We start from the raw sequence: 45,274 nt of genomic DNA, 5'->3' as shown, positions 1-45,274 counted from the left end.
GGAGTTCAGACGTGTGCTCTTCCGATCTGGTTCGCCAGGCGGGGCCTGGCATTGGATCAGAAGCCGCAACAACACACGGGCCCGCGGGCCCCGTGCCGCAGCAGCGCGTCAGAACTCGTAGTCGAAGGTCACCCGAACGGCGCGGCCATCCCCCTTGTAGAGGAAGGAGCCCGAGCGGTAGACCGCCGTGTAGTAGTCCTTGTCGGTCGCATTCAGCACGTTCAGACGGATGTCGGCGTGCTTGTTGAGCCGGTACGAGGCAAACAGGTCGTACACCGTGAAGCCGGGCACCGGCTGGGCGCATACGCCGTTGGTGTAGCCGGCGCCGGTGTCGGGCTGGCCGCCGCAGCGCTTGCTTTCGTGACGCGCCACGCCACCGATCGAAAGGTCCGGCGTCAGCTGGTACTTGGCCTGCAGCGTGGCGGCACGGTCGGCGAAGTTCGACAGCGGCAGGCCCACGTTGGTGGCGGTGGCCGAGGCCAGCACCTTGGACTTCATGAAGGTGGCACCGGCCTGCACCGTGAGCTTGTCCGTTACGTTGCCCACCAGGCCGAACTCCACGCCCTGCACCCGGTTCTTGCCGGTGTTGAAGGTGCCGACGGCGTCGTAGTTGGCGCCTTCCATCACATCCTTCTTGGTGGTGCGGAAGGCGGCGGCCGTGAACAGCAGCTTGTTGTTCAGCAGGTTCCACTTGGTGCCAATCTCCAGGTTCTCGGAGGTCTCGGGCTTGGCGCCTGCGGCGCTGCCCTGGTAGATCACCAGGCCACCGTAGCCGGCGCTGGTGCCGGTGTCGGACTCGCCGCCGTTGATGTCCTGCGCCGTGCCGTAGCTCGCGTACACCATGCCGGCTTCGCTCAGCTTGTACGACAGTCCCAGGTGGCCGTTCCACAGCGTGTCGGTGTAGCCGTAGTTGCCGGTGGCCAGGCCGGTGGAGGCGCTGGTGGTGATCAGGCGGAAGTCGGTGTAGTCGGCGCGCAGGCCGCCGAAGGCGGTGAGACGGTCGGTCAGGTCCACGGTGTCCATCACGCTCAGGCCGGTGGACTTCACATGCCAGTCGCGGGTGCGCGGCGTGCGGGTGTAGCTGCGGTTGGCCAGGTAGTTGACGCCTGCCACCGCGTTGCCGAGCGCATCGGTGATGCACCAGGCGTTGTTCACGCGGCTGGTGGTGCTGTTGCGGCAGTTGTAGGCGCCGGCATTGGTGATGTTGTAGCCGCCCGAGACCACCTCATGGTCGGTGTACTCGAAGCTGAAGATGAACTCGTTCTTGCGGCCGGCAATCTCGGTGTCCCAGCGCAGGTTGCTCTGATGGGCGAAGTAACTGACGTCCTGCCAGCCGGTGTGGCCGTTGTCCAGCGTGCCGGCGATGTAGCCCTGGTTGCTGCCCAAGGGATAGACCGTGCGGCTGGAGGCGCCGGTGGTGGCGTAGGCGTTCTCGCTGCGACCGTAGCGCGTCAGGCTGTTGAGCTTGAGGTTGTCGGCAAAGCGGTACTGCACGCGGGCGGTGACGGTGTCCACGTCCGACTGCAGGAAGTCGTTGGCCTGGGCGTAGAGCGGGACGTTCTTCGCCGGATACCGGAAGGGCGCGGTTCCCACCAGGTAGCTGCCGAGGTCGGGGCGCTTGTCCTTGGCGCGCAGGCCGTAGTAGTCGAGCGTGACGGACAGGTCCTTGTTGACCTCCCACAGGCCCGAGAGAGCCAAGCCATCGCGGCGGCGGGTGGAGTAGTCGCGGTCGGGCACGCCTTCGTTGCTGGTCAGCACGTTGGCACGCAGGGCGAACTGGTCGGTGAAGCCCTTGTTCAGGTCGGCCGTGAAACGGTGGTACTTGTCGGTGCCGGCACCGGCCGATGTCCGGTAGAAGTCGTAGTCCAGCGTGGCCTGCTTGGTGATGGCGTTGATCGCGCCGCCGGCCGAGCCGCGGCCGGCGAAGCTGGAGTTGGGGCCCTTGGTGATCTCGACCTGCTCGATGGCGAAGCTTTCGCGCGTGGTCATGCCGGGGTCGCGCAGGCCGTCGACGAAGACGTCGCTGCGGGCTTCCTGGCCGCGGATGATGTAGCGGTCGCCGAAGGCATTGCCGTTCTCGCCGGTGCCCAGCGTGATGCCGGGCTGGGCCGCCAGGATCTGCTTGAGGTCGGTGGCGCCGGAATCGTCGATGGCTGTCTTGGTGACGACCGAGATGGTCTGCGGCGTCTCGGCCAGCGGCCGCGTGTGGCGCGTGTCGCCCGAAGTGCGGGCCTTGTAGGGCGCGCCGCCTTCGGCATTGGGGTTGGGGTCGATGGCCTGTTCCTGCACCGTCACCGCCGGCAGGGCGGCGGCGGGCGGCTGGGCGGCGGTCTGGGCGAGGGCGCCCAGGGGCAGCAGGGCTGCAGTGGACAGGCTGGCGGCCAGGCCGTCGGCCATGCGCAGGCTGCGCGGCCGGCGCGTCGGGTGGTTGCTCATTGGATCTCCGCTCCGTGGTTGGGTAGTCGGATGCGAGTCTAATTGGCAATCGTTCGCATTACGGAGTCAAGTCGCCCGCGGGCGGTCAGAAGGCGTTGACTCGACGGTCCATTCACGGGATTCAGGGCCGTTTCGTTGCGACTGCACAACAAATGCGTGCTTCAGGAGGCACGGCGGCGCGGGGGTCAGGCGTGTGATCGCTCACGTGGAGCGCCCCTGGGCAGAAAAAAGGGTCGCCGGGTGCTTGCACACCCGACGACCCCTGCAAAAAAGCGCACCTGCTCCCATGGCAGGGAACAGGATGGCCACCACATGGCAACGAGGGGAAAGCTGCTTTCTCTGCCTCGTTGCGATGCCCGTGCGGCCCTTCAGCGGGTGGTCGGTCCCTCCTGCGCTTTCCTCCCTCGCGCGTCTCGGCGGCGGTCCGGGCAATCTAGCCGTCGGGGCATCGTGGGTTCTCGGCCAAACGGATGATGAGGCCCGGATCAGCGCGGCCGTTGATCGGCGGACCAAGCCTGCCCCACCTTTCGGGCCAGTTCCAGCAGCGCGTTCCCCAGTTCCTGCGCCACGGTTTCCATGGGCAGCGGCGTGGACACGCTCACGTTGAGCACATAAGCCGCTCCGTCGGCCGATGGCAGCGGAGCGGCCAGCGCCACCACCTCGGGCTGCCAGGAGGCAGCACAGAAGCCTCGGGTGCGCACCTGTTGGGTAGCCTCTTCGATCTCGCGCGACAGGACCGGCCACTGGTCGCCGCGCCGCTGCGCGATCAGGCGCAGGATGTCCCGCCGCCGCGGCGCGGGCGCCACGGCCAGGTAGGCGCGGCCCAGCGAGGTCAATTCCATCGGCACGCGCTGCCCCGACACCACATGCCGCAACGCGACGCGGCGCGCATAGCGGATGGATTCGAGGTAGACCATTTCGTCACCATCCGGCGCGGCCAGTCCCACGTTGATGCGCCGGGACTCGGCCAGCGCGTGCATGTGGGGCGCGGCCACGGCGAGCACGCGCGAGCCCGAGCGCATGGCGTGCGCCAGGCTCAGCACCGGCGGTGCCAACCGATAGGCGCGCGATGCGGCCTCCCACTGCAGCAGACCGCAGCCGACCAGCGTCTGCGTCAGGCGGCTGACCGTGGCCTTGGGCAGGCCGGTGCGCTCGGCGAGTTCGTTGTTGCCCAGCAGTTCAGAGCCGGGCCGGAAGGCACGCAGCAGTGCCACGCCCCGCTCCAGCGAGCGATTGGCCGGGGAACGGCCAGGCTTGTCGGTCGGGGTGTCGGCAGGGTGTGGCATGGCGATGAAGTAACGACAGATTGGCAGGGCGCGAAGCTTAGGCCAATTCCATTGAATGGAACGGCGACCGCTTCTGGCGTGCCGAACGAACCTAGAGTTGGCACCGGCCCGGCAGTCGATTCCCAAGCCGCCCGGAGCCCTGTCAACACGGAGACATCCCATGATTCGACGCCTTCTGCGAGCAGGTTGCGCAGGCCTCATCGCCCTCGGTGCCCTCGGCGCGGCCAGCGCCGCGTCGGCCGCCTACCCCGACCATCCGATCCGCCTGGTCGTGCCCTTCTCGCCTGGCGGTGGCACCGACCTGATCGCGCGCACGCTGGGTCAGGAAATGGGCAAGGACCTCGGCCAGCCGGTCATCGTCGACAACAAGCCCGGTGCCGGCACGATGATCGGCACCGACAGCGTGGCCAAGAGCGCGCCCGATGGCTACTCGGTGGTGGTCGCGTCCTTCGCGCACGCGGTCAATCCCGCGCTCCAGCCCAAGCTGCCCTATGGCAGCAACGCCGCCTTCGCTCCGGTCATGCTGATTGGCTGCGGCCCCAACGTGCTGGTGGTGAGGGCCGACAGCCCCCTCAAGTCGGTGGCCGACCTGGTCGCCGCGGCCAGGGCTCGGCCCGACAAGCTCAGCTATGCCTCGCAGGGCACCGGCACCTCGGCCCACCTCGCTGGCGAGATGCTCGCCAACCTGGCCGGGATCAAGCTGGTACATGTGCCCTACAAGGGCGCCGGCCCGGCCCTCACCGACCTGCTGGGCGGGCAGGTGGACATGATGTTCGCCACGGCCGCCGCGGCGTCCGGCTTCGTCGACAGCGGCAAGCTGCGCGCGCTGGGCGTGACCACGCCCGAGCCCTCGCCGGCCTTCAAGGGGGTGCCCGCCATCGCCGCCACCGTGCCGGGCTACCAGATGGAAAGCTGGTATGGCCTCTATGTGCCGGCCGGCACGCCGCCTGCCGTCATCGAGCGCCTCGGCGCCGCCGCCCGCAAGGCGGTGCGCACGCCAGACTTCGCCCGCAAGATCGAACACGAGGGCCTGGTGGTCAGTGGCGGCACGCCCGCCGATCTGGCCACCTACGTTCAGGCCGAAGAGGCCCGGTGGGCCCGCATCGTCAAGGAGAACGGAATCAAGCCGGACTGATCGAGAGCCCCGGCCCGCAACGCGCCGCATCGGAAACACTGCCATGACATACGACTTCATCACCCTCTCGGTCGAGAACGCCATCGCCACCCTCACGCTCAACCGACCCGACAAGCGCAACGCCATGAGTGACGACATGCGCCGCGAATTCGCCCATGCGCTGGAGCATGTGGGCGCCGACAAGGCCATCCGCGCCCTGGTGCTGACCGGTGCCGGCAAGGGCTTCTGCGCCGGCGGCGACATCGCCGGCATGCAGCGCCGCATGAACGCGCCCGCCGGCGAGGTGGGCTTCAACGGCTGGCACCGGCAGCAGCGCGTGCATCAGGTGCAGGCCCTGTTGCACACCTGCCCCAAGCCGGTAATCGCGGCCGTCAACGGCGCGGCCTCGGGCCTGGGCGCGGACACGGCGCTGGCCTGCGACTTCATCATCGCCAGCGAATGGGCCAGCTTCACCTGGTCGTACATCCACCGCGGGATCATCCCGGACGGCGGCGGCATGTACTTCCTGCCGCGCCGCGTGGGCCTGCCCAAGGCCAAGGAGCTGATCTTCACCGGCCGCCAGGTCAAGGTGGACGAGGCCCTGGCGCTGGGCATCGTGGACCGCAAGACCTCGGCCGAGACGCTGCTGGCCGATGCCCAGGCCTGGGCTGCCGAGCTGTCGGCCGCGTCGCCCACGGCGCTGGCGCTGACAAAGTCCATCCTCGACCAGAGCTTCGAGCTGTCGTCGCACGATGTGTTCGCGCAGGGCAGCCAGGCGCAGGGCATCTGCTACACCAGCAGCGAGCACCGCGCCTCGGTCGAGGCCTTCCTGGCCAAGACGACCGCCAAGGAGTGAGGCCGTGAGCGACGCCATCGCCAGACTCCTGTCGCCACGCAGCGTGGCCGTGATCGGCGCCTCGGCCGATCCGAAAAAGACCTCGGGCCGGCCCGTGGCCTACCTGCGCAAGCATGGCTATGCCGGACGCATCCTGCCGGTCAATCCGAAGGTCACGCAGATCGACGACCTGGTCTGCTACCCCGACATTGCCTCATTGCCCGAGGTGCCCGAAGTGGCCGTGGTGCTGCTGGGCGCCGAGCGCGCGCACCTGGCCGTGAAGGAACTGGCCGAGCGCGGCTGCGCCGCCGCCATCGTGCTGGCCAGCGGCTACACCGAGACGGGCGAGGAGGGCGCGCGTCGCCAGCAGCAGCTGGTGCAGGCCGCAGGCTCCATGCGCATCCTGGGGCCCAACACCATCGGCCTGGTCAACCTCACCGAGGGCATCGTGCTCTCGCCGTCCGGTGCGCTGGAGATGGACCACTTTCCGTTGGGCGGGATCGGCGTGGTGTCGCAAAGCGGCGGCATCCTGGGCTCGCTGCTGTCGCGGGCGGCGGCGCGGAGCATCGGCCTGTCCAAGCTCATCGCCACCAGCAACGAGGTGGACCTGGAGCTGGCCGACTTCATCGAGCACCTGGCCGACGATCCGGCCACGCAGGTCATCGCGCTCTATGTGGAGGCGGTGCGCAACCCGGCGCGCTTCCGCGCCGCCTGCCTGAAGGCGGCGCGCGCCGGCAAGCCGGTGGTGGCCTTCAAGATCGGCCGCTCCGAGGCCGGCGCGCAGGCGGCCGTCTCGCACACCGGTGCCATGGCCGGCGCCGACCGCATGTACGACGCGCTGTTCCGCCAGGTGGGTGTGATCCGCGCGCAGCGCTTCTCGGACCTGCTGGACATTCCTGCGGCACTGGCAACCGGGCGTCGCCTGCGCGGCCGGCGCGTGGCCGTCCTCACCTCGACCGGCGGCGCGGGCACCCTGGTGTCGGACGACCTGGGCGTGGCCGGCTTCGAGACGCCGGCGCCCGATGCCGCCACGGCCGAGGCGCTGCGTGCCCTGCAGACCGGCAGCGAGGCCGTGCTGGACCGCAACCCCATCGACGTGACGCTGGCCGGCCTGCGGCCCGACCTGCTGCGCGGCGCCATCCGCGCGCTGCTCGCCAGCCCGAGCTACGACGCGCTGGTGATCATCGTGGGCAGCTCCAGCCTGGCCATGCCCGAGCTGCTGGCCGGCGCCATCCAGGACTGCCTGCCCGATTCCGACAAGCCGGTGATGGCCTATGTGAGCCCGCACGCGCCGGAGATCGGCGCCCTGCTCATGCGCCGGGGCGTGCCCGCCTTTGCGGCGGCCGAAAGCTGCACTGCGGCGCTGGCCGGCATGCTGCATGCCACCGGTTTCGAGGCGCCCGCCGAAGTGGCCGCCGGGGGGGGGCCCGTAGATGCCGGTGATCTGCCCAGCGGCTCGCTGGACGAGGCCGCGGCCAAGGCCGTCTTCGCCCGCTTCGGTGTGCCCTGCGCCGCCGAACGCGTGGTGCACGATGCGCGCGAGGCCGAGGCCGCGGCGCGCGAGCTGGGCGGGCGCGTGGTGCTCAAGATCCTCTCCTCGCAGATCACGCACAAGAGCGACGTCGGCGGCGTGGCGGTCGGCCTGGACGCGCAGACCATCGGGCCGCGCCTGGCGCAGATGGCCGCGGACGTCGAGGCCCGTGCCGGCGTACTGCCGCAGCGCTTCCTGGTGCAGCAGATGGTCTCGGGCGGCACCGAGCTGATCCTGGGTCTGCACCGCGACGCGCTCGGCACGGCCGTGCTGCTGGGCATGGGCGGCGTCACGGCCGAGCTGTTCCAGGACACCACGCTGCGCCTGCTGCCTGAGCACGACGGCCGACTCCTCCCGCTCGGCCGCGCCGATGCACTGGCCATGACGCAGTCGCTCAAGACCTGGCCGCTGCTGGACGGCTTCCGCGGCCGCGCCAAGGCCGACGTGGCGGCGCTGGTCGACGCCATCGTGGCCTTCTCGGCCATGGCTGCGCAGCTGGGCGACCGCATCGCCGAGGCCGAGATCAACCCGGTGTTCGTGCTGCCTGAAGGGCAGGGCGTGCGCGCGGCGGACGGTGTGCTCGTGCTGGCCTGAAGGCAGACTTCGCGCATGACACCTGAAGTTGCATCGCTCTCCATCGATTTCGCCACCCGCGCACCGCGCGCCGCCCGGCTCGACGCGCTGGCCCGTCAGCTGGACTTTGGCCCCATCGGCGGCCGTGTGCGCTGGCGGGGATGGGGCCTCCACGGCAGGCGCCGCCCTCCGTTGGTGCTGCTGCATGGCGGCCATGGCAACTGGATGCACTGGGTGCGCAACATCGAGGCGCTGGCCGAGGAGCGGGCCGTGTGGGTGCCCGACATGCCGGGCTATGGCGATTCCGATGCCGTCGACGAAGGTGGGCTCGACACCCTGCTCGCGCGGCTGATGGCCGGCATCGCGCAACTGCCCGGCGTCCCGGAGAGGGGCGTCGACCTCGCGGGCTTTTCCTTCGGTGGGCTGGTGGCGGCCCATCTGGCGGCGCGGGCGACCGAGGCCCCCGAATCGAACGAGATGGCCTTGCAGGTGCACCACCTGCTGTTGCTCGGCCCCGCCGGCCATGGCGGCGCGCGGCGTCCGCGCGGCGCTCTTCAGGACTGGCATGCGGCCGCGCAGGCGCAAGACACCGCAGCCCTCGCGGCCATCATGCGTCACAACCTGCTCATGCACATGCTGCACGACGACGCAGCCATCGACGACGAAGCGCTGGCGCTGCACACGCGGGCCTGCCAGGCCACGCGCTTTCGCAGCAAGCGGCTGTCGCGGGCCGGCGGCCTGCAGGCGCTCGTCGCTGCGCATGCCGGCCCGGCGGCGGCCGTCTGGGGGATGCACGATGTGACGGTCGATCCGGCCGAAGCCGCCGCGCTCGTCGGCTGCCCGGCGCAGATCATTCCCGGGGCCGGGCACTGGGTTCAGTACGAGGCGGCGACGCAGGTCAACGCCTGGCTGCGCGAGGCGCTCGGCGGCTGACGCTGCGCTCCCACGCGTTCCACCTCTTATTCGCTGATCGCCATGCATGCCGTCGACGTCTTCGCCCGCCATGCCACCCAGTTTCGCGACCTGCGGTTGAACGACGAGGTGCTGCACCACACCAAGCGCGCCGTCATCGACTGACACGCGGCTGTTTCCCGGCCTGGATTCCCCACCCATGCCCCAACTGCGCCGTGCACTGGCCGAGGACCTGGGCCGTGGCGACGCCTGGCTCCCCGATGGCCGCATCCGGGCGCTGATGGCCCGCATCGAGGCCCAGGTCGACGCGGAACTGGACGCCGCCTTCTCCGGCCGCCGCGCGGCTCGTGTGGAGATCGAGACGGAGGACGGCCAGCACTACGTGTGGCTGCAGCCCGACCGCAACGGCGACCCCGAGCTGCCGCTGTCCGATGCCGAGCTGGAGGACAAGCTCATGGAGCTGGCGGCGCCGGTGATCGGCTTGGACCGTGCGAAGACCTTGCTGGCAGGTATCTGGCGGCTCGACGATGCGCCGAGCGTGAGGGTGCTGGACTAGGGCCGCCTGGGGCAAATGCCTGCAGGCTGATGTCATCGGCTGTGGGCTCTGTCACCGAAGTTGGCTCCGCCGCGGAGCTGGCATGATTTCTCGCCGTGCAGCCTGCCGCAGGCCGTGCAGGCCCGGCCCGGCGGCTGCGTCCGGATCTGCGCATGCCCGCCTGGCCTCTTTTCTGGCATGCCGCTTGCACGCGCTTCCTTTCCCCTGGAATTTTCGAATGAGCAACCCCCGTCAACCCGCCCATCCCATCGACCCGCTGTTCATCAACCGGTGGTCGCCACGCGCCTTCACTGAAGAGGCCATCGCCGAGCCGGCGCTGCTGAGCCTGCTCGAAGCGGCGCGCTGGGCCCCCTCGGCCTACAACGCGCAGCCGTGGCGCTTCATCTATGCGCGTCGTGACACCGCCGCCTGGCAACCCATCTTCGACAGCCTGATCGAGTTCAACCAGATGTGGACGAAGCGCGCCGCCGCGCTGGTGGTGATCGCGTCCGCCCGCGAGGCCGTGTTCCCCGGCAAGACCGAGCCGGCGCCCAATGCCTCCCACGCCTTCGACGCGGGCGCGGCGTGGGCCAGCCTGGCCTTCCAGGCGCAGCTGTCGGGCTGGTCGGCCCATGCCATGGCCGGCTTCGACGCAGGCAAGCTGCGCACCGCCATCGGTCTGCCCGAGGTTTACGCCCTCGACACCGTGGTGGCCGTGGGGCGCAGGGGCGATCCCGCCGTGCTGCCCGAAGGCATCCGCGCCCGTGAACTGCCCAGCGACCGCCGGCCGCTGGCAGAGATGGCCTTCGAGGGCAGGTTCGGCGCGCAGGGCTGAATCTCAGGCCTGCCGCGCAGGCAGGCCGGGGTGCCATCCCGCTGCGCGATGGCGCGGGGCCAGCAACACGGCCGCGTCGACGAGGCGTCGCCCACCTTCCGTGCTTTTTCACGTTTAATGGCCCGCTTCGGGTAATCCCGCTCAACGTCTCAGGTTCCATGCGCCATCCCTTCTCCCTTCCCCTGACCGCCGCGGTGCTCGCTGCCGGCTGGCTCACCGCCTGCGGTGGCGGCTCCGGTTCCACCTTCTCGCTCGCCGCGCCGGCGCCGCAGCCGCCCTCGGCGGGCACACCGGCCCCGGCACCGGCGACCGGCGCGCCCGTGCCCCCCACCCGCACGGTCGCCTTCGATCCGGCCCGGTGCACCCTGCAGGCGGGCGCACCCTATGGCCAGACCGTGGGCATCACGGGCACCAACCTGATGGTCACCTCGGCCGACGTGCAGGCGTCGCTGGCCGGCTGCCGTATCCTTGCCGCGGGCGGCTCCGCCATCGATGCGGCCATCGCGGTGCAGGGCATGCTCAACGTGACCGAGCCCTTCGCCTCGGGCCTGGGCGGCGGCACGGTCATCACCTACTACGACGCGGCCACGAAGAAGGTGCGTGCCTTCGACGGCTTCTCGGCGGCACCGGCCACCACCGGCGGCGTCGCGGACATCTACCGCGCGGTGGCGCAGGACGTGAGCACCACGGGCGGCTTCAACGTCTGCAAGAGCGGCCTCACGGCAGGCGCCAGCATCTCCTCGCAGCAGGGCAACACCAACATCTCGGCCCGCGCGGCCGGGGTGCCCGGCACGCTGGCCGTGCTGGACCTGGTGCACAAGTCCTATGGCCGTCTGGCGTGGAACAAGCTGTGGGACGAGAGCATCGCCACCGCCACCAACGGCTTCCCGATGACGAAGTACATGTACCAGACGCTGTATTCCGACTCGGGCGAGTACGACGACGACGGCAACCCGGTGTCGGCCGGCAGCGGCGTGCCGGCCTGGGTCAACTCGGCCGGCCCGGCGCGCGGCGCGGCCCGCTGCAAATACCCCGACATCAACGCGCGCTACTGCCTGCCGTCGGACGCCACGCAGCAGAAGCCTCTGCCGGTGGGCACACTCATCAAGAATGCCGAACTGGCCGCCACCCTGACCAAGGTGCGCGACGGCGGGGCGGCCGCCTTCTACGATCCGGCAGGCTCCATCGCACCGGCGATCGTCGCCAAGCTCACCACGGGCCAGTTGCCCTGTGCATCGATCCTCCCGGCGGCGGGCACCGCCATCGCCCCATCCACCGCCAGCACCATCGCCCGGATCCCCAGCCTGATGACGGCCGCCGACTTCGCCAGCTACAAGGCGGTGGAGCGCAAGCCGCTGGTGGGCACGCGTTTCGGCATGACCATCTTCACGCAGCCGGCGCCTTCCTTCGGCGGTGTGGTCACGCTGTACAACCTCGGCCTGATGGAGCGCAAGGCCATCGGCAGCGTCGGCTTCAACAGCACGGCCTGGCTGCATCTGCTGACGGAGGGCAGTCGCCTGGCCAATGCCGACCGACGCAACATCGTGGGCGACCCGGCGTACTCCAACGTGAATGCCCGCGTGGGGTTGCTGCTGTCGCCGGCCTACCTGGACGGCCGCGCCGCGCTGATCACCGGCACGGCGCTGGCGACGGTGCCGGTGGGCGGCACCGCCGACGGCATCCCGGCCTTCGGCGCGACCGATCCCACGACTTACGACACCCTGGCCCGCGCCCCCGGTGCACCGGTGGTGCTGGCGCGCGCCACGACACCCAGCCGGGCCACGTCCGGCCAGCCCGATGCGCGCAGCGAAGACTGGAACACCACCAGCAACGTCGCCGTGATCGATGGTTTTGGCAATGCGCTGTCGATGACCACCACCATCAACACGCACTGGGGCGCCCACATCGAGGCGGCGGGCATGATGATCAACAACGTCATGTCCAACTTCTCGGCCAGCACGCCGGGCCTGGACGTCAACGGCTACGCCGCCTTCAAGCGCCCGCGCAGCTCGATCGCGCCGGCCATCGCCTTCGATGCGGATGGCCGCCTGCGGCTGGTGTGGGGCTCGGCCGGCGGCGGCCCGATCCCCGACTACATCGTCAAGACCTTCCTGGGCCATGTGGTCTACGGCATGGACCTGCAGGCCGCCATCAACGCGGACAACTTCACCGGACAGAACGGCATCGCCCAGCTCGAAGCCGGCAAGCCGATCGCGGACGAAGTGGCGCGCCTGATCAGCGGCTACGGCAACACCAGCAGCAACGCGCAGGTGACGGGGCTGACCAGCGGCCTGTCGGGCATCGCCGTGGGCTACGACGCCAACGGCTTTCCCATCTACCGCGGCGCGGCGGACAACCGGCGCAACGGCGGAGCGAGCGGGTACTGAGGACGGGCCGCGCCTGCAGCGGCCCGTGATGCCAGACGCGGGCCCCGCGCGGTGCCTGTGGTGTGAGCGTCCGCCCTAGCGCTGGCGCTGGCGCACCCGAGCCACGGCCGCGTCGGTGATCGCCGCCGCCTGGCCCAGGTGACTGGTGGCGTCGAACAACCCTGGCGTCTCGGCCAGCAGCGGCGCGAGCGTGGGGTCCGCCAGGGCCGCCTGCTGCAGCGAGCAGCCCTGCGCCTGAGCGGTGCGGGCGAGCTGCTTCATCTTCTCGTGCGCGCTGTGCTTGCCCAGCCGGCCGGCCAGGGCGAAGGTGATGGCTTCGGACAGCACCAGCCCCTGGCTGCGCGCCAGGTTGGCCGCCATGTTCCGTGGCATCACCACCAGCACGTCGAGCAGTCGCTGCAGCATCGCCAGCAGGTCGGCCATGCCGACGCACAGGTCGCGCAGCACCTCGCCGTGCTGGGCTGAATCGCGCTCGTACACGATGCCGATCCAGGCCAGCAGCGGCTGCAGACGCGCGCTTACTTCGCGCGCGCGCGACACCACTTCGATGCTCAGCGACGGGTTGCTCTTGTGCGGCATGGTCGAGGAGCCGACCGCACCGGTGGCCTCGCGAAGCTCGTCCAGGTCGTCGCCGCACAGCAGGAAGATCTCCTGCCCGATGTGGCCCGCCGTGCCGGCCGCCAGGGCGACGGCGCAGCCGAACTCGGCGAAGCGATCGCGGCTGCCCTTCCAGTCCACGGCCTCGGGCGCGTCCAGGCCCAGCTCGGCCATCACTTCGCGCTCGATGGCGGGGCCGACATCGCCGAAGGAGGCATAGGTGCCGACGGCCCCGCTCAGGATGCCGGTGCGGTAGCGGGCCAGCCAGCCCTGCAGCCGCTCGATGCTGCGGCCGTGTTCGGCCAGCCAGGTCGCCACCTTCATGCCGAAGGTGAAGGGAAGCGCATGGCGCCCCAGCGTGCGGGCCACCATGGGCGTGGCGCGGTGTTCGGCGGCGATGTCGGCTAGGCGCTGTTCGATGCCGCACATCTGCGACACCAGCCGCGCACCGGCGGCCTGCAACTGCTGCACCAGCACCGTGTTGAACAGGTCGGCCGTGGTGGCGCCGTAATGCAGCCACTCGCGGCTCTCGGGCGCCAGCTGCGTGCGCCAGGTGTCGAGGATCGCCACCAGCGGATGGCCCACCTCCGCGCGATGCCGGGCCCATTCGTCCTCGGGAAAGAATCGCAGATCGGCCTTGGCGGCCATGTCGTCGGCCGCGGCCTGCGGAATCAGCCCGCGCCGCGCCTGCACGCGGGCCAGCGCGGCCTCGAAGGCCAGGATGCCGGCCACGCTGGCGCGTGCCGAGAAGATCTCGCGCACCGCGGCGCCTTCGGGCGTCGCACTGGGGTCGTCGGACAGGCAGAGCAAGGCGGTCGTCCTCGGCGTCGTTCTCAGCGGTCGAGCTTCACCGTGGCGGCGAGCTTGCGGTAGCGGGCGTCTTCCCGGGTCATCAACTCGCCGAACTGCGCCGGCGTGCCGGGCTGCACGCGAAAGCCCAGCTTGCCAAGCCCGTCGCGCACTTCGGGCATGGCCAGGGTCTTGGCAAGGGCCGCATTCATGGTCGTGATCACGGCCGCCGGCGTCTTGGCCGGCGCCAGCAGTCCCAGCCACGCGTCGGTGGTGAAGCCCTTGATCTCGCGGCCTTCGTTGATGGTGGCGATGTCCTTGGCGCGTTCGTCGCGCTGCAGGCTCATCAGGCCCAGCGACTTCATCTTGCCGTCCTGGATGTAGCCGATGGCCGAGGGGAGCGTGACGACCGCGAGGTCGACCTGACCGCCCAGCAGGTCGGCATTGAGCGGCGCGGCGCCCTTGTAGGGCACGGTCAGCCAGCTCACCCGAGCCTGGCTGGCCAACATGGCCGTGGCCACGTGCTGCAGCGTGCCCAGGCCGGGCACGCCGACGTTGAGGGTGCCGGGCTTCTGGCGTGCAAGGGCCAGCAGCTCGTCGATGGAGTTGGCCGGCAGCTTCGGATTGGCCACCAGCACGAAGGGCGTCACGCCGATCTCGCCGATGGGCGCAAGGTCCTGATGCTTGTAGGGCGTGCCGGCCGTGACGATGGGCGCGAGCGCCACCTCGTTGAAGGTGCCGGCCAGCAGCGTGTAGCCGTCTGGCGCGGCACGGACCACCTTCTGCGCCGCGATGGCGCCCGAGGCGCCGGCCACGTTGTCCACCACCACGGTCTGGCCGAGCACCTGGCCGAGGTGCTGGGCCACCAGCCGCGTGGCGGTGTCGGTGGCGCCGCCGGCCGGAAAGGGCACGACCAGGCTGACCGGTTTGGCCGGATAGGTCTGGGCACCGGCCAGGCCGCCGGACAGGGCCAGGGCCGTGCCCAGGGCGGCGCGGGCGAGGAGGGTGCGGCGGGCGAGCCTGGGTTGGGCGCGGGGTTGGAAGGTCTGCATGCGGTTGTCTCCGGCGTAGGGATGTGCGGGCGGATTCTTGGCGCCGCCTGTCCAGGCAGCAACCCACGGCTGGGCCTAAGCTATAGGGCTCTCCTATATCGGAATCCGCTCCGCCCATGTCCGCCGCCGATGCCGCCGCCTCCCTCGCCCGCCGTCTGCTGCACTACGCCCGTCCGCGGCAACTGCAACTGGTCGTACGCATGGCCGAGCTGGGGGCGATGCAGAAGGCCGCTGCCGACCTGGGCATGAGCCAGCCTTCGGCCACCGAGGCGCTCAACCGGGTCGAGGCGCTGCTGGACCTCACCCTCTTCGACCGCCACGCGCGTGGCGTGCGCCTCACGCGCGAGGGCGCGCTGCTGCTGCCGGCGTTGCGGCGCGCTCTGGACGCGTTCGACCTGCTGGCCGGTGATGCGGCCCGCCTTGCGCAGGGGGCCGGCGGACTGGTGCGCATCGCCGGCATTGCGGCGGCCAGCACGGCCATCGCCGCGCCGGCACTTCCGGCCGTGTGCGCCGCCCAGCCGGCGCTGTGGCTCGACTACCGCGAGATCGAGGCCGCCGACATTGCCGCCGTGTGCCAGGACCGCGCGGCCGACCTGGTGCTGTGCCGGGCCTCGGTGCAGGTGCCGGCGGGCCACGACTTCACGCCCTTGCGCACGGACCGCATGGGCGTCTATTGCGCCAGCGACCATCCACTGGCGCGACGCCGCGGCGTGGACCTGCAACGCTGCGCCAAGGAGACCTGGTTGCTGCCGCCCGAGGGCTCGCCGCCGCACGCGGCCTTCGCGGCGCTGTGCGACACGCTCGGTGCCCCGCCGCCGGTGGCGCGGGTGAGCACGCGCACGCTGGCGCTCGGCGTCGCGCTGGTGTGCGAGCTGCGGCTGCTGTACCTGGGGCTGGGCAGCCACATGGACCGCTTCGTCGCCTCCGGCCGGCTGCACCGGCTGCCCATCGATGTACCGGGCGCGCCGGCGCCCATCGGTTGCCTGCATCCGCGACGACCCGCTTCGGAGGCGGCGGCCACGGTCCTGGCGCACCTGGTGCGCTGGGCCGCGGGTGGCGGCGAAGGTGCAGCCGGTCCGGCCGCTCAGTAGGGGCCGGTGTGCGGCGCGGGCGCCGCGGCCACGCCTTCGCCGCGGCCGAAGTCGGCCGCCAGCCTGCGGGTGGCCTGCACCAGCAGCGTGATGTCCAAGCCCACCGCCACGAAGGTGGCGCCCAGGTCCAGGTAGCGGCAGGCCAGTGTGGCGTCGCTGGTCAGCGTGCCGGCGGCCTTGCCGCTGGCGACGATGGTGCGGATCGCGTCGTCGATGGCCGCCAGCACCTCGGGATGGCCGGCCTTGCCGCGGTGGCCCATCGAGGCCGCCAGATCGGCCGGGCCGATGAAGACGCCGTCCACGCCATCGACGGCGCAGATGGCCTCCAGGTTCTGCAGCGCCGTGCGGGTCTCGGCCTGCACCAGCAGGCAGACCTCGTCGTTCGCCTCGTCCAGGTAGTCGCGCCGTCCGCCCCAGCGCGAGGCCCGGGCCACCGCGGCCCCGACGCCGCGGATGCCTTCGGGCGGATAGCGCGTGGCCGACACCAGCGCCGCGGCCTGCTCGGCCGTGTCCACCATGGGCACCAGCAGCGTCTGCGCGCCGATGTCCAGCAACTGCTTGATGAGCGCGGTGTCGCCGTTGACCGCCCGCACCACCGGATGGCTGCGGTAGGCCGCCACCGATTGCAGCTGCGGCAGGATGCTGAGCACGTTGTTGGGCGCATGCTCGCCGTCGATCAGCAGCCAGTCGAAGCCGGCCGTGGCGCAGGCCTCGGCCGCGTACGAATCGGCCATCGACAGCCACAGGCCGACCTGGGCCTGGCGCGCGGCCAGGGCGTTCTTGAAGGGATTGCTCATGGCGAAGTCTTTCTCTGGTCTCGTCATCGATGCCGACGATACCTGCCTCGAGCGCATCGGGCACACGCCAGTGCGCCGCACGTCCTGGCTGTAGAAGTAGGCGGCCAGGCCGAAGGGCGTGTCGTCAGGCCAGCAGGCTTGCGTAACGCTGGATGAAGAGGTCGACGGCCGCCACGAATTTCTCGATGGCCTCGTCCGTCACCGGCAGGGACAGCACGATGAAGCCGCGCGGCGAGATGTAGATGCCCTGCGCCAGCAGATGGAAGAAGAGCAGCTGGCGCAGCCTCGGGTCGGCCGCCGCCACGTCTTCCGAACGCACCACCGGCCCGCGCACGAAGTGGGCATTCATCGCCGACCCCACGCCGGTGAACTGCATGGCGACGCCACTCGCGGTGCAGAGCGCGTTGAGGCGCTGGCGCAGCGACTCGCCCCGGGCCGACAGTCCTGCCGCCGCCTCCGGCGGATAGAGGCGCGTCAGCCCCGCATGGCCGGCGGCCATGGTCACCACGTTGTTGTTGAACGTGCCCGAATGCAGCAACGGACCGCCGCGCGGATCGAACAGGGCCATGATGTCGGCCCGTCCGCCGAAGGCCCCGAAGGACATGCCGCCGCCGATGTACTTGCCGAGTGTGGTGATGTCCGCGCGGATGCCGGCCTGCATGAACAGGCCCTGCGGCGCGAGGCGCGACACCATGACCTCGTCGGCGATGAGCAGGGCGCCCGCTTCGGAGGTGGCTTCGCGCAACGCGGCCAGGAAGCCGGGCGCCGCGGGAATGCAGCCGCTGGCGCCGAGCATCGGCTCGACCAGCACGGCGGCGATCTCGGAAGCCTGGGCACGGATCTCCGAGCGTGCGCGCTCGACGTCGTTGTAGGGCAGCACCAGGAAGTCGAAGGGCACGGTCGTCGGCGCCGGCGTCGCGCCGAAGCCCAGAACCCCGCCGTGGTAGCCCCCGGTGAACACCACGATCCTGCGGCGGCCGGTGAAATGCAGGGCCGCCGTGATGGCCATGAGGTTGGCCTCGGTGCCCGAATTGGTGAAGCGCACCCGCTCGACCTGCGGGAAGCGCTCGCACAGCAGCCGCGCCAGCTGGCCTTCGTACAGGTTGTGGCCGGTGAGGTTGATGCCCTTGTCCATGGCCGCGAGCACGGCCTCGCGGATCTCGGGTGCCGAGTGGCCGTACACGCCGGCGGTGTACTCGGCAATGAAGTCGCTGTAGGTATGGCCGTCCAGGTCGGTCAGCTCCGCGCCGCGGCCGCTGGCCATGGTGAGCGGGAAGGGGGCGTAGAACAGCACCGAGCGGCTGTTGCCGCCGGGCATGTCGCGGGCCTGTTGCTCGAACTGGCGTGCACTGGCCGGGTTGCGGGCGACGAAGTCGGTCTTGAGCGCGTCGAGCGCCAGATCGAGGGTGGCGGAGGTTGTGGCGGGGGTCGTCATCGAAAGCTTGTCTCGTCGATGGAAGGCGGGCACGCGGTGCGCGCCGCCTGTCACTCGGGCCGGATGTCGGCCCGCTGGGCGGTGGCGCGCATCAACGTGAGCTCGCGCTCGACCAATGCGGCCGTCTCTGCGGAGGGCAGGAAGGTGGCCTCGACGCCTTGTTCGGCCAGGCCTTTCTTCACGGCGGGGTCGGCCATCACCGCGGAAAGGGCCTTTTCCAGCTTGGCATGCACGTCGGGCGGCAGTCCGCGCGGCGCCATCAAAGCGCCCCAGGCGTCGAGCTTGACGGACGGATAGCCCAGCTCGCTGAAGGTGGGCACGTCGGGCAGGAAGGGCGACCGCTTGGCGGTGGTGATCGCGAGGGGCCGGACCTTGCCGGCCCTGACCATCGGGATCGCCGCGGTGACGGTGTCGAAGGAGATGGGAATCTGCCCGCCGATCAGGTCGGTCATCGCGGGCGCGCTGCCCTTGTAGGGGACGTGCACCATCCGGATGCCCATGGCCTGCATCGCCATCTCGCCCACGAAGTGCGCGCTGGTGCCGGCACCGAAGGAGGCATACGCGTATTTGTCCGGGTCGGCCTTGGCGGCGGCGATGACGTCCTTGAGATTTTGAAGCGGCTGCGCCGGATGGGTCAGCATCACCAGCCCGACGCGGCTCACGAGGCCGATGGGCTCGAAGCTACGGATCGGGTCGTAGGGCAGGGCGTTGCGGATCGCCGGGTTGAGCGTGAAGGTCGAACTCGAGCTCATCAGCAGCGTGTAGCCGTCGGGCCGCGCCTTGGCCACGAAGGAGGCGCCGATGGCCGTGCTCGCCCCTGCGCGGTTGTCCACGACGATGGGTTGCCCGAGTCGCTCGCCCAGCTTCTGGCCGATCAGCCGCGCCTGTGCATCGCCACCGCCGCCGGGCGGGTAGGGCACGACCATGGTGATCGCGCGACTGGGGTAGGCCTCTTGTGCAAGCGCACCGGCAGGACGCAGCGCGATCAGTCCGAGCGCGGCGGCCCCGATGAGGCGGGCAAGAAGAGCGCTCGGTGAAGCCATGGCGGTGCGATCGTTCGTGAAGGGTGGCAAGGGGACCGGCGTTGATCGGTCATCCTAGGGTTGGCCCGGGCACCCCACAAGCGCATCCTTGTGAATGCTCCGTTGCGCTTGCCGCAAAGCAAGCCCGCTAGGATGGGCGGGCCGAACTCCCGAGGAAGCAACGTGCCGAGTACAACCGACGCCACCCCTGGCATGACCGAAGCCGGCCGCCTGCGCGCCCTGGCCGACTTGCAGATCATGGACACGCCGCCCGAGGCGGCGTTCGACGACCTGGCCTGGCTGGCGGCCTCGATCTGCGAAGCGCCCGTCGCGCTGGTCACCCTGGTGGACGCGCAGCGCCAGTGGTTCAAGGCCCGGTGCGGGCTGGAGATCGAGGGCACGCCGCGCAGCCAGGCCGTGTGCAGCCACGCCATCGAACGCTCCGATCTGCTGGAGATCCCCGACATGCGGGCAGACCCGCGGTTTGCGCACTACGGCCTGGTGGCGAATGCGCCCTACCTGCGCTTCTACGCCGGCATGCCGATGATCGGCCAGGCCGGCTGGCGCTACGGGACGCTGTGCGTGATGGACCACGCGCCGCGCCGGCTGGGCGACGTTCAGCGTGAAGCGCTGCGGCGCCTGGCGGTGCGTGCCGCCGACCTGCTGGAAAGCCGCCGCCAGCGCATCCTGGGCGAGAGCCGCGCCGCCGCCATCGCCGAACTGCTGGAGGCGCTGCCCGATGGCGTGGTGTCGTGCGACGGCAGCGGCACGCTGCAGGAATTCAACAAGACCGCCCGCGAATGGCACGGCGTCGACCCCCGGGCGCTGCCGCCTGCGCAATGGCCGACCTACTTCGGCCTGTGCGAACCCGACGGGCGCACCCTGCTGACGCCGGAGCGGGTGCCGCTGGCCCGCGCCTATGCCGGCGAGAAGGTGCGCGGCCAGGCCATCGTGATCCGGACGCCGGGCATGGAGCCGCGCACGGTGAGCTGCAATGCCAGCCCGCTGCGGGCACCCGACGGCCACAGCCTGGGTGCCGTCTGCACCATGCACGACATCACCGCCCAGGCGCGCGACTCGCGCCAGATGGAGGTGCTGGCGATGACCGATCCGCTCACGGGCCTGCCCAACCGCACGGCCTGGTTCGCCGAGCTCGACCGTGCACTCGCCCGCGCGCGCCGCGCGGGCCAAACGGCGGTGGTGGCCTTCATCGACCTGGATGGCTTCAAGGGCATCAACGATGCCTACGGTCACGGCGCGGGCGACCAGGTGCTGCGCGAATGCGCGCAGCGCCTCCAGGCGAGTTGCCGCAAGGGCGACTACGTGGCGCGTCTGGCCGGAGACGAATTCGTTCTCTTCCTCGACCGCGCCAGTCCTGCGGCGCCGGAGCTGGCGGTCGTGGCCGAACGCATCCACACGGCGATGCGCAGCCCGGTGCATGTCGGTGGCGAGTCACTGGCCGTGGGCTGCAGCATCGGCTTCGCCACGGCGCCGTCGGAGCAGGCCCAGGCCGACGACCTGCTGCACCAGGCCGACGCTGCCATGTACCGGGCCAAGCGGGACAAGTCGCTGCCCTTCGTCGTGGTCGACGCAGGGGTGATCTGAAGGCCTGAGCGTGCCTGCCCTAGACGTCAGGGCGCGTTCGAGCGTGCATGGCGGCGCTGGTGCCGCAGCCAACCGTCGACCGACCAGCGGCCGCCGCCGTGCACCAGCAGGTACAGCAGCAGCCCGGCCCACGAGAGGTGCGTGGGCCATGCGGACGGGTAGACGAAGAGCTGGATCACCAGCGTCATGCCCAGCAGTCCCAGTGCCGACAGGCGGGTGAACAGGCCCAGCACCAGCAGCAGGGGCAGCACGTGCTCGGCTGTGGCGGCCATCTGCGCAGCCAGCTCAGGCGGCAGCAGCGGCAGCCGGTATTCCGTGCGGAACAGCTCGTAGGCGCTGTCGTTGATGTGGAACCAGCCGTCGACCTTGGTGCGGCCGGACTGCCAGAAGATCGCCGCGATGGCCACGCGGTCGATCAGAGCGAGGGCGTCATGCCAGGCGGCGCGTCGGCCGAAAGCGGCAAGACGGTCTCCCAACGGGGCGTTCGACGGGGGAAGCGAGGTAGCGTTCATGGTTCGTGGGTGCAGATGGGATCGAGGCACAGCACCTGCCAGCCGAGCAGCTGGCCGATGAGCGTGGCGATGGCGCAGCCGGGGTCGGCCGCGACGGCCCGGGCGCTGGCGTCGAGCAGCGTCTGGCCATTGGCACAGGCATCCAGGAAGGCGCAGCCGGCGCGGTCCAGCGCATGCCACTCGACCGCCTCGCCGGGCCGTACGAGCAGGGCGCCATCGGGCTGCCAGGGCAGTTCGGCCAGATCCGCCGCCTCTGCGCCGGCCCGCGCGGCCTGCCAGATCGCGAAGGCCGGCGCATCGGCATGCCACGCCCAGCGGGCCGAGGGCAGGGGGCGCAGTCGCAGTTGCCCCAGAGCGTCGTGCGGCAGGGTGGAAAGGAGGCCAGCGTGCAACGGCTGCGCATCGGCCGCCTGGTGGGCGTCCAGCCACAGACGGTCGAGCCGGCACACGGCGCGCAACCAGGGCATCTCGGCGGTCGAAGGCAGCCCCGCCAGGAAGTCCGGCAGACCCTCGCCGTAGCGCAGCAGACTGGCGTCGGTCGGCAACTCATGCCGCAGGTACTCCGCGGCGGCGCTGCGCAGCCAGTCTTCGCCCACCAGCCGGGCCGTGGCCGGGTGATTAGCAACCAACGCATCGATGCAGGCGCGGCGCAAGCCGTTGCGATAGACGGCCAGGCCGGGCTGGTCGGCCAGCGGTCCTTCGGCGTGGGGTGCCAGCAGGGCGGCGTGCAACAGTTGCTCGAAGTCCTCGGCGGCGTCGCTGGCGCAGCCCGTCCTGGCACGAGGCGCTTCATCGTCGCCAGCCTTGCGTACCCGCGCAACGACGGCAGGCCGGGCGCTCACGCCAGGGCCTCCTGCCTGGACGCTTCATCCAGGCACTGCTGCGCCTGGGTGCGCTCGGCCATCAGGTCGGCGAAGGCGGGTACGTCGCCGTCGCGCTCCAGCAGCACGGGCCGTGGTCCGTGCCGGCGCAGAAAGCGCCCGAGCAGCGCCCACACCTCGGGCGCCACGGCGCGGTCGTGGGTGTCCACGAGCAGGGCGTCGCCATGCACCGGGTCGGGCGAATGGCCGGCAATGTGCAACTCCATCACCGCCTCGGCGGGAAAGCCGTCGAGGTAGGCCGCGGCGTCCTGTCCCAGGTTGCGGCAGGACACATGGACATTGTTGAGGTCGAGCAGCAGGCCACACCCGGTGCGCGCCACCAGTTCGGCGAGGAAGTCCGTCTCGGCCCAGGTGTGGCCGTCCAGGCGCAGATAGTGCGAGGGGTTCTCGATGGCCAGGCGCCGGCCCAGTGCCTGCTGTGCCTGGTCCACGCGATCGGCCATGCGTGCGAGCGAGGCATCGGTGCGCAACACGGGCAGCAGGTCGGGCAGGTAGCGGCCGCCAGCCCGCGACCAGGCCAGGTGCTCTGAGACCAAAACCGGCTGCAACCGGTCCACCAGGGCGCGGAAGCGCCGCAGGTGCGCAGCGTCGAGCGGCTCGGTGCCGCCCAGCGACATCGCCACGCCATGCAGCGACAGCGGATGCCGCGCGGCGATGCGCTCCAGCCAGGCCAGGCGCGGGCCGCCATCGACCATGTAGTTCTCGGGATGGACCTCGAACCACAGGCCTTCGGCATCGGCGGTGAGCGCCTCGTCGAAATGCTGCGGCTTGAGGCCCAGGCCCGCGCCGGGCTGCGATGGCGGTTGCGGCATGGCGATGCGGCCCGGCGATCAGGACTTCATCGGCGTCAGCGAGCCCATGCCCTTGGGCGTCTTCATGCTGGTGCAGGTGCCGGCCGGCACGTTCTTCCAGGCGTTGGCCTGGTAGTCGACCTTGGAGGTGCCGGCGCAGGTGGTGCCGGGGCCGGCGGCGCAGTCGTTCTTGCCGGCCAGGGCGACGCCGTAGCACTTCTCCATCTTGGCCATGTTGTCGGCGGGCTTGCTGTCCTGCGCATGGGCGATGCCACCGGCCAGGGCGGCGAGCAGGAAGGCGGTGGAGGCGAGGGGGCGGGTCGAGGTCATGGTGAAGGCTCCTGATGAAAGGGTTGAAGGTCGGAATCGGCACCGCCATCGCGGCGACCGTCTGCTAGTTCCGTCCCGGCGCGGCGGCCGTTACGCGGCGGCACAATCGCCGACGAAAAAATAAAAGCGCCGCGCCTGTAACCCGCAGGCCCGCCGAGGCGAATGGAAAGAGGCCTGTCCGAATGAGTACCGCCGAAGCCCATCTGCGCACGCTGTTCCTTCGGGGACTCGATGGCGATGCAGCCGCCTACCGCCAGTTCCTGTCCGAGCTGGCGGCGCACCTGCGCGCCTTTCTGCGTCGGCGCCTGTTCGGCTGGCCCGACGACGTCGAGGACCTGGTCCAGGAGTGCCTTCTCGCCATGCACAACCAGCGACACACCTACCTGCGCGACCATCCCGTGACGGCCTGGGCGCATGCCATCGCCCGCCACAAGCTGATCGACCACCTGCGCCAGAAGTCCTCGCGCGAGGCGCTGCATGAGCCGCTGGACGACGCGCTCGAACTGGTGGCCGACTCGGACACTGACGCCCAGGAGGCGCGCCGCGACCTGCTGGTGCTGCTGGAGACGCTGCCCGACCGCCATCGCCTGCCCATCGTGCACACCAAGCTCCAGGGCCTGTCGGTGGCCGAGACGGCGCAGCTGACCGGCATGTCCGAATCGGCCGTGAAGGTGGGCGTGCACCGCGGCCTCAAGGCTCTGGCCGCCCGACTCGGCATCGACAAGGAGGCTGCCGCATGAAGACCGACGATCTGGTGAACCTGCTGGCGCAGGACGCGGCGCCGGTGCCCGCTGGTACCGCGTCGCGCCGCCTGTGGCTGGCGCTGGCGTGCAGCCTGCCCCTGTCGCTGCTGCTCATGCAGGCGGGCTATGGGGTGCGCGGCGACCTCTGGCGCGTGATGGCGCTGCCCATGCTGTGGGTCAAGCTGGCCGTGTCGCTGTGCGTGGCCGTCGCCGGGCTGCTGATGGTGCGGCGTCTGGCCAGCCCCGGCGTGCGTCCGGGCCGGGCCGGCTGGCTGGCCGTGGTGGCCGTCGGGCTGCTGTGGGCGCTGGCCGTGTGGCGTTGGATCGACATGCCAGAGCCTGTGCGCATGCCGGCGCTCATGGGCCAGACCTGGCGCACCTGCGTGGTCAACATCGGCCTGATCGGGCTGCCCGTGTTCGTGGCAGCCTTCTGGATGCTGCGCGGTATGGCCGCCACGCGGCCGCGCCGCGCGGGGGCCGCGGCCGGCCTGCTGGCGGGCGGCGCGGGCGCCACGGTGTACGCTCTGCACTGCCCGGAGCTGACGGCGCCTTTTCTGGCCACCTGGTACGTGCTCGGCATGCTGCTGCCGGTGGCCGCCGGGGCCGTGCTGGGGCCGCGGCTGCTGCGCTGGTGAGCGTCAGACGAGCGTGACGCCAGCCCAGCGGCCGTCCTCGACCAGGGCGCGCACGCTGTCGCGCACCACGCCGCGCGCCGCCAGCACGGCGGGCGCCAGCTCCTCGTCGGACCGGCTGCACAGCAGGTTGACGCGGCGCGCAACCGGCGCGTCCAGCCGGGCGTGGCGGAAGCGTCGGTCGGCATCCGGATAGCGGCCCAGCGCGGCCCAGGGTTGCAGCGTGGCGCCCAGGCCGGCATCCACGGCGGCCATGACCATGGCCAGCGAATCGACCTCCAGCGCCACCCGCGGCGCGATGCCGGCGCGGTCGAAGGCGGCATCGATGGCGCTGCGCAGCCCGTGGGGGCCGGTGGGCAGGATCAGGGGCTCGTTGCGCAGCGCCTCGATGTCCACCTGCGGCGGCAGCGCGGGCTGGACCACCGAGCGGATCAGGAACAGCGCTTCCTCCATCAGCGGCAGCACCTGCCAGCCGCGACCCGCGCCACCGGCCGGCTCATGCAGTGCCAGCGCGTCGGGTCGGTGGCCGAAGAGGATGGCGATGTCCAGCTCGCGGGCACGCAGCATCGCGGCCAGGTGGCCCGACATGCCCTCGACCATGTGCAGCCGAACCTCGGGGTAGCGCTCGCGCATCGCCTGCATCAGCGGCAGGCCCAGCAGCGCCGATGTGGTCGGTGCGAGGCCGATGCTCACGCTGCCCGACAGACGCGCCTGCTGTGCCGAGCGCACGGCCTGCTCCGCATGTCGCAGGGTCAGCTTGGCCTCATGGAAGAAGGCGAGTCCCGCCTCGGTGGGCGTGACGCCCTGCGGCGTGCGCTGCAGCAGCCGCGTGGCCAGCTCGCCTTCGAGGCGCGAGACCTGCTGGCTGAGCGCCGACTGCACCACGTCCAGCTCCAGCGCGGCGCGACTCATCGAGCCGGCCTCGACGATGCGGACGAAGTAACGCAGCTGGCGCAGTTCCATGGGCTGCGATTGTCCTCACCGGCCGGTGCGCCGTCGCTGCGCCGTGACAAGGGGCTGCCCGCCCGCCCTCATTCCGCCGTCAGCTTGCGTGCGCGGGCGATGGTGCCCCACTGGTCGTATTCCTTGCGCATGAAGGCCGCGAACTCGGCCCGCGTGGTGGGCTGGGGCGTGAGGCCGTGCTTGGTGAGGGCCTCGCTCACGCCCGGGTCGTTCAGCACCTTGACGATCTCGCGGTTCCAGCCGTCGAGGATGGGCGCGGGCGTCTTGCCGGGCGCGACGAAGGCATACCAGTTGAGCGCCTCGAAGCCCGGGTAGCCCGACTCCGCCATGGTCGGGATGTTGGGCAGGTAGGCCGGCCGCTTCAGGCTGGTGGTGGCCAGCGGGATCAGCGTGCCGGCCTCCACATGCGGCATGGCCGTGGGCGGCGCGGCGAAGTACGAGGCGATGCGCTCGCCCAGCAGGTCCTGCAGGGCGGGGGCGCCGCCCTTGTAGGGCACGTGCACCATGTTCACGCCTGCGCGCTGGTTGAACAGCTCGCCCGCCAAATGCGAGGCCGAGCCCGCGCCGGTGGAGGCGAAGTCGATGCTCTTGCGCTTGGCCAGCGCCACGAACTCCTGCAGGTTGTGCACGCCCAGGCCCTTGTGCACCACCAGCACGTTGGGAAAGTACACGCCGCCCGAGACGGGCGCCAGGTCCTTGAACGGGTCGTAGCTCAGCTTCATGAGGTGCGGCGCGATGGTCAGCGGCCCGACCGAGCCGAAGAGCAGCACCGTGCCGTCGGTGCGCTGGCCGGCCACGTACTGGTGCGCGATGTTGCCGCCGGCGCCGGCCTTGTTGTCCACGATCACCGGCTGGCCGATGTTCTCGGACAGCTTCTTGGCGATCAGCCGCGCGGCGGCATCGGCCGCGCCGCCGGGGGCGAAGCCCACCACCAGCGTGACCGGCTTGCGGGGCGGAAAGTCCTGCGCCTGGGCGGTGGCGTGAAGGGCGGGCAGCAGCGCTGCGCCGCCCAGGGCGGTGCAGGCCAGGCGCGCCAGCAGGGCGCGGCGGTGGGAGGAAGTCGTCATGGTGTCTCCGAGCAAGGTCTGGAAAGGGGAAGGCGCAGGCCTCATTCGCCGCCGGCCGCGGCCGGGTTGGGCAGCCGCTTTTCGACGGCGTAGCGCAGCAGTGCGGCGCTGCGGAAGATGCCGTGGGCGAACTTGCCGTAGGGCAGGGTGGCGAACAGCGCCATGACCGCGCCCAGGTGCAGGCACAGCATCAGCGGCATGGCGGCACTGCCCCGGGCGGCCCAGAGGCCCAGGCCGCTGGCGCTGGTGAGGAACAGCAGCGCGATGAAGCCGCGGTCCATCGGCCGCTGGGCTGCATCGCCGTGGAGAGGATGGCGCCGCAGGTGCAGCCAGCCCAGTCCGGCGCTGCCGACCATCAGCATCACGCCGCCGACGGCGCCCAGCAGCTTGGGCAGGCTGGGCAGGTCGTAGGGCGCGGGCAGGCCCAGCGCATAGTGGTACAGCGTGGCCACGGCCGTGGCCGCGAAGCACAGCAGGAAGCCGTAGAAGGTGAGGTGGTGGAAGCGTCGCCGCGCCAGGGTGGGGCCATCGTCGGCCTCGTGGCAGCCTTCGCCATGGCCGCCGTCCAGATAGCGCAATTGCGCGATGTCCGCCGCGGCCTCCGCACCGGCCGGGCCGCTCACGGCCACTGCGCCGGTCACCGGCGTCACGGCCTGCCAGAAGCGGCGCACGCCCAGCGTCAGCGCCAGCACCGCGAACAGGAACACCGGCGCGAACAGGCCCACCATCAGGTTGTGCGGGAACAGGTCGTAGAAATGGCCGCCGGCCGGCACGGCCCGCCACAGCCCGCCCTTGAGCGCCACGGCCAGCGCCAGGAAGAGCCCCAGGCCGAACGCCAGCGCCACCGACAGCGTGAGGCCGTTGCGCTCGTACAGCCGGCCCAGGGCCGGCGGCCAGGCGTAGTCCTGGTAGGTGCGAGCCCGCACCCGCGCCATCGCCTGCGGCACGTTGACGGCAAAGGCATGCGGCGGTGCGTACTGGCAGGCATGCAGGCAGGCGCCGCAGTTGTGGCAGAGGTTGGCCAGGTAGTGCACGTCGGCCACCGGAAAGGCCAGCCGCCGCGTCATGGCCGGAAAGACGGCGCAGAAGCCTTCGCAGTAGCGGCAGGCATTGCAGATCTGCAGCTGGCGGGCCACCTCGTCCTCGGCGGCGGTGGAGGCCGGCACCGGCACCACCTCGCCCAGCGCCAGCTGCCGGGCCTCGTTGACCATGGCATCAAGCGCTTGCATGGGTGTCTCTTTCCTTGTCGTCGGCGATCACGTTCGCCAGGGTGCGTGGCGGCTGCTGCCGGGCGGCGCGGGCGGCGTTCTGGCCAGCGATGCGGCCGAAGGCGGTGCCGATGCTCATGCCCACGCCCGCGGTGTAGCCCTTGCCCAGCACGTTGCCGGCCATCATTTCGCCGGCCACGAAAAGGTTGTCGCTCGGCACGCCGCCGAAGCGCACGGCCGCGGTGTCGTCGGTGCGCAGGCCCAGGTAGGTGAAGGTCACGCCCGGCCGCACCGCATAGCCGTAGAACGGCGCCTGCACGATGGGCCGGGCCCAGTGCGTCTTGGCGGGTGTCAGGCCCTCGGTGCGGCAGTCGTCCAGCACGGTGTGGTCGAAGCGGCCCCCACGGCAGGCGGCGTTGTAGGCCTCCAGCGTGCGCATGAAGGCCTCGACCGGCAGGCCCAGCTGGGTGGCCAGCGCCGGCAGGCTGTCGGCCTTCACGCCCGGGAACACCGGCGGCATGAAGCGGCCGATGGCCTGGCTGTCGATGATCGAGTAGCCGATCTGCCCCGGCTGCATGGCCACCAGCCGGCCCCAGATGGCATAGCGCTTCGGCCAGAAGTCCTCGCCCTCGTCGTAGAAGCGTTCGCCCTCGCGGTTGACCACCACGCCCAGCGACACGCAGTCGATGCGGGTGCAGATGCCGCCGTCGTACAGCGGTGCACGGGCATCGATGGCCACCATGTGGGCCTGGGTCGGGTCGCCGATGCGGTCGGCGCCCTGCGCGTCCAGCAGGTGGCGCAGCAGCACGCCCTGGTTGTAGGCCGTGCCGCGGATCAGGAAGTTGTCGGAGGGGAATTCACCGCGCGCATTGCGGCCCCAGGCCTCGCGCAGCCAGTCGCGGTTCGATTCGAAGCCGCCCGCCGCGAGCACGCAGCTGCGGGCTGCGATGCGTTCGCCCGCTGCCGTATGGGCGGCCACGAAGCGGCCGTCCTCGATCTCCAGCTGCGCGACCGGTGCCTCGTAGCGCACCTGCACGCCCAGGGCCTCGGCGCTGCGGTAGTAGGCATTGACCAGCGCCTTGCCGCCGCCCATGAAGAAGGCGTTGGTGCGCGCCACATGCAGCGCGCCCGACAGCGGCGGCTGGAAGCGCACGCCGTGGCGGCGCATCCAGGGCCGACAGTGGCCCGAATGGCGGATGGCCAGCCGCGCCAGCGGCTCTTGCGTCTGGCCGCCGGTGACCTTGAGCAGGTCCTGCCAGAACTCCTCTTCCGGGTAGGCCTCGACCAGCACGTCCTGCGGCGCGTCGTGCATGCAGCGCAGGTTGCGGGTGTGGGCGGAGTTGCCGCCGCGCCAGGCACGGGGCGCGGCCTCCAGCAGCAGCACGCTGGCGCCGGCCTCGCGCGCCATCAGCGCGGCGCACAGCGCGGCATTGCCGCCGCCGATGACGAGCACGTCGGGTTGCATCGTGGGACTGTCTCTTCCTTGGTGGGGTCTCGCCGGCCGCGGAGACGGGCCGGACGAGGCGCACTTTAGGAAGCAGGACGCCCGCGGTGCAGGGGGGCGCAGTCATGGGGGTATCACGCGGCGAGATGACCGCCTGCCCCGCCCGGCGACGGCGTGCTCAGTGGTCGGCGCCCACCAGCGCCAGCACCCGCAGCGGGCTGCCCGAGCCGCCCTCGATCTTCAGCGGCGCGGCCAGCACGATGGCGCCCTGGGGCGGCAACTGGTCGAGGTTCTTCAGGCACTGCAGGCCGTACTTGTTGGCGCCATGCATCAGTGTGTGGCAGGGGTAGGCCATCGGCCAGGCATAGGACTGGCCGGCGTCGGTGTTGATGGTCTCGACGCCGAAGCCGCGCACGTTGCGCTCGCCGATCAGCCATTCGACGGCCTCCTGCGTGGGGCCGGGCGTGTGGGCGCCGTCCTCGCGCATGTTGACGAAGGCGGCGGGGTCGTCGATGCGCCGGGACCAGTCGGTGCGCAGCAGCACCCAGGCGCCGGCCGGGATGCGGCCGTGGGTCTCTTCCCAGGCGCGCAGGAAATCCACGGTGAGCAGCCAGTCGGGGTTGTCGGCCACCGGGGCGCTGGCATCGATCACGCAGGCCGGGCCGATGAACACGCTCGGGTCGATCGTGTCCACCGTGTTGGCCGGATGGTCCTTGCCGGTGATCCAGTGCGCGGGCGCGTCGAAGTGCGTGCCGGTGTGCTCGCCGCAGGAGAAGTTGTTCCAGTACCAGCCGGGGCCGGCCTCGTCGTACTGCGAGATGCGCTCCATCTTGAAGGCCCACACTTGGCCGAACTGCGGCGGCAACTGCAGGGCCGGGAAGCGGGGCGACAGGGTCTGCGTCAGGTCGACGACGCGCAGGGCGCCGGTGGCGATGTCCTGGGCGAACTGGGCGAGGGAGGCGGTCATGGTCGTGGGCTCCGTGGGGAAAAGTGCGAGCGGGGAAGGGATGAAGAGGGAAGGGGGCCGCGGATGCAGTCGTCACAGGGCCCCGAGGGCCCGGGCCACATGCACACCCGACGCGCCGCCGAGTCCCGGCCCGGGATGGGTGGAGGCGCCGATGTGCCAGAGATGGGCGACCGGGGTCTCGTGGTTGCGCAGCCCGCGCAGGGGGCGCCAGAGGAAGTACTGGTCGAGGGCACAGTCGCCGCCATACGGGTCGCCCCCCACCAGGTTCATGTTGAGGCGCGGCAGGTCCGCCGGCGAGAGCACGGCGCGGCCGAGGATGCTGCCGGGCAGGTTGGGCGCGTGGCGGGCGATCTGGGCGATCACGCGGTCCGCATAGGCCTCGCGCAGTGTCTCCGTCCATTGGCCGCCGGGCGGCACCTCCAGTTCGCCGGCCGCATCGCCGACGGGCTCGCGCGGGCATTCGGGCAGCTGGATCCACAGGATGTGCCGGCCTTCGGGCGCTCGGCTCGGGTCCAGCGCGGTGGGCTGTGCGACGCAGATGGTGGGCGCGGCAGGCAGCAGGCCGCGCTCGGCCTCGTTGACGGCGCGCGAGATGGCGTCCGGCCCGCCACTCAGGTGCAGGTAGCCGACCTTGTCGAGCGCGCGATCCGGCCACTGCGGCGGCTCGGAGAGCGCGAGGTGGATCTGCATGTTGCCCTTGCCGTAGCGCCACTGACGGGCCTGGCCGGCGATCTCGGGCGGGATGTGCTCGGGCGCCAGCAGGCGGCCGTAGAGCTGCGTGGGCGTGGCGCTGACCACCACCTCGCCGGCCCGCAGCTCGCGACCGCCGACCAGCCGCACGCCGACGGCGCGGCCGCGTTCGACCAGGATGCGTTCGACATCACAGCCGGTCTCCAGCGTGCCGTCGGCGTCGCGGATCAGCCGCTCGAAGGCGCGCACGGTGTTGGCATTGCCGCCCTGGACCAGCGGCATGCCCACCGCCTCCAGCGTGAACGCGACGACCTGCGCCATCAGCGCGGAGAGTGGAGAGTCCGGCCCCAGGCCGCAATGCAGTACCCAGGGCGCAAGCAGCGCGCCGACCAGGTCCGACCCGAAGCGCTGCTGCAGCCAGGGCCGGGCGGGCGTCAGGGCTTCGCCGAAGAAGCCGGCCAAGGCATGTGGGCCGTCCTTCCAGGCGGCGCCGGCAAGGGTGCGGGCGGTGTCGAATTTCCACAGCTCGTTGCCCAGCAAGGAGAAGACCAGTGGGGCGCGCTCGGCCATGCCCTCCAGCGTCTGCACGAAGGCCGCGCCGTCGCCGGCATGCAGCGCTTCCATGCGCTGGCGGTTGAGCTGGCGCGAGGTGGACAGGACCAGGTGGCGGCCATCGGGCATCAGCACACCGGTGGGGCTGTCGGTGTTGCAGTAGGCGAGGCCCGCCTCGTGCAGCGCCTTGCCGAGGGCTGCGTAGGCAGGGCCGACGAGGAAGAGCGGATGCGCGGTGGAGAGCGTGTCGTGCTGGAAGCCGGGCAGCGTCAGCTCGTCGGTGCGGATGCAGCCGCCGAGCGTGGCCTCGCGCTCCAGTACGCGCACCTTGCGGCCCTTGCGGGCGAGCAGGGCGGCACACACGAGGCCGTTGATGCCGCTGCCGATGAGCAGCACGTCGTCTGGGGCTGAGGTTGCGGGGCTTGCCATGGGGGCATCTTTGCCTTGGCTGTCGTTCGGGGCTATCCGGTTCGGGCGGGTGGCTATCCGAATCGCGACGGAAGTTTGTGGCTCGGTTGTCGGGTCTCTCGCAGTTGCCATGAACGAGGTGTTCAGAGGGCGGCGGGTTCCGTGTGCTCGGTGGGGGGGCCGGGGTGCGCGCCGGTGCCGGGCATGGGGTGCGCGCCGGCGCCGGGCCCAGGGCGCGCGGGTTCATACGGGGTCGGTCGGCCCTGCGGGCCGACTCCGCTGCGGTGCTCGGATGGACGGGCACGCGGCATAACTCGCTACGCGCTCCGCGCTGCGCTCAGACAAACGCCGCGAGTCAGATCACGAAGCAGGCCTGTCCTTCGGCAGGCCTGCAGCCCGTCCATCCTGCGCGCCTCGCCGACCCCGAAATCGCCCGCGCGCCCTGGGCCCAGCGCCGGCGCGTGGAGACGCGCGTTGGGCATCAAAAAGGCAGGGATTGTCTGCACACCAACCGTAACGGCGCACTGGCCCCCATCCCTGCCTTCCCCCAGTGGGGGAAGGAGTCCAGCCAGGACGGCAAGTGAGCACGCTTCGGCGCAGAGTGCAGGCACAGGCACAGGCACAGGCACAGGCGCAGGTACAGGTACAGGTACAGGTACAGGTACAGGTACAGGCACAGGGTGCGGAGTGCGGGGTGCAGGACGTAGTGCCGGCCGATCACCCCCAACGTAGGCCCTGGTGCCGGTGAGGGCGTGGCGGCGCGCCTGTGGGGTGCCGAGGAGCGCAGGGCGGACGGGCTGCGGGCCTGCCGAAGGACAGGCCTGCTTCGTGATCTGACTCGCGGCAGTTGTTTGAGCGCAGCGCGAAGCGCGTAGCGAGTTCTGCCGCGGCCCGTCTGTCCGAGCACCGGAGGGGAGTCGGCGCGCAGCGCCGACCGCCCCACTTGAAGCGCCGCCACGCCCTCACCGGCGCCAGGGCCGGACCATCGCCAACGGACCACCGACCGACGAGCCGACGAGCCGACTCGCGGCAGCCGATCAAGCTGGTACAGCAGCCCCCGCCTGGTCAGCGATGAACCGCTCGCAGGCCTGCGCATCGGTCCACCACGGGAAGAACCCCGGCGGATGGTTGAAGTTGTTGGCGATGACATGCGCCACGCCCGGGATCTGGCCCGCCGCGCCCAGCAGGTTCAGCACATGGGGCGGTGGTGGCTCCAGCAGCGTGTTGGTCCAGCGCACCACGTGCTGGGCATAGTCCCAGAAGCGCTCGAAGGTCGCATTCATCCACGCGGCGTCGAAGGGCGCGTCGCCACGCGCCACGATCGCGTCGTGCACCACCTTGAAGGCCTTGGTCGCATTGTTGGAGCCCTGACCCGTGATCGGGTCGTTCACGCACACCGCGTCGCCCATGCCGAGGACCTGGCGGCCCGAGGGCAGCGTGCCCACGGGTCGGCGCACGGTCGGCACGAAGCGGCCGGCCAGCACGCCGCCGTCGTCGGTCAGGCGCACGTCGCGACACCGTTCGGCCTCCCAGGGCAGGTAGGTGTCGAGGATCTTCAGGCTCTGCCGCAGATGGTCCTCGGGCGTGCGGATGTCGCTCCAGCAGTCCATCGGGCCGCCCGGCACGCCTTCGAACACCATGATCTCGCACGGCCCGCTGAGCGTCAGCGCGGGAAAGACGAAGTACTCGCCGACGCCCGGGATCAGGTTGAAGCACACGCGCGAGTAGGGCGTGCGCGGCGTCATGCCGTGCACATAGGTCAGGGCCAGCGCGCGCATCGGCTGCGTGAACACGCTGCGCACCGGGTCGCGCTCGAACAGGCGAACGATCTCGCCCTTGCCGGCCGACACCACCACCAGGTCATGCGTGGCAGCCAACTCTTCCAGCTCGGCGATCCCAGCGTCCTGCAACACCAGGTTGCCGCCGCGCTCGCGGAACAGCTCCATCCAGGCCGGCATCTTCAGCCGCTGGTCCACCGCCTGCGCTGGCCGGTCCAGTCGGGCCGACCAGTCGATCAGGCGCTCGCCCGGCTGCTCGGGGTGCGGCACCGTGAGACCGATGCCCTCCACGGGCGGGCAGTCGTCCGCCCACAGGTCCAGGCCGAAATCGCGCTCGATCTGCAGCGCGTTGTCGAACATGCACTGGCTGGACATCACCTTGCCACGGCGCAACTCGTCCGGGCTGCGGTTGGTGACCAGGGTGACGGTGTCGCCCCGGCCCTGCAGGGCGAGGGCCAGGGGCAGGCCGGACTGGCCCGCTCCGACGATGGCGATCTTGCGGCTCATGGATGGTTCTCCTGGCGGTTGCAGACGAAGAGGAAGGAAGAGGGACGAAGAAGGGTTCGCGGTGCACCGGCGGGCCTTTCCCGACAGTGGCAGGGCCATGCTAGGAAGCGCCTCGCGCCGCCGCTATCCGCTGGCCGCAGCGCCTGTCCGTCCGCTGCAGGAGTTGCGGACGCGACCCGGGCGCCGCCCGAATTGCTTGACAACTAAACTAAATGAGGAGGAGACTCCATCCCAAGCCATCGCAAAGGAGCCTCTCCATGAACATCGTCTGCATCGGCGGCGGGCCGGCCGGCCTGTACTTCGCACTGCTGATGAAGAAGCACAACCCCGGTCACGAGGTGACCGTGGTCGAGCGCAACAAGCCCTACGACACCTTCGGCTGGGGCGTGGTCTTCTCGGACGCCACCATGGAGAACATGCGCGCCTGCGACCGCGAGACGGCCGACGAGATCGAGCAGGCCTTCAACCACTGGGACGACATCGAGCTGTTGTTCAAGGGCCGGCGCATCCGCTCGGGCGGCCACGGCTTCGTGGGCATCGGCCGCAAGAAGCTGCTGAACATCCTGCAGGCGCGCTGCGAGGCGCTGGGCGTCAACCTGGTGTTCGAGACCGAGGCCGACAGCGACGCCGACTATCCAGACGCCGACCTCATCATCGCCAGCGACGGTGTCAACTCGCGCATCCGCAGCAAGTACGCCGACGTCTTCAAGCCCGACATCGTGGCGCGGCCCAATCGCTTCATCTGGCTGGGCACCAACAAGGTCTACGAGGCCTTCACCTTCGACTTCCAGCGCACCGAGCACGGCTGGTTCCAGGCCCACATCTACAAGTTCGACGACACCACCTCGACCTTCATCGTCGAGACCACCGAGGACACCTGGAAGGCCCACGGCCTGGACCAGGCCGACCAGCAGCAGTCCATCGACTTCTGCGAGAAGCTTTTCGCCGGCGACCTGCAGGGCGCCAAGCTGATGACCAATGCCCGGCACCTGCGCGGCTCGGCCTGGATCAACTTCCAGCGCGTGGTCTGCGAGCAGTGGTCGCTGCAGAACGAGCACGGCAGCCATGTGGTGCTGATGGGCGACGCGGTGCACACGGCGCACTTCGCCATCGGCTCCGGCACCAAGCTGGCCATCGAGGACGCCATCGAGCTGGCCCGCCTGTTCGTCCGCGAAGGTGATACCCGCGAGCACATCCCCGAGGTGCTGAAGGCCTACCAGGAAGCCCGCCGCGTGGAGACGCTGCGCATCCAGAACGCCGCCTGGAACGCCATGGAATGGTTCGAGGTCTGCGGCAAGCGCTACTGCGATCAGCTGGAGCCGGAGCAGTTCATGTACTCGATGCTCACGCGCAGTCAGCGCATCAGCCACGAGAACCTGCGCCTGCGCGACCGCGGCTGGCTCGAAGGCTACGAGCGCTGGTTCGCGCAACGTGCCGACGTACCGGTCCCAGAAGGCAAGACCCCGCCGCCGCCCATGTTCACGCCCTACACGGTGCGTGGCGTCACCCTCAAGAACCGCATCGTCGTCTCGCCCATGGCGCAGTACTCGGCGGTGGACGGCGTGGCCGGCGACTACCACCTGGTGCACCTGGGCGCGCGCGCCATGGGCGGCGCCGGCCTTGTCTTCGCCGAGATGACCTGCGTGAGCCCCGAAGGCCGCATCACCCCCGGCTGCCCGGGCCTCTACAAGCCCGAGCACACGGTGGCCTTCAAGCGCATCGCGGACTGGATCCACGCCAACAGCGATGCGAAGTTCGCGATCCAGATCGGCCATGCCGGCGCCAAGGCCTCCACCCGCCTGGCGTGGGAGGGCATCGACCAGCCGCTGGAGTCGGGCAACTGGCCGCTGCTGTCGGCATCGCCGCAGCAGTACCTGGAGGGCGTGAGCCAGCTCTCGCGCGGCATGACGCACGAGGACATGGCGGAGGTCAAGGCGCAGTTCGTCGCATCCACCCGCGCCGCGGCGGAGGCCGGCGCCGACTGGCTGGAACTGCACTGCGCCCACGGCTACCTGCTGTCGAGCTTCATCTCGCCGCTGACCAACCAGCGCACCGACGAATACGGCGGCTCCCTGGAGAACCGGCTGCGCTATCCGCTGGAGGTGTTCGCCGCCGTGCGTGAGGCCTGGCCGGTCGACAAGCCGATCTCGGTGCGCATCTCGGCCCACGACTGGGTCGAGGGCGGCATCACGCCCGAGGACGCCGTGGCCATCGCCCGTGCCTTCAAGGCCGCGGGCGCGGACTTGATCGACTGCTCCTCGGGCCAGGTGAGCAAGAAGGAAAAGCCGGTCTACGGCCGCATGTTCCAGACGCCCTTCGCCGACCGCATCCGGCAGGAGGCGGGCATCCCCACCATCGCCGTGGGTGCGATCAGCGAGGCCGACCATGCCAACAGCATCCTGGCCGCAGGCCGCGCCGACCTGTGCGCGGTGGCGCGTCCGCACCTGGCCAACCCGGCCTGGACGCTGACCGAGGCCGCCAAGATCGGCTACACGGCCATCACCTGGCCCAAGCAGTACCGGTCGGCCAAGCCGCAGATGGAAGCCAACTTCGCGCGCGAGAAGGCCATGGCTGAGGCGGCGGGGGCCGGCAAGTGAGCGGCACCACCGCATCGCGCCATGCGCTGGTGACCGGTGGCGGCCGCGGCATCGGCGCCGCCATTGCGCGGCGGCTGGTGGCCGAAGGCTGGCACGTGACCGTGCTCGGTCGCAGCGCCGAGGCCGTGCAGGCCGTGGCCGCCGGAGATACCGAACACCTGTTCGCCGTCAGCGCCGACGTGGCCGATGCCGGGGCGGTGGCGGCCGCGCTGGCCGAGGCGCAAAGCCGCTTCGGCCCCGTCGCCGCGCTGGTCAACAACGCCGGCCAGGCCGAGAGCGCGCCCTTCCACAAGATGGACATGGCGCTCTGGCAGCGCATGCTGGCCGTCAACCTGACCGGCACGATGGTCTGCAGCCAGGCCGTGCTGCCCGGCATGCTGGCGGCGGGCTGGGGCCGCATCGTCAACGTGGCGAGCACGGCGGGGCAGGTGGGCTATGCCTACGTGTCGGCCTACTGCGCGGCCAAGCACGGTGTGGTGGGCCTCACCCGCTCGCTGGCGCTGGAACTGGCGACCAAGGGCATCACCGTCAACGCCGTGTGCCCGGGCTACACCGAGACCGACATCGTGCGCCAGAGCATCGAGCGTGTGGTCGCCAAGACGGGCCGCAGCCCCGAGGCCGCACGGGCCGAGTTCGTCAAGAGCAACCCCCAGGGCCGCCTGGTGCAGCCCGACGAGGTGGCCGATGCCGTGGCTTGGCTGTGCGGCCAGGGCGCGGGCGCCGTGACCGGCCAATCCATTTCCGTGGCGGGCGGCGAGGTCATGTGACCGCGCCTTCGCCTTCCACCACACCAACGCAGACAGCAAAGAACGGAGACCGCATGAGCGAGAGCATTCCCCGCGTGGATCCGGCCCTGGTGGCCGGCAACCAGCGCCCGCTGGCCGGCTACGAGGCCAAGCACTTCCAGTGGTCCGTCGCCGACGGCGTGGCCACCATCGTGCTGAACCGCCCCGAGCGCAAGAACCCGCTCACCTTCGACAGCTATGCCGAGCTGCGCGACCTGTTCCATCAGCTCAAGTGGGCCGACGACGTGAAAGCCGTGGTGCTCACCGGCTCCGGCGGCAACTTCTGCTCTGGCGGTGACGTGCACGAGATCATCGGCCCGCTGGTGCGGCTGAAGGCGCCCGAGCTGCTGATGTTCACCCGCATGACCGGCGAGCTGGTCAAGACCATGCGCGCCTGCCCGCAGCCCATCGTGGCCGCCATCGACGGCGTGTGCGCCGGTGCCGGCGCCATCCTGGCCATGGCCTCGGACCTGCGCCTGGGCACCGCCCGCAGCAAGACCGCCTTCCTGTTCAACCGCGTGGGCCTGGCCGGCTGCGACATGGGCGCCTGCGCCATGCTGCCGCGCATCGTGGGCCAGGGCCGCGCCAGCGAGCTGCTCTACACCGGCCGCGCCCTGGGTGGCGAGGAGGGCGAACGCTGGGGCTTCTTCAACCGCCTGTGCGCGCCCGAAGAGGTGCTGGCCGAGGCGCAGAAGCTGGCTGCCCAGCTGACAGAAGGGCCCAGTTTTGCCAACGGCATCACCAAGACCATGCTGCACCAGGAATGGGCCATGACCATCGAGCAGGCCATCGAGGCCGAGGCCCAGGCCCAGGCGCTGTGCATGCTGACGCAGGACTTCACGCGGGCCTACGAGGCCTTCGTGGCGAAGCAGAAGCCGGTCTTCAAAGGAGACTGACATGTGCCCCCACGCTCATCACTTCGTGTATTCGCTGCCCCCCGAGGGGGCGCAGGCCTCCCTTGGGGCGGCCCGGCGGGAGTCCTGACATGGCGGACCAGAGTTACCTCGACTGGCCCTTCTTCGAGCCCCGCCACCGCGAACTGGCGCAGGCCGTGGACGCCTGGGCCACGCAGAACATCTCGCAGGACCATGGCCACGACGTGGACGCCGAATGCCGCGCGCTGGTCAAGGCGCTGGGCGTGGGCGGCTGGCTCAAGCATGCCGTCGGCGCATCTGCGCAGACCATGGACGCGCGGGCCATCTGCCTGATCCGCGAGACGCTGGCCCGCCACAGTGGCCTGGCCGACTTCGCCTTCGCCATGCAGGGCCTGGGCAGCGGCGCCATCAGCCTGCACGGCACGCCGGAGCAGCGCGAGCGTTATCTGACGCGCGTGGCGCGCGGCGAGGCCATCTCCGCCTTCGCCCTGTCCGAGCCCGATGCCGGCTCCGACGTGGCCGCCATGCAGTGCAGCGCGCGCCAGGACGGCGACCACTACGTGCTCGACGGCGAGAAGACCTGGATCTCCAACGGCGGCATCGCCGACTTCTACGTGGTGTTCGCCCGCACCGGCGAGGCGCCAGGCGCCCGCGGCATCAGTGCCTTCATCGTCGAGGCCGGCACGCCCGGCTTCGAGATCGCCGAGCGCATCGAGGTGATCGCGCCGCATCCGCTGGCGCGCCTGCGCTTCACGGGCTGTCGCGTGGCCGCCGGCCAGCGCGTGGGCGCGGCGGGCGAGGGCTTCAAGGTGGCGATGCGCACGTTGGACGTGTTCCGCACCTCCGTGGCCGCCGCCGCGCTGGGCTTCGCGCGCCGCGCCTTCGACGAGGCCCTGGCCCGCGCCACCACGCGCCGCATGTTCAACGGCGTGCTGGCCGACTTCCAGCTCACGCAGGCCAGGCTGGCGCAGATGGCCACGGCCATCGACAGCGCCGCGCTCCTGACCTACCGCGCCGCCTGGCGCCGCGACCGCGGCGAGCCGGTGACCAAGGACGCGGCCATGGCCAAGCTCACTGCCACCGAGAACGCGCAGCAGGTCATCGACGCGGCCGTACAGATGTTCGGCGGCCTGGGCGTGGTGAGCGAGCAGCCGGTGGAGCGGCTCTACCGAGAGATCCGCGCCCTGCGCATCTACGAAGGCGCGACCGAGGTGCAGCAGCTCATCATCGGCCGCGAGCTGCTGCGCGAGGCCGGCGCAGCCAAGGCGGCCTGAGCGGACACGGCCGGAGACCGCAATGACCGCCAGCGCCCACGTCGACACCTTCGCGCGCGACCACCTGCCGCCGCCTGAGCAGCAGCCGCAGTTCATCTTCGAGCTGCCCGAGTTGCAGATGCCCGCGCGCCTGAATTGCGCCACCGAGTTGCTGGACCGCCACGTGGCCGAAGGCCGTGGCGACCGGCCCTGCATCCTGGCACCCGGCCTGCGCTGGACCTATGCCCAGCTGCAGGACAAGGCCAACCGCATCGCCAACGTGCTGGTACAGCAGATGGGCCTGGTGCCGGGCAACCGCGTGCTGCTGCGCGCGCCCAACAACCCGATGCTGGCGGCCTGCTGGTTCGCGGTGATGAAGGCCGGCGGCATCGCCGTCGCCACCATGCCGCTGCTGCGCGCCAAGGAGCTGGTGCCCATCCTCGAGATCGGCCAGGTGACGCATGCGCTGTGCGATGCCGCCCTGGCCGAGGAGCTGGCGCTGGCCGCGCATAAGGCGCCGCTGCTCCAGCACATCCGCCACTTTCATGCCGACGGGCCCGAAAGCCTTGAGGCCCTGATGGCCACGGCCTCGCCCGTCTTCGACAACGTCGACACGGCAGCCGACGACACCTGCCTGTTCGGCTTCACCTCGGGCACCACCGGCGTGCCCAAGGCGACCATGCACTTCCACCGCGACGTCATGGCGGTGTGCCACTGCTGGCCGCCGCACCTGCTGCGCGCCACGGCCGACGACCGGTTCATCGGCAGCCCGCCGCTGGCCTTCACCTTCGGGCTCGGCGGGCTGGTGCTCTTTCCCATGCATGTGGGTGCATCCACCGTGCTGCTGGAGAAGGCCGGTCCGGCGCAACTGCTTCAGGGCATCCAGGACTTCGGCGCCACGGTGCTGTTCACCGCGCCGACGTCGTATCGGCTGCTGGCCGAGCAGGGCGCCGTGCTGCGCGCCACGCCGCTGCGCAAGTGCGTGTCGGCTGGCGAGGCGCTGCCCGCCACCACCCGCGCACTGTGGAAGCAGGCGACCGGCATCGAGCTGATCGACGGCATCGGCTCGACCGAACTGCTGCACATCTTCATCTCGCACGACGAGGCCAGCGCGCGGCCCGGCGCCACGGGCAAGCCCGTGCCCGGCTATCGCGCCCGCATCGTGGACGAGGCCGGCCATGAACTGCCACCAGGCACCGTCGGCCGCCTGGCGGTGCAGGGCCCGACAGGCTGCCGCTACCTGTCGGATGCGCGCCAGGCGCAGTACGTGCAGGGTGGCTGGAACCTCACCGGCGATGCGTACCTCATGGACGCCGACGGCTACTTCTTCTATCAGGCGCGCACCGACGACATGATCATCTCGGCCGGCTACAACATCGCCGCGCCCGAGGTCGAAGAGGCGCTGATGCAGCACCCGGCCGTGGCCGAATGCGCCGTCATCGGTGCGCCCGACGCTGACCGCGGCCAGATCGTGCAGGCTTTCGTGGTGCTGCGTGCCGGCCAGGGCGAAGCGGGCGAGGCCATGGTGCGCACGCTGCAGGACTTCGTCAAAGCGACCGTCGCGCCGTACAAGTACCCGCGCTCGGTGGTCTTCGTGGCGCAGTTGCCGCGCACGCAGACGGGCAAGCTGCAGCGCTTCGTGCTCAAGCAGGCGGCGCAGGCGAGCGCGATGGCGCCGACGACGGGGACCACCCCGGCCACGCCTGCGGAACAAACGGGGGCCGCCTCGTGATCCGCGTCGCCACCTCTGTCGACCCGGCCGAGACCGCCGACGCGCCGCCGGGCCGCTTCACGCGCACGCAGCTCATCCGCTTCTCGCACTGCGACCCCGCCGGCATCGTCTTCTTTCCCCAGTACCTGGTGATGTTCAACCAGCTGGTGGAGGACTGGTTCAACGAGAGCCTGGGCGTCAACTACGCCGGCATGATCGCCGGCCGCCACATCGGCCTGCCCATCGTGCGGCTGGAATGCGACTTCCGCGCCATCAGCCGGCTGGGCGACACCGTCGAGCTGGGCCTGGCGGTGGAGCGCGCGGGTGGCCGCTCGCTCACGCTGGCGCTGCAATGCACCGGCACCGATGGCGAACTGCGCGTGGCCTCGCGGCAGGTGCTGGTCTTCACCAGCCTGCAGACGCACCGCGCCATCGACATCCCGCCGGACGTGCGCGACGCGCTGCTGCGCTTTGCGCCCGATCCGGCCCTGAACTGAATCCAACTTTTTTCCCGCAGGAGTCCCCATGCAAGTTCTTCTTCCTCCCGGCTGGCCGCGCCCCAAGGGCTATGCCAACGGCGTCACCGCCCGTGGCCGCATGGTCTTCGTGGCCGGCATGATCGGCTGGGACGCGCAGGGCATTTTCCATACCGACGATCTTGGCGAGCAGGTGCGCCAGGCGCTGCAGAACATCGTGGAGGTGCTGCGCGAAGCCGGCGCCAGCCCCGAGCACATCGTGCGCATGACCTGGTACGTGACCGACAAGCGCGAATACGTTGCCGCCTACCCGGCCATCGGCAAGCACTTTCGCGAGCTGATCAACTGTTACAACGCCGCGATGACGGCAGTGGAGGTGTCGGCGCTGGTGGAGGACCGCGCCAAGGTGGAGATCGAAGTCACCGCCGTGGTGCCCGACTGAGCGCTCGTCGCGCGCACCCCCCGCAGCAAGAGCGGCCCCGACGGGCCGCTTTTCATTTGTCCCCCACCGCCCAGGCCCAGCTGCAGGCCCTTTGCTCTTCGCACGTCAGCCCCGTGCACTTGGCACCCCGCATCCGGCATCCGGCATCCGGCATCCGGCATCCGGCATCCGGGCTTCCCCAATACTCCCTCTCCCCTCGCGGGAGAGGGCTGGGGAGAGGGGGAGCCCTTCCTGATCGCCAAGCAGTCTCCGAGTCCGTGCAACCCCCGAGTGCGTCCACATTGCTTCAGGACTAAATTAACTGCACCACGGCAGCGCGCACGCCGTGGCGCCGATCTTGCTAACGGTTCAGCACCGCTGCCGGCATCGCCCGCCCGCAATACGCCACCCGCAGACCCGGCAACGCGTGACACGAGGCCCCGTCATGAACCCCACTGCCAGTGCCTTCTTCTCCCGCCAACCCTCTGCCCCCCTGCCGGCCGCGCGGCCACTGCGGCCCTTCTTCGCCTCGGCCGATCTCGAAGAGACGCGGCTGCGCGTGGGCAGCGTCATGAAGCCGCACCGGCTGGACGTGGCCGGTCGCGCCCAGCGCCTGGATGCGCGCATGCACCATGCCAGCTTCGGCGACGTCTCGCTGAGTTTGTTGGCTTACGGCGCCGAGGTGGAGATCCAGCCCGGTCCGCTGGAAGACTTCTTCCTGGTACAGATGCCGCTGGCCGGCCGTGCACAGGTCGACAGCGGTGGCCAGCACAGCGACTCCGGCCCGCACGAGGCCACGGTGCTCAGCCCGAGCGAGGACACGGTGATGCGCTGGTCGGCCGACAACCAGCAGCTCATGGTGCGCGTCTCGCGCGCGCTGGTGGAGCGCACGCTGGCGCTGCAACTGGGCCGTGCGCTCGACGCGCCGGTGCGCTTCCAGCTGGGTTTCGGCTGGCGCGACAACGCCATGTGGATGCACCTGCTGGGCTACCTGCAGGAGATGATGGCGCAGGACATGGACGTGTCGCAGCACCGACTGGTGAGCCAGCAGGTCGGGCAACTGGTGGCGGCCACGCTGCTGTCGGTGCAGCCGCACAACCACAGCCATGCGTCGCCTGCACGTTGCAATGCCGTGCTGCCGCGCCATGTGCGCCGTGTACAGGACCACATCCAGGCCCATGCACACGAGCCTCTGTGCGCTGATCAACTGGCAGAGGTGGCCGGTGTGAGCGTGCGCAGCCTTTATGCGGGCTTCAGGGAATTCCTCGGCGTGAGCCCCATGCAGTACCTCAAGGACCTGCGGCTGGAGCGGGCCCGTGCCGAACTGCTGGGCGGCAGCACCCATGTGGCCGGCGTCGCGCTGCGCTGGGGCTTCGGCCACCTGGGACGCTTCAGCGCCGACTACCGTGCGCGCTTCGGCGAGTACCCGAGCGAGACGGTGCGGCGGCATTGAATCTTGGCGCTCACTGCATCGTCTGCAAATAGTGTCGGGGCTGCGCAGACGCCTGCGCGGGCGCCTTCGGGAACATCAGTCCTCAGGCGGTGACCGGTTCCGCCGGGCCGATCAGGGACTGTGCAGGAATGCCCAGGTTCATCAGGCGCCGGATCATCGGCATCGTCAGCGGGCGCTTGCGATTGAGCACCTCGTAAACCCGGTGGCGGGGCCCGATGTAGGGCACCAGATCTGCCACCGTGAGGCCGGCCTGCTCCATGCGGAACTTGATGGCATCCACCGGGTCGGGCGGATCCATCGGGAAATGCTTGCGTTCGTACGCTTCGATCAGCGTGATCAGCGCCTCGAAATAAGCGCCTTCCGGACTGTCGGGCCGAGGCTCCTCCGGCACGTCGAAGAAGGCTTCCGCCGCCTTCAGCGCCGAGCGGTAATCCGCCTCGCTGCAGATGGGGTGCAGTTGCAGGTTCATCATTCAGGCTCCACGTTGTGCACGTCGATGAGGTCGTACTCTGCATGCGTGCCAACAAACTTGATGTAGACGGCGCCGAAGGCATAGGCCACGGCCACCACCAGCCGGTGGTCGTTGCCCTTGATGTTGAACACCACCCGCCGGCCGGGCAGGATGCTTGCGTTACGGAAACTTGCCTTCACGTCAGCCGGCGTGCGCCATTGCGCGGCCTGTACTTCTTCGACCCACGCCAGCAGTGGCCTCCTGGCATCGGGATGCGATGACCAGTAGTCCCGCAGGGCGCTGACGGCGATGATCCGCATCGCGCAAGTTTAGTCCCAAATTGGGACTGCCGGCCATCGCATCGGTCGGCTCAAGCCGCCAACCCCGTGAACCGCCCCCCATGGAACACCAGCGGCGCCGTCTCGCTGCGCGCCACGCGAAGGACGCGGCCCACGAGCAGATGATGGTCGCCTGTCTCGCGGTGGTGATCGCTGGCGCACACCAGCGTGGCGGCAGCGCCTGCGATGGCGGGCACGCCCTCGGGGGCTTCCATGACGGCGATGCCATCGAACTTGTCGGGCACCGCCGGATTGGCGAAGTGCCGCGCGAGGGCTTCCTGCGAGCAGCCCAGCACGCTGATCGTGAAGTGCGTGCAGTCCCGGAAGGCCTGCAGGCTGGGCGAGCGGTTGACCAGACTCCACAGTACCAGCGGCGGCTCCAGCGACAGCGAAGCGAAGGAGTTGATGGTGAGGCCCACCGGCCGGCCGTCGGCGCTGCGGGTGGCCACGATGGCCACGCCGGTGGGGTAGCAGCCGAGCACGGTGCGCAGCAGGCGCGGGTGCAGGACCTCGTCGCTCCAGGGCACTGGGGCGCCGCCGCCGGGCGCTAGGTCGCTGGCCGCCAACGCGGGGGCAAGGGCGACGGCGCTCATTCGGCCAGCCTCGGAA

40 protein-coding genes are annotated in these 45,274 nt (G+C 70.5%); 19 read left to right on the top strand and 21 right to left on the bottom strand.

The window, feature by feature from the left end:
- Positions 1–108: 108 nt before the first annotated feature.
- Both QZ772_RS06205 and QZ772_RS06200 read right to left on the bottom strand, forming a co-directional pair.
- The gene (locus QZ772_RS06205; RefSeq protein ID WP_295524050.1) at positions 109–2,436 is read right to left on the bottom strand and encodes a TonB-dependent siderophore receptor; all 2,328 of its coding nucleotides are present in this window, start codon (positions 2,434–2,436) and stop codon (positions 109–111) included.
- Between the two features lie 485 nt (positions 2,437–2,921).
- The gene (locus QZ772_RS06200; RefSeq protein ID WP_295524048.1) at positions 2,922–3,722 is read right to left on the bottom strand and encodes an IclR family transcriptional regulator; all 801 of its coding nucleotides are present in this window, start codon (positions 3,720–3,722) and stop codon (positions 2,922–2,924) included.
- 160 nt (positions 3,723–3,882) lie between these two features.
- On the opposite strand from QZ772_RS06200, the gene QZ772_RS06195 reads away from it, so the two are divergent.
- From QZ772_RS06195 to QZ772_RS06165, 7 genes are all read left to right on the top strand, one after another.
- Positions 3,883–4,857: a tripartite tricarboxylate transporter substrate binding protein gene (locus tag QZ772_RS06195; protein WP_295524047.1), complete on the top strand. Its 975-nt coding sequence runs from the start codon at positions 3,883–3,885 to the stop codon at positions 4,855–4,857.
- 43 nt (positions 4,858–4,900) lie between these two features.
- Positions 4,901–5,692: an enoyl-CoA hydratase/isomerase family protein gene (locus tag QZ772_RS06190; protein WP_295524046.1), complete on the top strand. Its 792-nt coding sequence runs from the start codon at positions 4,901–4,903 to the stop codon at positions 5,690–5,692.
- A gap of 4 nt (positions 5,693–5,696) precedes the next feature.
- Positions 5,697–7,796, top strand: a complete 2,100-nt coding sequence (locus QZ772_RS06185; protein WP_295524045.1) for an acetate--CoA ligase family protein — start codon at positions 5,697–5,699, stop codon at positions 7,794–7,796.
- A 15-nt stretch (positions 7,797–7,811) separates the two neighbouring features.
- Positions 7,812–8,708, top strand: coding sequence for an alpha/beta fold hydrolase (locus QZ772_RS06180; protein ID WP_295524044.1), 897 nt, complete (start codon positions 7,812–7,814; stop codon positions 8,706–8,708).
- Between the two features lie 178 nt (positions 8,709–8,886).
- The gene (locus tag QZ772_RS06175) at positions 8,887–9,243 is read left to right on the top strand and encodes a hypothetical protein (RefSeq protein WP_295524043.1); all 357 of its coding nucleotides are present in this window, start codon (positions 8,887–8,889) and stop codon (positions 9,241–9,243) included.
- Between the two features lie 217 nt (positions 9,244–9,460).
- Entirely contained in the window at positions 9,461–10,057 is a 597-nt protein-coding gene (locus QZ772_RS06170) for a nitroreductase family protein (protein WP_295524042.1), read from the top strand.
- Between the two features lie 158 nt (positions 10,058–10,215).
- Positions 10,216–12,444 carry a gamma-glutamyltransferase gene (locus QZ772_RS06165; RefSeq protein WP_295524041.1) on the top strand — a complete coding sequence of 743 codons (2,229 nt, stop codon included), beginning with the start codon at positions 10,216–10,218 and terminating at the stop codon, positions 12,442–12,444.
- A 75-nt stretch (positions 12,445–12,519) separates the two neighbouring features.
- On the opposite strand, the gene QZ772_RS06160 is transcribed toward QZ772_RS06165, so the two are convergent.
- Both QZ772_RS06160 and QZ772_RS06155 read right to left on the bottom strand, forming a co-directional pair.
- The gene (locus QZ772_RS06160; RefSeq protein ID WP_295524040.1) at positions 12,520–13,851 is read right to left on the bottom strand and encodes a lyase family protein; all 1,332 of its coding nucleotides are present in this window, start codon (positions 13,849–13,851) and stop codon (positions 12,520–12,522) included.
- A 23-nt stretch (positions 13,852–13,874) separates the two neighbouring features.
- Positions 13,875–14,882, bottom strand: a complete 1,008-nt coding sequence (locus QZ772_RS06155) for a tripartite tricarboxylate transporter substrate binding protein (protein WP_295524039.1) — start codon at positions 14,880–14,882, stop codon at positions 13,875–13,877.
- A gap of 116 nt (positions 14,883–14,998) precedes the next feature.
- Between QZ772_RS06155 and QZ772_RS06150 the strand changes: the two genes are divergently transcribed.
- Entirely contained in the window at positions 14,999–15,973 is a 975-nt protein-coding gene (locus QZ772_RS06150; RefSeq protein WP_295524038.1) for a LysR family transcriptional regulator, read from the top strand.
- On the opposite strand, the gene hpaI is transcribed toward QZ772_RS06150, so the two are convergent.
- The 3 genes from hpaI to QZ772_RS06135 form a co-directional block, all read right to left on the bottom strand.
- Positions 15,967–16,770 carry a 4-hydroxy-2-oxoheptanedioate aldolase gene (gene hpaI, locus QZ772_RS06145; protein WP_295524037.1) on the bottom strand — a complete coding sequence of 268 codons (804 nt, stop codon included), beginning with the start codon at positions 16,768–16,770 and terminating at the stop codon, positions 15,967–15,969. The genes QZ772_RS06150 and hpaI overlap by 7 nt on opposite strands.
- Positions 16,771–16,894: 124 nt before the next feature.
- A complete protein-coding gene (locus QZ772_RS06140) occupies positions 16,895–18,205 on the bottom strand; it encodes an aminotransferase class III-fold pyridoxal phosphate-dependent enzyme (protein ID WP_295524036.1) in 1,311 nt (436 codons plus the stop codon).
- 50 nt (positions 18,206–18,255) lie between these two features.
- On the bottom strand, positions 18,256–19,248 hold the full coding sequence (locus QZ772_RS06135; RefSeq protein WP_295524035.1) for a tripartite tricarboxylate transporter substrate binding protein: 993 nt from the start codon (positions 19,246–19,248) through the stop codon (positions 18,256–18,258).
- A gap of 192 nt (positions 19,249–19,440) precedes the next feature.
- On the opposite strand from QZ772_RS06135, the gene QZ772_RS06130 reads away from it, so the two are divergent.
- Positions 19,441–20,832 carry a diguanylate cyclase gene (locus QZ772_RS06130; RefSeq protein ID WP_295524034.1) on the top strand — a complete coding sequence of 464 codons (1,392 nt, stop codon included), beginning with the start codon at positions 19,441–19,443 and terminating at the stop codon, positions 20,830–20,832.
- Positions 20,833–20,858: 26 nt separating this feature from the next.
- Here QZ772_RS06130 and QZ772_RS06125 read toward each other — a convergent pair whose 3' ends face one another.
- From QZ772_RS06125 to QZ772_RS06110, 4 genes are read right to left on the bottom strand one after another with little or no spacing between them, the layout of a single operon-like run.
- Positions 20,859–21,344 carry a DoxX family protein gene (locus QZ772_RS06125; RefSeq protein WP_295524033.1) on the bottom strand — a complete coding sequence of 162 codons (486 nt, stop codon included), beginning with the start codon at positions 21,342–21,344 and terminating at the stop codon, positions 20,859–20,861.
- A complete protein-coding gene (locus tag QZ772_RS06120; RefSeq protein WP_295524032.1) occupies positions 21,341–22,186 on the bottom strand; it encodes a DNA-binding domain-containing protein in 846 nt (281 codons plus the stop codon). The genes QZ772_RS06125 and QZ772_RS06120 overlap by 4 nt, the downstream gene beginning before the upstream one ends.
- Entirely contained in the window at positions 22,183–23,037 is an 855-nt protein-coding gene (locus QZ772_RS06115; protein WP_295524031.1) for a DUF692 domain-containing protein, read from the bottom strand. Before QZ772_RS06115 ends, QZ772_RS06120 begins: the two co-directional genes overlap by 4 nt.
- Before the next feature lie 18 nt (positions 23,038–23,055).
- Positions 23,056–23,346: a DUF2282 domain-containing protein gene (locus tag QZ772_RS06110; protein WP_114803784.1), complete on the bottom strand. Its 291-nt coding sequence runs from the start codon at positions 23,344–23,346 to the stop codon at positions 23,056–23,058.
- Between the two features lie 182 nt (positions 23,347–23,528).
- Between QZ772_RS06110 and QZ772_RS06105 the strand changes: the two genes are divergently transcribed.
- Together QZ772_RS06105 and QZ772_RS06100 are read left to right on the top strand one after the other, a co-directional pair.
- Positions 23,529–24,086 (top strand): sigma-70 family RNA polymerase sigma factor, encoded by a 558-nt coding sequence (locus tag QZ772_RS06105; protein ID WP_017761004.1) that lies wholly within the window; start codon positions 23,529–23,531, stop codon positions 24,084–24,086.
- Positions 24,083–24,724, top strand: coding sequence for a DUF1109 domain-containing protein (locus QZ772_RS06100; RefSeq protein ID WP_295524030.1), 642 nt, complete (start codon positions 24,083–24,085; stop codon positions 24,722–24,724). Before QZ772_RS06105 ends, QZ772_RS06100 begins: the two co-directional genes overlap by 4 nt.
- 3 nt (positions 24,725–24,727) lie before the next feature.
- Here the strand turns inward: QZ772_RS06100 and QZ772_RS06095 are convergent, their stop codons facing one another.
- The 7 genes from QZ772_RS06095 to QZ772_RS06065 form a co-directional block, all read right to left on the bottom strand.
- The gene (locus QZ772_RS06095; RefSeq protein ID WP_295524029.1) at positions 24,728–25,684 is read right to left on the bottom strand and encodes a LysR substrate-binding domain-containing protein; all 957 of its coding nucleotides are present in this window, start codon (positions 25,682–25,684) and stop codon (positions 24,728–24,730) included.
- 68 nt (positions 25,685–25,752) lie between these two features.
- Entirely contained in the window at positions 25,753–26,751 is a 999-nt protein-coding gene (locus tag QZ772_RS06090) for a tripartite tricarboxylate transporter substrate binding protein (RefSeq protein ID WP_295524028.1), read from the bottom strand.
- A 41-nt stretch (positions 26,752–26,792) separates the two neighbouring features.
- On the bottom strand, positions 26,793–27,980 hold the full coding sequence (gene tcuB, locus QZ772_RS06085; RefSeq protein ID WP_295524027.1) for a tricarballylate utilization 4Fe-4S protein TcuB: 1,188 nt from the start codon (positions 27,978–27,980) through the stop codon (positions 26,793–26,795).
- Positions 27,967–29,424 carry an FAD-dependent tricarballylate dehydrogenase TcuA gene (gene tcuA / locus QZ772_RS06080; protein ID WP_295524026.1) on the bottom strand — a complete coding sequence of 486 codons (1,458 nt, stop codon included), beginning with the start codon at positions 29,422–29,424 and terminating at the stop codon, positions 27,967–27,969. The genes tcuB and tcuA overlap by 14 nt, the downstream gene beginning before the upstream one ends.
- 157 nt (positions 29,425–29,581) lie before the next feature.
- Entirely contained in the window at positions 29,582–30,370 is a 789-nt protein-coding gene (locus tag QZ772_RS06075) for a cyclase family protein (protein ID WP_295524025.1), read from the bottom strand.
- Positions 30,371–30,442: 72 nt separating this feature from the next.
- Complete coding sequence (locus tag QZ772_RS06070) at positions 30,443–32,041, bottom strand: NAD(P)/FAD-dependent oxidoreductase (RefSeq protein WP_295524024.1); 1,599 nt, start codon at positions 32,039–32,041, stop codon at positions 30,443–30,445.
- A gap of 1,016 nt (positions 32,042–33,057) precedes the next feature.
- Positions 33,058–34,305, bottom strand: a complete 1,248-nt coding sequence (locus tag QZ772_RS06065) for a styrene monooxygenase/indole monooxygenase family protein (RefSeq protein WP_295524023.1) — start codon at positions 34,303–34,305, stop codon at positions 33,058–33,060.
- Between the two features lie 257 nt (positions 34,306–34,562).
- Between QZ772_RS06065 and QZ772_RS06060 the strand changes: the two genes are divergently transcribed.
- The 8 genes from QZ772_RS06060 to QZ772_RS06025 all read left to right on the top strand — a co-directional run bounded on the left by QZ772_RS06060 (position 34,563) and on the right by QZ772_RS06025 (position 43,876).
- Positions 34,563–36,902 carry a bifunctional salicylyl-CoA 5-hydroxylase/oxidoreductase gene (locus tag QZ772_RS06060; RefSeq protein WP_295524022.1) on the top strand — a complete coding sequence of 780 codons (2,340 nt, stop codon included), beginning with the start codon at positions 34,563–34,565 and terminating at the stop codon, positions 36,900–36,902.
- A complete protein-coding gene (locus QZ772_RS06055) occupies positions 36,899–37,669 on the top strand; it encodes an SDR family NAD(P)-dependent oxidoreductase (protein ID WP_295524021.1) in 771 nt (256 codons plus the stop codon). The genes QZ772_RS06060 and QZ772_RS06055 overlap by 4 nt, the downstream gene beginning before the upstream one ends.
- A 53-nt stretch (positions 37,670–37,722) precedes the next feature.
- Positions 37,723–38,583, top strand: a complete 861-nt coding sequence (locus tag QZ772_RS06050; protein ID WP_295524020.1) for an enoyl-CoA hydratase family protein — start codon at positions 37,723–37,725, stop codon at positions 38,581–38,583.
- An 89-nt stretch (positions 38,584–38,672) separates the two neighbouring features.
- A complete protein-coding gene (locus QZ772_RS06045) occupies positions 38,673–39,836 on the top strand; it encodes an acyl-CoA dehydrogenase family protein (RefSeq protein ID WP_295524019.1) in 1,164 nt (387 codons plus the stop codon).
- A 22-nt stretch (positions 39,837–39,858) separates the two neighbouring features.
- A complete protein-coding gene (locus QZ772_RS06040; protein WP_295524018.1) occupies positions 39,859–41,547 on the top strand; it encodes an AMP-binding protein in 1,689 nt (562 codons plus the stop codon).
- Complete coding sequence (locus QZ772_RS06035) at positions 41,547–42,023, top strand: thioesterase family protein (RefSeq protein ID WP_295524054.1); 477 nt, start codon at positions 41,547–41,549, stop codon at positions 42,021–42,023. Before QZ772_RS06040 ends, QZ772_RS06035 begins: the two co-directional genes overlap by 1 nt.
- 28 nt (positions 42,024–42,051) lie before the next feature.
- The gene (locus QZ772_RS06030) at positions 42,052–42,444 is read left to right on the top strand and encodes a RidA family protein (RefSeq protein ID WP_295524017.1); all 393 of its coding nucleotides are present in this window, start codon (positions 42,052–42,054) and stop codon (positions 42,442–42,444) included.
- Positions 42,445–42,868: 424 nt separating this feature from the next.
- Positions 42,869–43,876, top strand: coding sequence for an AraC family transcriptional regulator (locus tag QZ772_RS06025; protein ID WP_295524016.1), 1,008 nt, complete (start codon positions 42,869–42,871; stop codon positions 43,874–43,876).
- An 82-nt stretch (positions 43,877–43,958) separates the two neighbouring features.
- Here the strand turns inward: QZ772_RS06025 and QZ772_RS06020 are convergent, their stop codons facing one another.
- Genes QZ772_RS06020 through QZ772_RS06010 form a run of 3 tightly spaced genes read right to left on the bottom strand, consistent with a single transcriptional unit; the run spans position 43,959 to position 45,258 of the window.
- The gene (locus QZ772_RS06020; protein ID WP_295524015.1) at positions 43,959–44,345 is read right to left on the bottom strand and encodes a transcriptional regulator; all 387 of its coding nucleotides are present in this window, start codon (positions 44,343–44,345) and stop codon (positions 43,959–43,961) included.
- Positions 44,345–44,647 (bottom strand): type II toxin-antitoxin system HigB family toxin, encoded by a 303-nt coding sequence (locus QZ772_RS06015; protein WP_295524014.1) that lies wholly within the window; start codon positions 44,645–44,647, stop codon positions 44,345–44,347. Before QZ772_RS06015 ends, QZ772_RS06020 begins: the two co-directional genes overlap by 1 nt.
- Before the next feature lie 50 nt (positions 44,648–44,697).
- A complete protein-coding gene (locus QZ772_RS06010) occupies positions 44,698–45,258 on the bottom strand; it encodes a flavin reductase family protein (protein WP_366510546.1) in 561 nt (186 codons plus the stop codon).
- Between the last annotated feature and the right edge of the window lie 16 nt (positions 45,259–45,274).

Source organism: uncultured Pseudacidovorax sp. (assembly GCF_913773995.1).
Classification (GTDB): domain Bacteria; phylum Pseudomonadota; class Gammaproteobacteria; order Burkholderiales; family Burkholderiaceae_C; genus Xenophilus.
The sequence above is the reverse complement of the archived record's forward strand: the minus strand, read 5'-3'. Positions and strand labels throughout refer to the sequence as shown.

Excerpts from the sequence above, each read along its gene's own strand:
- QZ772_RS06205 (WP_295524050.1), bottom strand. The coding sequence starts at position 2,436 with ATGAGCAACCACCCGACGCGCCGGCCGCGCAGCCTGCGCATGGCCGAC.
- QZ772_RS06200 (WP_295524048.1), bottom strand. The coding sequence starts at position 3,722 with ATGCCACACCCTGCCGACACCCCGACCGACAAGCCTGGCCGTTCCCCG.
- QZ772_RS06195 (WP_295524047.1), top strand. The coding sequence starts at position 3,883 with ATGATTCGACGCCTTCTGCGAGCAGGTTGCGCAGGCCTCATCGCCCTC.
- QZ772_RS06190 (WP_295524046.1), top strand. The coding sequence starts at position 4,901 with ATGACATACGACTTCATCACCCTCTCGGTCGAGAACGCCATCGCCACC.
- QZ772_RS06180 (WP_295524044.1), top strand. The coding sequence starts at position 7,812 with ATGACACCTGAAGTTGCATCGCTCTCCATCGATTTCGCCACCCGCGCA.
- QZ772_RS06175 (WP_295524043.1), top strand. The coding sequence starts at position 8,887 with ATGCCCCAACTGCGCCGTGCACTGGCCGAGGACCTGGGCCGTGGCGAC.
- QZ772_RS06170 (WP_295524042.1), top strand. The coding sequence starts at position 9,461 with ATGAGCAACCCCCGTCAACCCGCCCATCCCATCGACCCGCTGTTCATC.
- QZ772_RS06165 (WP_295524041.1), top strand. The coding sequence starts at position 10,216 with ATGCGCCATCCCTTCTCCCTTCCCCTGACCGCCGCGGTGCTCGCTGCC.
- QZ772_RS06155 (WP_295524039.1), bottom strand. The coding sequence starts at position 14,882 with ATGCAGACCTTCCAACCCCGCGCCCAACCCAGGCTCGCCCGCCGCACC.
- QZ772_RS06150 (WP_295524038.1), top strand. The coding sequence starts at position 14,999 with ATGTCCGCCGCCGATGCCGCCGCCTCCCTCGCCCGCCGTCTGCTGCAC.
- hpaI (WP_295524037.1), bottom strand. The coding sequence starts at position 16,770 with ATGAGCAATCCCTTCAAGAACGCCCTGGCCGCGCGCCAGGCCCAGGTC.
- QZ772_RS06140 (WP_295524036.1), bottom strand. The coding sequence starts at position 18,205 with ATGACGACCCCCGCCACAACCTCCGCCACCCTCGATCTGGCGCTCGAC.
- QZ772_RS06135 (WP_295524035.1), bottom strand. The coding sequence starts at position 19,248 with ATGGCTTCACCGAGCGCTCTTCTTGCCCGCCTCATCGGGGCCGCCGCG.
- QZ772_RS06130 (WP_295524034.1), top strand. The coding sequence starts at position 19,441 with ATGACCGAAGCCGGCCGCCTGCGCGCCCTGGCCGACTTGCAGATCATG.
- QZ772_RS06125 (WP_295524033.1), bottom strand. The coding sequence starts at position 21,344 with ATGAACGCTACCTCGCTTCCCCCGTCGAACGCCCCGTTGGGAGACCGT.
- QZ772_RS06115 (WP_295524031.1), bottom strand. The coding sequence starts at position 23,037 with ATGCCGCAACCGCCATCGCAGCCCGGCGCGGGCCTGGGCCTCAAGCCG.
- QZ772_RS06110 (WP_114803784.1), bottom strand. The coding sequence starts at position 23,346 with ATGACCTCGACCCGCCCCCTCGCCTCCACCGCCTTCCTGCTCGCCGCC.
- QZ772_RS06105 (WP_017761004.1), top strand. The coding sequence starts at position 23,529 with ATGAGTACCGCCGAAGCCCATCTGCGCACGCTGTTCCTTCGGGGACTC.
- QZ772_RS06100 (WP_295524030.1), top strand. The coding sequence starts at position 24,083 with ATGAAGACCGACGATCTGGTGAACCTGCTGGCGCAGGACGCGGCGCCG.
- QZ772_RS06095 (WP_295524029.1), bottom strand. The coding sequence starts at position 25,684 with ATGGAACTGCGCCAGCTGCGTTACTTCGTCCGCATCGTCGAGGCCGGC.
- QZ772_RS06090 (WP_295524028.1), bottom strand. The coding sequence starts at position 26,751 with ATGACGACTTCCTCCCACCGCCGCGCCCTGCTGGCGCGCCTGGCCTGC.
- tcuB (WP_295524027.1), bottom strand. The coding sequence starts at position 27,980 with ATGCAAGCGCTTGATGCCATGGTCAACGAGGCCCGGCAGCTGGCGCTG.
- tcuA (WP_295524026.1), bottom strand. The coding sequence starts at position 29,424 with ATGCAACCCGACGTGCTCGTCATCGGCGGCGGCAATGCCGCGCTGTGC.
- QZ772_RS06075 (WP_295524025.1), bottom strand. The coding sequence starts at position 30,370 with ATGACCGCCTCCCTCGCCCAGTTCGCCCAGGACATCGCCACCGGCGCC.
- QZ772_RS06070 (WP_295524024.1), bottom strand. The coding sequence starts at position 32,041 with ATGGCAAGCCCCGCAACCTCAGCCCCAGACGACGTGCTGCTCATCGGC.
- QZ772_RS06065 (WP_295524023.1), bottom strand. The coding sequence starts at position 34,305 with ATGAGCCGCAAGATCGCCATCGTCGGAGCGGGCCAGTCCGGCCTGCCC.
- QZ772_RS06060 (WP_295524022.1), top strand. The coding sequence starts at position 34,563 with ATGAACATCGTCTGCATCGGCGGCGGGCCGGCCGGCCTGTACTTCGCA.
- QZ772_RS06050 (WP_295524020.1), top strand. The coding sequence starts at position 37,723 with ATGAGCGAGAGCATTCCCCGCGTGGATCCGGCCCTGGTGGCCGGCAAC.
- QZ772_RS06045 (WP_295524019.1), top strand. The coding sequence starts at position 38,673 with ATGGCGGACCAGAGTTACCTCGACTGGCCCTTCTTCGAGCCCCGCCAC.
- QZ772_RS06040 (WP_295524018.1), top strand. The coding sequence starts at position 39,859 with ATGACCGCCAGCGCCCACGTCGACACCTTCGCGCGCGACCACCTGCCG.
- QZ772_RS06030 (WP_295524017.1), top strand. The coding sequence starts at position 42,052 with ATGCAAGTTCTTCTTCCTCCCGGCTGGCCGCGCCCCAAGGGCTATGCC.
- QZ772_RS06025 (WP_295524016.1), top strand. The coding sequence starts at position 42,869 with ATGAACCCCACTGCCAGTGCCTTCTTCTCCCGCCAACCCTCTGCCCCC.
- QZ772_RS06020 (WP_295524015.1), bottom strand. The coding sequence starts at position 44,345 with ATGAACCTGCAACTGCACCCCATCTGCAGCGAGGCGGATTACCGCTCG.
- QZ772_RS06015 (WP_295524014.1), bottom strand. The coding sequence starts at position 44,647 with ATGCGGATCATCGCCGTCAGCGCCCTGCGGGACTACTGGTCATCGCAT.
- QZ772_RS06010 (WP_366510546.1), bottom strand. The coding sequence starts at position 45,258 with ATGAGCGCCGTCGCCCTTGCCCCCGCGTTGGCGGCCAGCGACCTAGCG.